The sequence below is a fragment of the Chitinimonas koreensis genome, assembly GCF_014353015.1.
GTDB lineage: Bacteria > Pseudomonadota > Gammaproteobacteria > Burkholderiales > Chitinimonadaceae > Chitinimonas > Chitinimonas koreensis.
In genome coordinates, this window is the sequence record NZ_CP060704.1 from 4,957,215 (window position 1) to 5,014,885 (window position 57,671).

Genomic DNA, 57,671 nt, shown 5'->3' on the forward strand with positions numbered 1-57,671 from the left:
GAATTCGAGGAAATCGAGGCCGACGTGGTAACGGGCCTCCGCCTCGGCGGCGCGGCAATCGGCCACGCGGCAGCGCGCCTGCACCACGTTCTGGCGGCCGGCCACCGGCAGCATGAAATAGACCTGGCACTCCTGGCCGGTCTCGACCGGGCGGTCGTGCTCGACGCCGAGGCCCTCGACCGAGATCTCCTCGATATGGCCGAGCAGGCCGGGACCGCGCAGCGGCACCACCTTGACCCAGGTGCGGTAACGGATGCGGCCGCGGACGGGCGTGACGGGATTCATGGCGGGCACTCCGGTAACGGGCGAAGCGGGTTTCAACGCGGGGGGCGGCCCGGTTGGCGCACGGACGGCTTGCGGGAGGGCGGGGCGAACTCCTGGTTCCATTGCCGCGCCTCGCGCTCGCGCGCCTCCACGATGTACTGGCGGATGCGCCAGGCCGACCAGGCCACGCCGGCGACGATCAGCGCCAGCGCCAGGCGGTATTGGCCGGCCATCAGCAAGACGAGGAACAATGCCGTGCCGGCGACGTAAGCGATCTTGGATAAGGGCATGGTCATCCTTTCTTGGCCTGGGCCAGGCGAGCGGCCGCGCGCGCCATGATGTCGTCGAGCTTGGCCTGGCGCGCGCGGGCGGCGTCGGCCGCCGGCGGCGTCGGCTCGGGCTCGGGTGCCGCAACCGGCGCCGCGGCCAGCCGGGCCTGGCTGCGGGCCAGGGCGGCCTCGATTCTGGCCTGTTTATCGGGCGCTGCGAAGTGCGGGTCGTCGCGCTTGGCCAGCGCCTTGGCGGCCAGCCGCGCGGTGCGCTCGCTGCGTTCGCGCTCGATGCGGAACAGGTGGAAGCGGTGGCGGCCGCGCCAGCGGTCGGCCTGGGCCTCGCGCTCAGGCAACGCGTCCGGCCGCCGGGCCGGCACCAGGTCGATGCAGTCGACCGGGCACGGCGCGATGCACAGCTCGCAGCCGGTGCATTCGTCGGCCAGCACGGTGTGCATCTGCTTGACCGCGCCGAGGATCGCATCGACCGGGCAGGCCTGGATGCACAGCGTGCAGCCGATGCAGTGCGCCTCGTCGATCAGCGCGACCATGAAGGGCTTGGTGCTGCCGCAGGCCGGGTCGAGCGCCAGCGGCGGCCGGCCGGTCAGCTCGGCCAGCCGGACGATGCCCTCGTCGCCGCCGGGCGGGCAACGGTTGATGGCGGCCTCGCCGGACGCCACCGCGTCGGCGTAGCGGCGGCAGTCGGGATAGCCGCACTGGGTGCACTGGGTCTGCGGCAGGACCGCGTCGATGCGGTCGGCAAGGGAAAGCGTCGAATGCAACGGAATTCTCGATGGCTACAAAATGCGACAGCCCGGTGAACCGGGCTGCCGATCCGTTCTGGAGGATTGCTCAGTGGTGCGACGGCGTGGCGTGCGTCGTCGTGCTGCCATTGTCGTTGGAGGTGGCCGCGATCGCGCCGGCCACCGCGACGCCGGCCGCGATCATGCCGCCGCTCAGGCCCGAAGCGCCGGCCGTGCCGGCCACGCTGCCGCCGCCCGAGCTGGCCCCGCCGGCCACGTCGCCGGCCCAGTTGGCGCCGCCGATGGACAGGTTGGGCAGGCTGCCGAACACATTGGCCGGCAGTTGCGAGAACGAGACCAGCTGCGAGGCGTTGACACCGAGCGTGGCCGAGTACTGGCCGGCGTCGACCAGCAGCGTGTTGGCGCCGTTGGTGATCGAGATGCCGTTGCTGGTGACGCCGGTGTAGAGCGAATTGTTCAGCAGCGCCGCCATCCAGTCGCTGCCGCGGATGCCGATGGTGGCGGTCGGCGTGGTCAGGCGGAAGGCCTGCTTGTTGTTGCGGCCGATCAGGCCGGTGATCGCCCGCAGGCTGCCCTTGACCATCGACAGGAACACGTTGCCGCTGGCGGGCTGGGCCGCGTTGTAGCGGAACGATTCGACCTTGAATTCGGTGTCCTTCTCCAGGCCGATGATCTGGCCGTCGTCGAAGCGCATCGCGGCGCGTGCGTTCGGACCGGTCAGCACCGTGGCGCCTTCGAGCACCCGGGCGCCGACCGCGCCGGCGGACAGCGTACCGTCGGCGGCGCGGATGCGGACCTCGCCCGCGCTATCGGTCACGGTGGCGGCCGCCAGCGCAGCCATCGAACACAGGCCCAGCATCAGGGGCATCAGCAAGTGCATCGGCTTCATGGTCCAGCTCCTTCTCGGTCGAAGAATATTCAAAATGCATCACGGCCGAACTATAGCCGATGCAGTCCTCAAGTCAGCGTCCCGAACGACGAAGCCGCCGCACCTGCTACATCCGCGCCACGGCGCGGATCGTCTCGCCGACCAGGCCCGGGCCGCGGTAGATCAGCCCGCTGTACAGCTGCACCAAGGTCGCGCCGGCCTCGATCTTCTCGACCGCGTGGCGCCCCTCGAGGATGCCGCCGACGCCGATGATGGGCACCTGGTCGCCGAGCGCGGCCTTCAGCGCGCGGATCACCGAGGTCGATTTGGCGCGTACCGGCGTGCCGGACAGGCCGCCGGCCTCGCCGCCGTGCTTGAGGTGCTCGACGCCGGTCCGGCCCAGCGTGGTGTTGCTGGCGATCACCGCGTCGAAGCGGTATTCGACCAGCAGCCGGGCGATCTCGGCGATCTGCTCGCCGTCGAGATCGGGCGCGATCTTCAGCGCCAGCGGCACGTAGCGGCCGTGCTGGGCCGCCAGCTTCGCCTGCTCGTCCTTGAGCGCGGCCAGCAGCTTCTCCAGTTCGTCCGATTGCTGCAGCTGGCGCAGGTTCTTGGTGTTGGGCGAAGAAATGTTGACCGTGACGTAGCTGGCATACGGGTACACCCGCATCAGGCAGGCCAGGTAGTCGTCGGCCGCGCGCTCGATCGGCGTGTCGAAGTTCTTGCCGATGTTGATGCCGAGGATGCCGCGGTACTGCGCAGCCTCGACGTTCTTCACCAGCGCGTCGAGCCCGCCGTTGTTGAAGCCCATGCGGTTGATCACGCCCTCGGCCGCCGGCAGTCGGAACAGCCGCGGCTTGGGGTTGCCCGGCTGCGGCCGCGGCGTGACGGTGCCGATCTCGATGAAGCCGAAGCCGAGGTCGGCCAGCGCGTCGATGTGATCGCCGTTCTTGTCGAGGCCGGCGGCCAGGCCGACCCGGTTGGGAAAGGTCAGCCCCATGCACTGCACCGGCGCAGCCTCCTCGCGGCTGCCGAGGATGGTGGCGAAACCGAGCGCGTGCAGCGCCTCGAGGCCGGAGAAGGTGAGCTTGTGGGCGGTTTCCGGCTCGAGCGAGAACAGCAGCGGGCGCAGCAGCGGATAGAGCATGGGCGGTCTCGAATCGGGAAGTGGATCAGGGATTGAGGTTGACGCTGGCGTCGAAGGTGTTCTGCATCAGCATGGCAATGGTCATCGGCCCGACGCCGCCCGGCACCGGGGTGATCCAGCCGGCGCGCTGGCGGGCGGTCTCGAACTCGACGTCGCCGCACAGCTTGCCGTCGGGCAGCCGGTTGATGCCGACGTCGATCACGATGGCGCCCGGCTTGATCCAGTCGCCCTTGACGAAGTTGGGGATGCCGACGCCGGCCACCACCACGTCGGCGGCACGCACCTTGTCGGCCAGCGCCACGGTGCGGCTGTGGCAGATGGTGACGGTGGAGCGCGCCTGCAAGAGTTCGAGCCCGGCCGGCCGGCCGACGATGTTGGAGGCGCCGATCACCACCGCATCCTTGCCGACCAGGTCGACCCCGGTCTTCTCCAGCATCACCATCACGCCGTAGGGCGTGCACGGCCGCAGCAACGGCATGCGCAGCGCGAGGCGGCCGAAGTTGTACGGGTGGAAGCCGTCGACGTCCTTGCGCGGATCGATCGCCTCGATCACGCGCTCCTGGTCGATCTGCTTGGGCAGCGGCAGCTGCACCAGGATGCCGTCGACCTCGGGGTCGTGGTTGAGCCGCTCGACCAGGGCCAGCAGCTCGGCCTCGGTCAGGCTGGACGGCAGCTCGTGGGAGATCGAGCGGAAGCCCGCGCGCTCGCAGGCCTTCTTCTTGTTGCGCACGTACACGGCCGAGGCGGGGTCGTCGCCGACCAGCACCACCGCCAGCGCCGGAGCCCGGTGGCCGTCCGCGACGCGAGCGTCGACGCGCGTACGCACCGCGCTGATGATTTCTTCGGAAATCAGTTTGCCGTCAAGCAACTGTGCGGTCATGGGCGGGTCTCCGGGACGATGCAAAGGGTCGAATTCTCTCATCAATCGTTGCCGGCCCCAAGCTTCGCGCTTGACAGTCCAAAAGCCCGCCCGTATTCTCCTGCCCTCTTCGGGGCGTAGCGCAGCCTGGTAGCGCACCTGGTTTGGGACCAGGTGGTCGTGAGTTCGAATCCCACCGCCCCGACCAGGTTTGCCCGAAGTAGGAAGTAGAACCAGCCAGGCCAGGCGCCCGTAGCTCAACCGGATAGAGCAACGGCCTTCTAAGCCGTAGGTTACAGGTTCGATTCCTGTCGGGCGCGCCAAGTCCGTCGATATATGATGGCGGCAACGGTTTCAACGGTGGTGGATGTAGCTCAGTTGGTAGAGTCCAGGATTGTGATTCCTGTCGTCGTGGGTTCGAGTCCCATCATCCACCCCAAGCAACACGCACTTAGCCCGGCCCCGCGCCGGGCTAAGTGCTTTTCGGCGTCCGCATGCCCGGCTTCACCGGCCAGGACGGACCGCAGCAGCCCCCGCATCCTGCGGCATCGGCCATGCCCGCCCCGCACCGGGGCCGCGACATCCCCGCAATCCTCCTAGTCCCCTCCCCCGGCTTCTCACCGATAGGCAGCCCCTCCCGCCGGCCATACGCTTGCGGTCATTGCCACCGAACCCCGCGCATGCCGTGCCGCCCACGCCTCGAGGCGAAGCGCGATCGCACGCCGCACCGCGGAGAGACCACGCGTCGAGCCGCCCGAGCGCGCTCGCGCCCCAGCCCGCACCGAGGAACGCGCCATGAAAATCGCCATCGTCGACGACACGCCGATCAACCTCGCCCTGATGGCCCGGCTGCTGCGCCGCATCGACGGCGTCGAGACCCATCTGTTCGATTCCTCCCGGGCCGGCCTCGACTGGTGCCTGGCCGGCGATCCCGACCTGATCGTGGTGGACTACATGATGCCGGGGCTGGACGGGCTGGATTTCATCCGGCAGGTCCGCGAACGGACGATGCTGCAGGACATCCCGCTGGTCATGGTCACCGCCAGCATCGAGACCGCGGTGCGGCACGAAGCGCTCGACCTCGGCGCCACCGATTTCCTGACCAAGCCGATCGACCAGCACGAATTCCTGGCGCGGACCCGCAACATGCTGGCGCTGCGGCTCAACCGCCGGCTGCTGGACGACCGGGCGGCCCTGCTGACGGAAGAAATACGGCAGGCCACCGCCGGCATCCTGGCCCGCGAACGCGAGACGCTGCTGCGGCTGAGCCGCGCCGCCGAGTTCCGCGACCCGGAAACCGGCGCCCATCTGCAGCGCATGGCGCGCTATTCGGCGTTGATCGCCCGCGGGCTCGGCTGGTCGGCCGCGGACCGCGAGCTGCTGCAGGAAGCCGCGCCGATGCACGACATCGGCAAGATCGGCATCCCGGATGCCATCCTGCTCAAGCCCGGCCCGCTCGACGCGGCCGAGAGCGCGGTGATGCGCAGCCATGCCGAACTCGGCCATCGCATCCTCGGCGGCAGCGATTCGCCGCTGCTGCGCCTGGGCGCCGAGATCGCGCTCGCGCACCACGAGCGTTTCGACGGCAGCGGCTATCCGCAGAGCCTGCGCGGCACGGCCATCCCCGCCAGCGGACGGATCGTGGCGGTGGCCGACGTATTCGACGCGCTGTTGTCCCGCCGGCCCTACAAGCAACCCTGGACGCTCGACGCCACGACCGGCTTCCTGCGCGACCAGGCCGGCGTCCTGTTCGATCCCGATTGCGTCGCCGCGCTGCTCGACGCCATGCCCGAGGTCGAGGAGATCCGCCGCCGCCATGCCGACGAGGCGACCTCACACGGCTAGACGGGAATCGCGCCGGCGCAGCCGGATCGCCGGGTCGCGGCGCGATCCGGCCGACGGCATTCGCCGGTCAGGCTCGAGGCGCCCGGATGGACGCGATCGGCCGCCGGCCTTGCGCAGGTCATGGCGCCCGAATGGAGCAGGCCCGAATGGCCGGGACGCAGAGGGAAACGAGGAACCGGTTCGGCCGGGACGGCACTCGGGCCGCCCCGGCCGAATGCCTTGCGGCAGGCGGTTTGCGCGGGAAACGGGCGCTCAGGCTTCCGCCAGGAATTCGTCCAGCGCGGCATCCACGGCGGTCAGCGTCGCGCCGATCTCGGCCTGCAGGCGTTTCAGCCGGCCGGCATCGCCGTCCTGCGCCGCCGCTTCGGCGCGGAGCGCCTGTTCGGCCAACTCGCCGGCACCCAGGCCACAGGCCGTCCCCTTGAGCGAATGGGCGGCGAAACGGGCCGCCTCGTAGTCGCCGCGCGCCGTCGCGGCGGCGAGCATCTCCAGGTAGCCGCCGGCGCTGTGGCGGAACGTGCCGGCCAGTTCGCGGAAGAAATCCAGGTCGTCGTCCAGCTCCGCCAGCATCGTCCGCGGATCGTAGCGGCCGGCGGCGGCGACGGCATCGGCTGCCTGCTCGCCCGCGCCGGGCCGGTGCAGTAGCCGCGCCATCTCCGCCGCCAGCGCCTGGGCCTGGATCGGCTTGCTGACGTAGCCGTCCATGCCGGCCTGCAGGCAATCCTCGCGCGTGCCGGCCATCGCGTTGGCGGTCAGCGCGATGATCGGCGTCCGCCGCCCGGCCGGCTCGCCGGCGCGGATCAGCCGCGTCGCCTCCAGGCCGTCCATCCTGGGCATCAGCATGTCCATCAATATCAGGTCGAAGGTTTCCGCCACCGCGCGGGCCACCGCCGCCTCGCCGTCCTCGGCCACCGTCACGCGATGGCCTTGCTGCTCCAGCAGACGCGTGGCCAGGCGACGATTCACCGGATTGTCCTCGGCCAGCAGGATGCGCAGCGGCGCGAGCGTTTCGCCGGCCGGCCGGCCGGTTTCCGCCGCGGGCCGGGCGGCGGCGCCGAGCAGCGCGTCGAGCAGGGCGTGCGGCCGCACCGGCTTGCTCAGCACGGCGGCGGCGGCCAGCCGGCTCGCCGCGGCGCTGCCCTGACGGGTGGACAGCAGCAGCCGGCGGGCCTGGGGCAGCGCGCGGCAGGCTTCGCCGGCCAGGTCGGCCCCGCCGTCGAGATACTCGTCGAGCAGCAGCACGTCATAGTTGCTCCAGCGCCAGGCAGCGCGCGCGGCGGCGGCGTCGACCGCCAGCGTCACCGCCATGCCCCAGCGGCTCAGCCAGTCGGCCACGGCGGCCCGGCCGCTCGACAGGTCGTCGACCACCAGCACCCGCAAGCCTGCCAGCCCGGGCTGCGGCCCGCTGCGCGCGGCCGGAAGATCGGCGGGCTCGGCCCGCGCCAGCGCCAGCTCGACCCTGAAGCGGCTGCCCTGGCCGGGTACGCTGTCCACCGAGATGTCGCCGCCCATCATGCGTGCCAGCCGCTTGCAGATGGTCAGGCCGAGACCAGTGCCGCCGAAGCGGCGCGAGGTCGAGCCGTCGGCCTGGCAGAACGGCTCGAAGATCGTCCCGATCTGCTCGGCCGCGATGCCGATGCCGCTGTCGCGCACCGTCAGCGCCAGCCTCAGCCCGTCGGGTCCGTCGGCCGCCAGCGTCGCCTCGAGGCCGACCTCGCCGCGCTCGGTGAACTTGATCGCGTTGCCGACCAGGTTGGTCACGATCTGGCGCAGCCGCAGCGGATCGCCGAGCAGTTGGTCGGGCACCGTCGGCGCGATCGCGCAGTCGAGCGACAGGCCGCGCTCGGCGGCCCGCAGCCGCAAGGGGTGCAGCGTGTCGTGCAGCAGGCTGCACAGCGAGAACGGGATGGTCTCGAGGCCGAGCCGGCCGGCCTCGATCTTGGACAGGTCGAGGATGTCGTCGATCAGTCCCATCAGCGCCTCGGCCGACGACTTGGCCATCAGCAGGTTGTCGCGCTGCTCGGCGTCGAGCGCGGTCTGCAGCACCAGCTCGGTCATGCCCAGCACGCCGTTCATCGGGGTGCGGATCTCGTGGCTCATATTGGCCAGGAAGGCGCTCTTGGCCCGGCTGGCGGCCTCGGCGGCGTCCTTGGCCTGCCGCAGCGCCTGGTTCAGCTTGGTCAGCTCGGTCACGTCGGTGCGCAGCAGCACGTGGGTGCCGTCGTCGGCCTCGGCGTGTTCCAGCGTCACCCAGCGGTCGAACACCCGGATCGGCTCGATGCGGCCGTTGGACTGCCGGCTCGACAGCCAGCGCTCGACGAAGGCGTCCTCGCCGCCGACCTCGAACTCGTAGGGATGGGCGGCGCGGCAGGCGACGTCGGCGCCGTGGTAATAGCTGCGCAGGATGTCGCGCAGCGGCAGGCCGGCCACCAGCCAGGGCCGCAGTCCGGGGTAGAGGCGGCGGAAGGCCTGGTTGCACACGACCAGCCGCTCGTCGCGGTCGTAGATCAGGAGGCCGACGTCGACCGATTCGATGGTGTTGAGCAGCTGGCTGCGCGCCCGCTCGACCCGCTCGTTGGCCAGGTGGGCGGCGGTGGCGTCGAGGATCAGGCCGTCGATGCGTTCGAGGCTGCCGTCGGGACGGAAATGCGGCCGGCCGCGTTCCTGCACCCAGCAGACGCTGCCGTCGGGCCGCGCCACCGGGTATTCGAGCTCGTAGGCGAGCCGCGCGAGCACGGCGCGGCCGATCCGGTCGCGTCGCTGCGCCGCCGTGGCGGCATCGGGAAAGACCGGCGCGTGCTCGAGTTCGTCGCGGCTCCAGCCGGTCAATGCCACCAGCCCGTCCGAGACGAAGGTGAAAGCGTAGGGCTGGACCGGCGCCAATTGGTAGACGCCGCCCGGCAGATTGCCGATCAGGCTGCGCAAGGTGTATTCGCTGGTCTGCAAGGTGGCCCCGGCCTGCTGCCGTTGCTCGGTCAGCAGTTCGACCGCGTGCGACAGCGATGCCAGGTCGGTGGCGGCCTCGTCCCGCACCGCGGCGCCGCCTTGCCCGGCCAGCCGGGCCAGCAGCGCCCGCAGCCGCGCCGGCTCGTCGCCCAGAATGCGCAGCAGCTGCCGGTAGGCCAGCGCGAAGGACAGCAGGTAGAGCAGCACGAAGCCTGCGGCCGCCGCCAGGCCGGCGTCCCGCAGCGCGCCGAGATCGTCGTCGAGCCGATCGTCGTAGCCGTCGTAACGCGCGCGCAAGCCGAGGTAAAGCAGCTCGGCCCGCTCGATCAGGCCGGCGGCGGCGGCGTCGAAGCCCTGCTGCGGCGCGCGGAGCAGGCGCAGGCCGGCATCGCGGTCGCCGGCTTCGTAGGCGTGGGCGACGCGCGCGCCGAGCCGGTCGAGCCGTGCCAGTCCGGCTTTCAGCGCATCGATTTCGCCACGGTATTCGGGCAGCGCTTCGCCCAGTTGGCGGAGCTTTTCGCTGGCGGCGGCATATTGGCGGTGGGCCGCGGCGCCTCCCAGGCCGTCGCGCGAGCCGACCGCGGCGGTCACCGCCTGCTGCATCTGGGCGACGTGGTAGCGCAGATCGCTGGCCAGCCGCGGGTAGGGACGCAGCCGGTCGGCTTGCTCCTCGGTCGCCAGCACACGCTGGAAACGGACGCCGAGGAAGCCGAACAGGAGCGCGACCAGCACGATCTGCAGCACGCCGCTGCGCAGGAAGTGGTGCTTGACGCTGAAATCGCTGGCTTGCTTCATGGGCCCCGCTCCGGTCGGCGACGTCTTCATCATGGCGAATCCTCCGAGGCTGGCCGTTGACCACGGTCAAGCAGGAGTGGCGTGCCGGCGGCTGCCGGTACGGGGCGGCTCGGTCGCCTCCCGCGGCGGGCGGTTTCGCCGGCCAATCGAGACTCTAGCGCCGGCTTCGCGGCGGGGAAGCTAGGGTGAACACGGGTCGGAGCCCGGGAGATTGCCGAGGCGGGGCCGGGCCGCCGGCCGTCCGGGCGATGCCTGCCTTGGTTTCGCCGCATCGGCGGGGCTGGGATCGCCGACGCGCGATCGGGAGGAGGCGCCGCAGCCTCGCGATTCGAACATTCGAATTTCAAGATATTCAAATCAATGACTTGCGTGTCGGGCCGGACGGCCGGCATCCCGGCTCCCGTCGCCGTCGCCGTCGCCCGACCTATGCCGGCCGCGCCAATGCCGGGCGGAACCCTAGCTAGTAGCGCTCCGAGCTGGCAGGGCGGTCGCGACGGTCCAGCATGGGCACCGTCAACCGACCCCCAACGAGGAGCCCATCATGTTCCAACGCATCTCCCACCGCCTGCTGCTGTTGATCGCCGTCGCCATGGCCGGACTCTGGCTGGCGGCCGGCCTCGGCCTTTACCAGTTGAACCGGGCCAACCAGTACCTCAGCGAGCTGGACCACAACTTCATTCCCAGCATCGACAAGCTCAATGACGCCACGCTCGTCTTTTCCCGCATCCGCGTCAGCCTGCTCTACCACATCCTCGCCGATGCACCACAAGACAAGGCCGAGATCGAAGGCCAGCTCGAGCGGTACCGGACCGAGCTGGCCCAGACCCTGCAGAGCTATGAATCGCTGGTCAGCGATGAGGAAGATCGCCGCATGCTGACGGCGGACCATGCCGCCGTCGATGCCTATATGGCCGACCTGCCCAAGCTCCTGGAGCTGTCCCGCGCCAACGATCGGGACGGCGCGATGCGCGCCACGGCAACGCTGCGGCCGCTGGGGCTCAAGGCGATCGACGCGCTCCAGGCCCATGGCGATTACAACCAGAAGCTGACCGACCGGTATGTCGAAGAGGCGGCCGGCAACTACCGTTCGACGCTGATCGAGATGCTCGTCGTGAGCGTCCTGACCAGCGCGGTCTTGGCCATCGCAGCCTTCGCCACTTATCGCAAGGTGGTCGGCACCGCCAACCGCGCCAACCAGGAGGTGAGCCGCGTCGTCCGCGAACTCGATTTCTCCAGGAGCATCGAGGTGACCGGCCAAGACGAGCTGTCCAACCTGCTGCGCACCTTCAACAGCCTGATCGAGCGGCTGCGCGACGGCTTCGGCACCATCCGCAAGGACGTGACCGAGCTGGCCTCGGCCTCGGAGGAGCTGGCATCCGCCGCCGAGCAGGTGCGGATCAGCTCGATGTCGCAGGCCGACGCCGCGGCCGCCATGGCCGCCAACGTCGAGCAGGTCACCGTCAGCATCAGCCACGTCTCGGAGCGCACAAGCGAGGCCAGCAGCCTGAGCCGCTCGGCCGGCGAGCAGGCCCTGGTCGGCGACAGCTCGGTGCAGCGCACCGTCGGCCGGATCGACGCCATCGCCAGCGAAGTCGACAGCGCCGCGCAGGAACTGATCCAGCTCGAGGAAAGCGGCCGCAAGATCGGCACGGTGGTCGGCGTGATCAAGGAAGTGGCCGACCAGACCAACCTGCTGGCGCTCAATGCCGCGATCGAAGCGGCCCGTGCCGGCGAGCAGGGCCGCGGCTTCGCGGTGGTGGCCGACGAGGTGCGCAAGCTGGCCGAACGCACCGCGCTGTCGACCCAGGAGATCGCCGCCATGGTCCTGGACATCCAGAACCGTTCGAGCAGCGTGTCGGACCGCATGGCGCGCGCCGTCGACTCGGTGCGGGCCGGCGTGAGCGAGGGCGGCTCGACGCGCGACGCGATCCAGCAGATCGCGGTGGTGTCGACCCAGAACAGCACCCTGGTGTGCGAGATCGCCGATGCCCTGCGCGAGCAGAGCACCGCCAGCAACGCGATCGCCGGCCAGGTCGAGCGGGTGGCGCAGATGTCGGAAGAGAACAGCCGCGCCGCCGAGCGCAGCACCGAGCTGTCGACCCGGCTGCAGGAACTGGCCGCCACCATGCAGCGCATGGTGCTCGCCTACCAGCTCTAGCGCGGCAGCCGACCGAAGACAGGCCCTGGCTTCGCGATGCGGCGCCGGGGCCTTTTGCCGCCCGCCTCCGGCGGCGGCTCCGTCCTGCCCGGGCATGGACGGAGTCACCCGGAACATCGCCCGATATTTTTTATATTTCTTGTCATGGATCAGAATCACCATGCCCCGACCCGCGCACAATACCCAGTATCCGAGCCCGGCCGGCGTGCGACCGGCGGCACGGTGGACAACAGACAGAACGGACCAGGAGACCGAGGAACCCCGCAACCGTTACCGGGCGGCCGCGAATGCCGCGCCGCACGGCCGGTTCGGGGCAGTCATGCGAAAGATGTTCATGGAGCGCAAGCAGCAGGAACTGTTGATGCGGGCTTTCACCCGGGCGGCCAACGCCGTCATGATCGCCGATCGCCAAGGGCGCATCGTCTGGGTCAACCAGGCGCTGTGCCGGCTGAGCGGCTACGACGAGGCGGAGCTGCTGGGCCAGACGCCGGCGCTGCTGCACTCGGGCGAGCACGAAGCGGACTTCTACCGCGGGCTGTGGGACACCATCCTGGCCGGCCAGCCGTGGCAGGGCGAGCTGATCGAGCGCGACAAGCAAGGCCGGCGCTATACCGTGAGCCAGCTGATCACCCCGCTGTTCGACGACAGCGGCGCCATCACCCACTTCATCGCGATCCAGCACGACCTGAGCGCGCAGCAGGGCGAGCGCGAGAAGATGGAGCACCTCGCCTATCACGACAGCCTGACCGGGCTGCCCAACCGGCTGCACTTCGTCGACCGGCTGAACCGCGCCATCGCCGCTGCGGCACGGCAGGGCGGCATGCTGGCGGTGATGTTCCTCGACCTCGACCGCTTCAAGGCGGTGAACGACACGCTGGGCCACGCGATCGGCGACCGGCTGCTGGTGTCGGTGGCCGAGCGGCTGACGGGCGCGGTGCGCAAGTCGGACCTAGTGGCACGGCTGGGCGGCGACGAATTCACCGTGCTGGTGACCGACCTGGCGAACGCCGCCGACGTCGACAGCGTGGCCAGGCAGCTGGTGGCGGCCGTCGGCCAGCCCTTCGCCTTCGATCACCACCCGGTGCAGACCCACGCCAGCATCGGCATCAGCCTGTATCCGCGCGACGGCGACTGCGCCGAACTGCTGCTGGAGCGGGCCGACGAGGCGATGTACCGGGTCAAGGCGCAGGGCGGCGGCGGCTACGGGCACTGGCAACCCGCGCTGCCGCGGTGAACGGCGCCGGCCGGCTGCGCGCCGGAGCGGCGCCGCCGGTTCCGTTGATGCCGGTCAAGCGCCGGCGGCGGCGGCCGGATTAAGGTCGGGACCGGATAGGCCGGCTGCGCGCCGCCGTCGCCGGCCGAGCCGCCGCGGCCGGCCGCCGCCGGACGACGGGAGAGAAGACTTGGCTGAACACCCGCAATGGCCCGAGGGCCTGACGAGCGCCGAGGCGGCGGCGCGGCTGGCCGCCGACGGGCCGAACCTGCTGGCGGCGGAACGGCGCCGGTCGTGGGGACGCACCCTGCTGGAGATCGTGCGCGACCCGATGTTCCTGCTCCTGCTGGGCGCCGGCTCGATCTACCTGGTGCTCGGCGATCGGCTGGAGGCGGCCGCGCTGCTCGGCTTCGTCGCGATCATCATCCTCGCCGCCGCGCTGCAGCAGCGCCGCACCGAACACGCGCTGGAGGCGCTGCGCGAGCTGTCCAGTCCGCATGCGCTGGCCATCCGCGACGGCCGGCCGGTCCGCATCCCCGGCCCGCAGGTGGTGGCCGGCGACATGGTGCTGCTCGACGAGGGCAGCCGGATCGTGGCCGACGGCCGGCTGATCCAGGCGCACAACCTGGCCGTCGACGAATCGCTGCTGTCGGGCGAATCGCTGCCGGTCGCCAAGCGCGCCGCGGACGGCGCAAGCGGCGAGCCGGTCGGCCTGGCCTACGCCGGAACGCTGGTCACCGCCGGCCAGGGCTGGCTGCGCGTCACCGCGACCGGGTCGCGCACCGCCTTCGGCCGGATCGGACGGGCGCTGGACACCGTCGAGCGCCCGCCCTCCCCCTGCAGACCGAGCTGGTCCGGCTGACCCGCCGCCTGGCCTGGGGCGCCGGCGCGCTGTCGCTGCTGATCGCGGTGGCCGCGCAGCTGCGCGGCGCCGACGCGCTGACCGCGGTGCTGGCCGGCATCGCGCTGGCCATGGCGATCCTGCCGCACGAGCTGCCCGTCATCATGACCGTGTTCCTGGCGCTGGGCGCCCGCCGCATGGCGCGCGCCGGCGTGCTGACGCGCCATCTGCAGGCCATCGAGACGCTGGGCCGGGTCACCGCGCTGTGCGTCGACAAGACCGGCACGCTCACCGAGAACCGCATGGCCGTCGCGGCGCTGCAAGTCGGCGAGGCCCGGCTGGACCTGGACGGCCCGGCCCCGGTCGGCGAGCTGCCGGAAGACTTCCACCTGCTGGTCGAGTACGCCGTGCTGGCCAGCGCGCGGGTGCCGACCGACCCGATGGAGCGCGCCTTCCACCACCTGGCCGAGCGCTATCTCGCCGGGACGGAACATCTCCACCCGGACTGGGCGCTGATCCGCGAATACGAGCTGACGCCGGCGCTGCGCGCCATGTCCCACGGCTGGTCGGGCGACGAGGCGGCGTCGCGGCACCCGGTCGCGGCCAAGGGCGCGCCCGAGGCCATCGCCGCGCTGTGCCACCTGCCGCCGGCCGAGGCCGGCCAGCTGATGCGGCATGCCGACGCGATGGCGGCGCGCGGCCTGCGCGTGCTGGCGGTCGCGCGCGCCGAGCAGGACGGGCAGGACTGGCCGGACGACCAGCACGATTTCTCCTTCCGCCTGCACGGCCTGATCGGCCTGGCCGACCCGATCCGGCCCGAGGTGCCAGCCGCCGTGGCCCGCTGCCGCGAGGCCGGCATCGCGGTCTACATGATCACCGGCGACCATCCGGTCACCGCCCGCGCCATCGCGGCGCAGGCGGGGATCGACACCGACGGCGTGCTCACCGGCAGCGCGATCGACGGCCTCGATGCCGCGGCGCTGGCGCGGCAACTGGCCGCCACGCGGGTGTTCGCCCGCCTCGATCCGCAGCAGAAGCTGAGGCTGGTCGAGGCGCTCGCGGCCCGCGGCGAGGTGGTGGCGATGACCGGCGACGGCGTGAACGACGCGCCGGCCCTCAAGGCGGCGCACATCGGCATCGCCATGGGCCGGCGCGGCACCGACGTGGCGCGCGAGGCGGCTTCGCTGGTGGCGGTGGAGGACGACTTCGGCGCCATCGCCGGCGCCGTCGCGCACGGGCGCCGCATCTACGACAACCTGGCGCGGGCCGTGGTCTACACGCTGGCCGTCCACCTGCCGACCATCGCGCTCGCCTTCGTGCCGGCGTTGCTGAGCCTGCCGCCGGTCCTGCTGCCGCTGCACATCGCCTTCCTCGAACTGGTGATCGGCCCGGCCTGTTCCATCGCCTTCGAGTCCGAGCCCGGCGATGCGCACACCATGCGGCGGCGGCCGCGCCTCCGTTCGGAACGGCTGCTGTCACCGCGGGCCTGGCGGCTCGCGCTGGGCGCCGGCGCGGGCGCCGCGCTGTGGACGCTCGCCGGCTATGCGGCAATCCTCGCGCTGGGCGCCGGGGCGGAAGCGGCGCGGGCCGCGGGCTTCACCGCGATCGTGTGCGCCAATCTCGGCCTGATCCTCGGCGTCCGCAGCGCCGGCCGCCCCACGCCGGCGCTGGCCGCCGTCGTCGGCGCGACGCTGGCCGCGCTGGCCTTGGTCCACGCCGTGCCGCCGCTGCGCACCGCGTTCGGCTTCGCGCCGCTCTCGGCCGCACAGGCCGCGATCGCCGCGCTGCCGCTGCTGCCGACCTGGTTCGGCGCCGTCTGGCTGGGGCGCAAGGACCGCGGCCGCATCCGCTGAGGCGGCGTGCACTGGGCGAATCGGGGACGGGCCGGGGCGAGCCCGGAAGGCGGGACGGGTACGCCGCCCCCGCGGCGCCGCGGCCGAGGTCTGGCCGGGGCGCAAGGGCGACGGCCCCGGGGGGCCGGGCGGGGGAATTCGATCGGGAGAAGGTCGGGAGAAGGTCGGGAGAAGGTCGGGAGAAGGTCGGGAGAAGGTCGGGAGAAGGTCGGGAGAATGCGATCGGGACCGGCGATCCGCCACAGGCCGGACCTGGCCTGCGGCGGACGTTCGCGTTGCCGGAGAATCGTGCGGGCGGGACGATCCCGCCCGCGCGCTCAGCCGAGCACGTCTTCCACCGGCCGGCGCGGCGTATGGGTCCGCCGCTCGGCCCGGCCGATGCGCAGCAGGATCTGCGGGAACGCCGCGCCGCCGACCGCGGCCTGCAACCGGCCGCGCAGCGATTCGACCTCGATCGGCTGGTTGAGGAAGGACGCGTCGAAGCCGGCGGCGCAGGCCGTGAGCAGGATGCGCTGCAGCGCCTGCCCGGTGGCGAGCCAGGCCTGGACGTCGTCCATTTCCGTCGAGATGCAGGCCAGCGTCGGCGAGTGGCGGACCAAGTTCTCGTGCGAGGCGGCGACGTTCTCGCCCATGTCGAAGGTGCGCACGATCAGCCCGGCGATCGGCGCCGCCGCATCCAGCAGCGCGCCGGAGCCCGCCGCATAGGCCGGCATGCCGTCCTGCGCGCGGCTGCCGTGCAGCCAGCGGGCCAGTTCCTGGCGGAACGCCGGATCGGCGAACTGGATCTCGTCGCCGCGCGCGACCAGCTCGGCCAGGTGGCGGCGCGGCTCGAGCTGGTCGACGAAGCTCAGCGCCACGCCCTCCTCGCCCGCGGCCTGCAGCAACTGGGCGCGCAGCGCGGCCGGCAGCGCTTCGTCGGCATAGCGGCGCCGGTCGGTGGCGCGGCGGGTGATCTCGGGGAACAGCGGCGCCAGCGCCGCCGGCTGGTGCGCGCACGGATTGGGCTGCATCAGCGCGAGGACGTCGGGCTCGACCTTGAACGGGAAGGTGTCGATCTGGACGCCGCAGCCGAAGTGGGCGAACGCCACCCGCAGGTTCATCAGGGCCGCGCCGCAGCTGATGATCAGCTCGCGGTCGTAGGGGTCGCAGACCGGCAGCGACCGCGTGCGGTCCGCAAGCAGCGACAGGCTCTCGTCGTCCAGCTTGAAGCGCCACGGCTGCGTGTTGTGGCTCGACGGCGCGAGCGTCGCGTAGCGCAGCAGGAAGCGCATCTGCTCGCCGAAGCCGCTGGCGTGCGGGAACTCGCGGGCCGCGGTCTCCCAGGCGGACAGGTCTGGTGTGCTCATGATCCGAATCTCCTCGTGGCCGGTGTGCGTCCCGACGATCCGGTCCGGCCGTTCCGCGCCGGACATGCAGCGACTCTACCGGCCGCCTGCGCCAGCCCGTTGATCCGCATCAACTTTCCGTCCGCCGCCGGCGGCCGTCCGGCCGCGGTCGCCGGCCATCCACTGCCGGCCGCAGCGCGCAGCAGGCTTGATCCTGCGCAAGGACCGCGCGGGCGGACGCCGGATACTCGGGCAACGACCCAGGAGGAGGCCCTGCACCATGCGACTGCAATTCCTAGGCGGCACCGGCACGGTGACCGGATCGAAATACCTGCTCGAGGTCGGCGGCCTGCGCGTGCTGGTCGACTGCGGCCTGTTCCAGGGCTGGAAGATGCTGCGCCTGCGCAACCGCGCACCGCTGCCGGTCGAGCCGGCCAGCATCGACGCGGTGGTGCTCACCCACGCCCACCTCGACCACAGCGGCTACCTGCCGCTCCTGGTGCGCGACGGTTTCCGCGGGCCGGTCTACTGCACCGCCGGCACCGCCGAGCTGTGCGGGGTGCTGCTGCCCGACAGCGGCCGGCTGCAGGAGGAAGAGGCGAACTACGCCAACCGCCGCAGCTTCAGCCGCCACGACCCCGCGCTGCCGCTGTATACCGAGGCCGATGCCTACGCCTGCCTGCAGCGGCTGGTGCCGGGCGACTTCGAGCGCGACCTGCCGCTCGGGCCGGGCATCGGCCTGCGCCTGCGCCCGGCCGGCCACATCCTGGGCGCGGCGATGGCGGAAATCTCGTTCGGCGGCCGCCGCATCGTGTTCTCGGGCGACCTGGGCCGTCCGCACGACCCGGTGATGAAGCCGCCGGTCAGCCCGGGCCGGGCCGACTGGCTGCTGGTCGAATCGACCTACGGCAACCGCCGGCACGCGCCGGAGGACGCGCAGGCGCAACTGGGCCGCATCATCCGCCGCACCGTCGCGCAATCGGGCGTGGTGCTGATCCCGACCTTCGCCGTCGGCCGCGCCCAGAGCCTGCTCTACCTGATCCACCGGCTGCGCGCCGAGGGCGAGATCCCGCAGGTGCCGGTCTACCTCAACAGTCCGATGGCGCTCGACGCCACCGAGATCTTCGTGCGCCACCAGGGCGAGCACCGGCTCGACCGCGCGCAGTGCGAGGCGATGTGCCGCTCGGCCATCGCGGTGCAGTCGGCCGAGGAATCGAAGGCGCTGAACCGGCAGCGCGGCCCGATGATCATCCTGGCCGCCAGCGGCATGGCCACCGGCGGCCGGGTGCTGCACCACCTCAAGGCCTTCGCGCCGGACCCGCGCAACACCATCGTGTTTTCCGGCTACCAGGCCGGCGGCACGCGCGGCGCGGCCATCCTGGGCGGCGCGCGGCAGGTGCGCATCCACGGCGAGGACGTGCCGGTGCACGCCGGCGTCGAATGCCTGTCCAGCCTCTCGGCCCACGCCGATGCCGACGAGATCCTCGAATGGCTGCGCGGCTTCGTCGCCCCGCCGCGGCAGACCTTCGTGGTGCACGGCGAGCCGGACGCGGCCGACGTCCTGCGCCGCCGCATCGCCGACGAGCTGGGTTGGCCGGTCTGCGTGCCCGATTACCTGCAGTCCGTCGAGCTGAACGCATGACGGCCGCCACGCTGCGCCTGCGCCCGCTCGGCATCGACGGCGGACACGAGCACGCGGTCTACGTCAACGCCGGCTGCCACGTCTGCCGCGCCGAGGGTTACGAGGCGCAGACCCGGCTGACGGTGGCGGCCAACGGCCGCAGCCTGGTCGCCACGCTGCACATGGTGCACGGCGACCTGCTCGGGCTGGGCGAGGCCGCGCTGAGCCTGGCGGCGCAGCATGCCCTCGAGCTGCGCGCGGGCGAGCCGCTGAGCCTGTCGCACCTGCCGGTGCTGCGCTCCGAGAGCGCCCTGCGCGCCAAGATCTACGGCCAGCGGCTCGACGAGGACCAGTTCGCCGGCCTGGTCGCCGACGCGGTCTCAGGCCGGCTGTCGGACCTGCACCTGGCGGCGCTGGTGTCGGCTTGCGCCGGCGACAAGCTGGACCTGGCCGAATCGCTGGCGCTGACCCGCGCCATGGTCCAGGCCGGCGAGCGGCTGAGCTGGTCGCGCCACCCGGTGATGGACAAGCACTGCGTCGGCGGCCTGCCCGGCAACCGCACCACGCCCATCGTCGTCGCCATCGCCGCCGCCGCCGGCCTCTTGATGCCCAAGACCTCGTCGCGCGCCATCACCTCGCCGGCCGGCACGGCCGACACCATGGAGGTGCTGGCGCCGGTCGAACTCGACTCGGCCGCCATCCGCCGGGTGGTGGAGCGTACCGGCGGCTGCGTCGTATGGGGCGGCGCGATGCGGCTGAGCCCGGCCGACGACGTGCTGATCCGCATCGAGCGGCCGCTGGGCCTGGACAGCGACGGCCTGATGGTGGCCTCCATCCTGTCCAAGAAACTGGCGGCCGGTGCCGAACGCGTGCTGCTCGACCTGCCGGTCGGCCCGACCGCCAAGGTGCGCGACGCCGCGGGCGCCGGCCGGCTGGCCGCCCGCCTGCGCGCGGTCGGCCAGCAGCTCGGGCTCGAGGTCGACATCGCCGTGACCGACGGCCGCCAGCCGGTCGGCCGCGGCATCGGGCCGGCGCTGGAGGCACGCGACGTGCTGCAGGTGCTGCGGGGCGAGCCGACCGCGCCGGCGGACCTGCGCGAACGCGCGCTGCTGCTGGCCGGCCGCATCCTCGAGATGGGGGGCGCGGCGGCGACCGGCCTGGGCCTGGTTCGCGCCACCGAGCTGCTCGACGGCGGCCAGGCCTGGCAGCGCTTCCAGGCGATCTGCGAGGCGCAGGGCGGCATGCGGACGCTGCCGCGCGCGCCGTTGACCGAGACCATGACGGCGCCGGCGCCCGGCCGGGTGAGCGCGATCGACAACCGCGTCCTGGCCCGCATCGCCAAGCTGGCCGGCGCGCCGCAGTCGCCGGCGGCCGGGCTGGACCTGCACGTCAGGCTGGACGACGCGGTCGAGGCCGGCCAGCCGCTCTACACCCTGCACGCCGAGGCGCCGGGCGAGCTGCGCTACGCGCTGGCCTACGCCCGCGAAAACCTGACCGCCATCGCATTGGGAGAACCGACATGCCCAGCACCCTCCTGCTGACCCTGCCCGGCAACGAGGCCGCCGGCGCCGCCCTGGCCCAGGCCGCCGGCTGCCGGACCGCGGCGGTCCAACTGCACCGCTTTCCCGATGGCGAGACGCGGGTCACCCTGCCGGCCGGATTGCTCGGCTGCCGCGTCGTGCTGCTCTGCAGCCTCGACCGCCCCGACGAAAAGCTCGCCCCGCTGCTGTTCGCCGCCGACGCGGCGCGGGAGCTGGGCGCGCTGGAGGTCGGCCTGGCGGCGCCCTACCTGGCCTACCTGCGCCAGGACGCCCGCTTCGCGCCGGGCCAGGCCATCAGCGCGCGCACCTTCTGCCGGGTGCTGGCGCGGCATTTCGACTTCGTGGCGACGGTCGACCCGCACCTGCACCGCTATCCCTCGCTCGACGCGCTGTTCGACATCCCGGCCGTCCGCGTGCCGGCCGCGCCCGCCGTCGCCGACTGGATCGCCGCCCGGGTCGAACGCCCGCTGCTGATCGGGCCGGACAGCGAGAGCGAGCAATGGATCGGCGACGTGGCCCAGCGGCTGGATGCGCCGTTCCGGGCGCTGGAGAAACGGCGCGACGGCGACGCCGACGTCACGGTCTCGCCGCTGGGCGACGGCGACTGGCACGGACGGACGCCGGTGCTGCTCGACGACATCCTCTCCACCGGCAGCACCATGCTGGCCGCCATCGAGCGCCTGCGCGCCGCCGGCCTGCCGCCGCCGCTGTGCGTCGCGATCCACCCGGTCCTGGCCGGCGAGGCGTGGGCCCGGCTGCGCTCGGCCGACACGGCCGGGGTGGTCAGCTGCAATACCATCGCGCATCCGAGCAACGCGATCGACGTGATGCCGCTGCTGGCCAGGGCGCTGCCCCCGGCCTGAGCAGGCCGGGCCGCCGACCCGCCAGGCCGGTGCCGCGGCCGGCCGGCGGCCTAGCGGGGCGGCGCCAGCCGTAGCCGCAATTCGATCAATTCCGGATCGGCGCAAGGCCCGGCCTCGAAGCCCAGCGATTCGGCCAGCCGCCGCATCGCCAGGTTGCCGGCCAGGGTCTGGCCGAACAGCGTGCCGGTGCCGCGGCCCCTGCAGTATTCGACCAGCCGCGTCAGCAGCGCCCGACCCAGGCCGCGCCGCTTCAGGTCCGAGCGCACCACCACGGCGAATTCCGCCACCAGGTTGTCCGGGTCGCTGACCGCGCGGGCCACGCCCAGCGTCCGGGTCCGGCCGTCGGCATCGCGGCGCACCGCCACGAAGGCCATCTCGCGCTCGTAGTCGATCTGGGTGAAGCGGGCCAGCTGGTCGTGCGCCGGCCGTACCGCGGCGAAGAAACGCGCCCGGATGTCGGCCGGGCTCAACGATTCGAAGAATTCGCGGTGCGCCGGCTCGTCCTCGGGCCGGATCGGCCGCAGCAGCACCGGCTCGCCGTGCCAGTCCAGCCAGCGCTCCTCCTCGGCCGGATAGGGCCGGATCGCCAGGCGGGCGTGGCCAGGGCCGGCGGCCTGGGTCACCACGATGCGCGCGTCGAGCGCCACCGCGCCATCGGCACCGGCCAGCAGCGGGTTGATGTCGAGCTCCATCACGCCGGGCAGTTCGCAGACCAGTTGCGAGACCGCCACCAGCACCCGTTCGATCGCCGCCCGGTCGACCGCGGGCCGGCTGCGGAAGCCGTCGAGCAGGCGGTCGACCCGGGTCCGCCCCATCATTTCGCGGGCCAGCGAGCGGTTCAGCGGCGGCAGGCCGACGGCGCGGTCGCCGATCAGCTCCACCGCCACGCCGCCCTGGCCGAACAGCAGGGTCGGGCCGAACACCGCGTCGCAGCTGGCGCCGACGATCAGCTCGACCGCCCCCTCGCGGCGATGCATCGGCTGCACGGTGAAGCCGTCCAGGCGGGCATGGGGATGGCTCGCCGCCAGCCTGGCCCGCATGGCGGCGGCGGCCTCGGCGGCGGCTGCCGGGGTCGGCAGGTCGAGGATCACGCCGCCGACGTCGGACTTGTGGCTGAGATCGGGCGAGCGGATCTTCAGCGCCAGCGGCGGCGCGAAACCGGCCGCGGCCTGCGCCACCTGCTCCGGGGTGGCGGCCTGGCGCGTCGGCACCACCGCGATGCCGTAGGCGGCCAGTACCGCCTTGGCCTCGGCCTCGTCCAGCATGCTGCGGCCGTCGGCCAGCGCCGCGGCGATCACCGCCTGCGCGGCGGCCCGGTCCGGCGCCGTTTCGCCGCCGACCGGCGGCGTCTCCAGCAGCAGGGCCTGGTTGCGCTGGTAGGCGAGCCGCTGCAGGAAGGCCCGCACCGCCTGCTCCGGCGTGTCGTAGGTCGGCACCCCGGCGGCGCGGCAGCGCGCCCGCGCCGCCCGCACCGCGCCGCCCGCACCGCGTCGCCGCCGAGCCAGCAGGCCAGCACCGGCTTGGCGCGGCGGCGAGCGCCGGCACCACGGCCCGGGCGATCTCGTCGCTGTCGACGATGGCGGTCGGGGCGTGGATGAACAGGACGGCGTCGCAGCCCGGGTCCGCCAGCAGGACGTCCAGCGCGGCCAGGTAGCGCGGCACCGGCGCGTCGCCGACCAGGTCGACCGGGTTGCCGTGCGACCAGGCCGCCGGCAGCGCGGCGTCGAGCCGGAGCAGGCTCCGGGCCGCCAGCGCGGCCAGCCTGCCGCCGCCGAGCTCGAGCGCGTCGGCCGCCAGCACGCCGGCGCCGCCGCCGTTGGTCAGCACCGCCAGCCGCTCGCCGGCCAGCGGCTTGCAGCGCGCCAGCGTCTCGGCCGCGTCGAACAGTTCCTCGGTGGTGTGCACGCGCAGCATGCCGGCGCGCCGGATGGCCGCGTCGTAGACCGCGTCGGCGCCCGCCAGCGCGCCGGTATGGGAATGCGCGGCACGGGCGCCCGATTCGCCGCGGCCGGCCTTGACCAGCAGGACCGGCTTGCTGCGGGCGGCGGCGCGCGCCGCCGACATGAACTTGCGGGCATCGCGCACCGCTTCGGCGTAGAGCAGGATGGCGCCGGTGTCCGGATCGGCCGCCAGGTAGTCGAGCAGGTCGCCGAAGTCCACGTCGGCGCAGTCGCCCAGCGAGACGAAATGGGAAAAGCCGATCTGGCGCGAGCGGGCCCAGTCCAGCACCGCGGTGGTCAGCGCGCCCGACTGCGAGACGAAGGCCAGCCGGCCGGCCGGCGCGCCGGCGTGGGCGAAGCTGGCGTTCAGGCCGAGGCCGGGCACCAGCAGCCCGACGCAGTTGGGGCCGAGGATGCGCAGCAGGTGGGGCCGGGCCGCCGCCAGCATGGCCGCGGCCAGGCTGTCGCGCTGCCGCGGCGAGCCGAGCCCGGCGGTCAGCACCACGGCGGCGCGGCAGCCGGCGGCGCCGAGCTCGGCGATCAGGCCCGGCACCGTGGCCGGTGGGGTGCAGATCACCGCCAGGTCGGGCGGCTCGGGCAGGCTGGCGACGTCGCGATGGACCGGCAGGCCGGCCAGTTCGCCGTACTTGGGGTTGACCGGCATGATGCGGCCGGCGAAGCCGCCGGCCTGCAGGTTGGCCAGCACCGTCGCGCCCACGCTGCGCGGCCGCGCCGAGGCGCCGATCACGGCGACCGAGGCGGGACGGAACATCCGGTCGAGATTGCGGATACTCATGGGTGGGGCTCCTGGCGGGATGGCGGACCAGCCCGACCATAGCGCGGCGCCGTGCCGCGTTTCTTGATCTGGCTCAGGCCGAGCGCCACCACAGCGCCGCCGCGCAGCCGGCGACCGTCGCCGCCAGCGGCCCGGCCACGCGCCGGCCGAAGCCGCCGCCGCCGAGAACGAAGGCGATCGCCAGCTTGGCCGCGGTATTGGCCGCCAGCGCCAGCACCACCGCGGCCAGCACCGCGTCGGCGGACTGCCGGCCCAGTGCGTGCATGCGCAGGCCGGACAGCGTGACGGCATCCACGTCGGTGGTGCCCGAGATCAGGGCGGCCAGGTAGAGCCCGCCCTGGCCGGCGCGGTCGGTCAGCCAGGCCACCGCCAGCAGGACCGCGCCGTAGAACGCCGCGAAGCCGAGCGCGGCCGGCAGCTCAACCGGGTTGCCCGCGGCGGGGGGATGGACCGGCTCGACCGGCCCGCGCAAGAGCGGCAGGGCCGACAGGAGTCCGGCCAGCGCGCCGCAGCCGAGCACGGCCGCCAGCGGGCCGGCCAGCGCGGGCGCCGTCACCGCGGCGATCAGCGCCAGCCGGAGCGGCACCACCAGGTTGGCCAGCACGGTCACCCGCGCGGCCGGCCGGAGCGGCGCCTCCTTGCGGCCGGCCAGGCGCGCGTACAGCAGCGTGGTCGCGGTGCTCGACACCAGGCCGCCCAAGAGGCCGGCGACACGGGTGCCGGCCTGCTGGCCGAACAGGCGCAGCGCCAGGTAGCCGACCAGCCCGACGCCGGAGATCAGCACCACCAGCAGCCAGGTCCGATACGGGTTGAACGCGGCGTAGGGGCCGTAGTCGCGGTCGGGCAGCAGCGGCAGGACCACCAGGCTGAGCACCGCGAACTGCAGCATCGAGCGCAGCTCTTCCGGCTCCAGCCGGCGCGCCAGCCCGGCCAGCTCGGCCTTGAAATGCAGCAGCAGGGTCACGGTGATGCCGAGCATGGTGGCCAGCTCGAGCTGGCCCAGCCAGCACAGCACGCCCAGCGCATAGCACAGCACCAGCGCGACCTCGGTGGTGGTGCCGGGATCGCCGTCGGCGGCCGGCCGCGCCAGGTAGGCGGCGACGATGGCCAGCGCCGCGCACAGCATGCCGGCCGCCACGATCCAGCTGCTGCCCAGCGCCTGCGCCAGCAGGCCGCAGACCGTGCCCAGCAGCGCGACCAGGGCGAAGGTGCGCAGCCCGGCCAGCGCGGCGGGACTGCGCTCGCGCTCCAGGCCGATCAGCAGGCCCAGGGCCAGGCTGGTGGCGAAGGCGGCCAGGATGTGCGGTTCGGGCGAGGGAAGCGACATGGGCAGGGGCGGCGAACGCGGCGGTTGCGGCAGCGCCGGCGGGCTAGAGTTCCAGCACCACGCGGCCGTCGATATGGCCGGCCTTCATGCGGGCGAAGATGTCGTTGATATGGTCCAGCCGGTCGGTGCTGTAGTGCGCCTGCACCTTGCCCTCGCCGGCGAAGGCCAGCGCCTCCTCCAGGTCCTTGCGGGTGCCGACGATGGAGCCGCGCACGGTCTTGGCGTTGAGCACCACGTCGAAGATCGGCAGGTCGAAGCTGCCCGGCGGCAGGCCGACCAGCGACATGGTGCCGCGCTTGTGCAGCATGGCCAGCGCCTGGGCGAAGGCCGGCCGCGAGACGGCGGTCACCAGGGCACCGTGCACGCCGCGCAGCTCGCGCTGCAGCACCTCGGCCGGATCGGTGGCGCTGGCATTGATCGCGAGGTCGGCGCCCAGCGCGCGCGCCAGCGCCAGCTTGTCCTCGCTGACGTCGACCGCCGCGACGTGGAAGCCCATGGCGCGGGCGTACTGCACCGCCATGTGGCCCAGGCCGCCGATGCCGGAGATCGCCACCCAGTCGCCCGGCTTGCAGTCGAGCACCTTGAGACCCTTGTAGACGGTCACGCCCGCGCACAGCACCGGTGCGGCCGCGGCGAAGCCCAGGCTGGCCGGCAGGTGGCCGACGTAGCCCGGATCGGCCAGCACGTACTCGGCATAGCCGCCGTTGACCGAATAGCCGGTCATCTGCTGGTGGTCGCACAGCGTCTCCCAGCCGGTGATGCAGTGCTCGCAGTGGCCGCAGGCGGTGTGCAGCCAGGGCACGCCGACGCGGTCGCCTTCCTTGAGCGTGGTGACGCCGGCGCCGACGCGGGCCACGTAGCCGGCGCCTTCGTGGCCGGGAATGAAGGGCAAGGCCGGCTTGACCGGCCAGTCGCCGTCGGCCGCGTGCAGATCGGTGTGGCAGACGCCGGAAGCCATCACCTTCACCAGCACCTGGCCGGCCGGTACCTCGGGGACGTCGACCTCCTCGATCGACAAGGGCTTGCCGAACTCGCGGACGACCGCCGCCTTCATTTTTTCGCTCATGGTCCCTGCTCCTGGGAATGCCCGGTCCCGTACCGGTCGCCGTGACGGCCAATCTAGGCTTCCGGGCAGCGCAGGGCTTGATCGAAGTCAAGGATGGGCGCCGGCGGCCGGCGCGGCCCGACCGCCGGGGAAACCCTCGCGGACGCCGCCGCCCGGCTCGACCCACAGCCCTGCTGCTATATTGCGCGCCTCGCTTCCATCGACAACGGGCCCGTACATGGCAACCGCAACCCCCGCCCCCGGACGTCCCGCCGCACTGGCCGGACTGCTGCCCTATATGCGGCCCTACCGCGCCCGCATCGCGCTGGCGCTGCTGTTCCTGCTGCTGGCCGCCGCGGCGACGCTGGTGCTGCCGGTCGCGCTGCGCGGCCTGCTCGACCAGGGGCTGCTGAGCGGCGACGGCGGCAGCCACGGCGAGCGGCTGGTCGCGCTGCGCGGCCACTTCCTCATGCTGTTCGCGGTCACCGTGGCGATGGGCGTGTTCACGGCGGTGCGCTATTTCCTGGTCACCTGGCTCGGCGAGCGCATCACCGCCGACCTGCGCAACGCGCTCTACGGCCACATCCTCAAGCAGAGCCCGGCCTTCTTCGAGACCACCCAGACCGGCGAGGTGCTGAGCCGGCTCACCACCGATACCACGCTGGTGCAGACCGTGATCGGCACCTCGCTGTCGATGGGTCTGCGCAACCTGATCATGGGCGCCGGCGCGCTGGCGATGCTGGTGTGGACCAACCCGCGCATGATGCTGCTGGTGCTGGCCGGCCTCGCCCTGGTGGTCGTCCCCTCGGTCTGGATCGGCCGGCGCGTGCGGCGGCTGTCGCGCGCCAGCCAGGACCGCATCGCCGATTCGAGCGCGATCGCCGGCGAGGTGCTCAACGCGATCGCGGTGGTGCAGAGCTACACCGCCGAGCCGCGCGAAACGCGCCGCTTCGCCGATTCGACCGAGCACGCCTTCCATACCGCCGTGCGGCGCACCGCCTCGCGCTCGGCGCTGGTCGGCTTCATCACCATCGCCACCTCGGCGCTGCTGCTGTGGATGCTGTACCAGGGCGCCCAGGCGGTGATCGGCGGCGGCATGAGCGCCGGCCAGCTCGGCCAGACCGTGGTCTACGTGATCATGCTGGCCGGCGCCTCGGCGGTGCTCAGCGAGGTCTACGGCGACCTCTTGCGCGCGGCCGGCGCGACCGAGCGGCTGGTCGAGCTGCTGCACACCGAGCCCGCCATCGTCTCGCCCTCGCCGGCGGCCCGCGCGCCCGACAGCCACGGCGGTTGCCGCGTGCGGCTCGACGCGGTCGGCTTCGCCTACCCGTCGCGGCCCGGCACGCCGGCGCTGCAGCAGCTGTCGTTCGAGGTCGAGCCCGGCGAGACCGTCGCCCTGGTCGGCCCGAGCGGCGCCGGCAAGACCACCGTGTTCCAGCTGCTGCAGCGCTTCTACGATCCGCAGCAGGGCGCGCTGCTGCTCGACGGCGTGCCGGTACGCGAGCTGCGGCTCGAGGAGCTGCGCGCGCGCATCGGCGTGGTGCCGCAGGAGGCGGTGCTGTTCTCCGGCAGCGTGTTCGACAACATCCGCTACGGCCGGCCCGAGGCCAGCGCGGCCGAGGTCGAGGACGCCGCGCGCGCCGCCTTCGCCCATGACTTCGTCATGGCACTGCCGGACGGCTACCACACCGAGCTTGGCGAGCGCGGCGTACGGCTGAGCGGCGGCCAGCGCCAGCGCATCGCGATCGCCCGCGCCATGCTGAAGAACCCGCCGCTGCTGCTGCTCGACGAGGCCACCAGCGCGCTCGACGCGCAGAGCGAACGCATGGTGCAGGCCGCGCTCGACGCGCTGATGGCCGGCCGCACCACGCTGGTGATCGCCCACCGGCTGGCCACGGTGCAGCATGCCAAACGCATCCTGGTGCTCGATCGCGGCAGGCTGGTCGAGCAGGGCAGCCATGCCGAGCTGGTCGCCGCCGACGGCCTCTACGCCAAGCTGGCCTCGCTGCAGTTCAGCGAGGCCTGAAACGGCGCCGGACCGGCATCGGCCGCATATCGATCAATGCCATAAGCATCGTTAATTTCATGCACTTTAGTCATTTGACACGCCTCGAGCCGGTCACTTAAATTCGCCGATGACATCAGTATTGCGCAGTGCAGCACAGCCTGCGCAAAGGCGATGTCGGGCCCCGGCGATCCACCGCGCCGCGGCCTCACCGCCCTACCCCACGGCGACGCAGGCCCCACGAATCCGCACCAGAACGGAATGCCTCGCGCAGCCCTGCCGCATCCGGCCACTCGCGGTCGGTTGGTTTTCACGACCCCAACCTCATCGAACGACCATGACCGATACGCTCCGACCGGAATCCGTGATCCAGCGCCAGCTCGACGCCTACAACGCGCACGACCTCGACGGCTGGCTGGCCACCTACGCGCCCGACGCGCAACAGTTCGAATACCCGGCCACGCTGCTGGCCGACGGCATCGACGCCATCCGCGAACGCGCGCGCAGCCGCTTCGCCGAACCCAATCTGCATGCCCATCTGCGCCAGCGCACGGTGATGGGCAACATGGTGATCGACTACGAGGACGTGGTGCGCACCTTCCCTGGCGAAGGCCCGGCCGCATCGAGCTGACCGCGATCTACCAGGTGGTCGACGGCAGGATCAAGACCGCCTCCTTCGTGTTCGGCGCCAAGACGCTCGACGCCGCGCGCTGAGCGGCGCGCCGGCCGATCCAATCACCACGACGGAGTCGACAGCGACCACAGACCGAACCTGAACGATCCGCCGCAACGGGCGCCAAGTCCCGCCGGCGGATCGCCTACATCGCAAATCCGTGCTGAATGAACATCCGCATCGATCGCGCAACGGGCGAACGATGCGGCGGCGCCGGCGGGTCCGAACCCGACCGGCGACCGACAACAAGATGCAGGCAGCATCGAGCACACGGGGAGGAAACCCATGGGCAACCACAATGCCGGTGCCGCGCACGCCCTGCGCGCCGCCGATGCCGCGTCGCATGCCGTCGCGGCGCGAGGGCTTGCGTGATGCAAGACCCGCTCGGCCTCATCGCCGCGGCCTGGAACGGCCTGGTCGCGGCCTATCTCGCCGCCTTGCCGGCCACGCTCGAGGATTTCCTCGGCTCGGCCGCGCTGGCCGCCGCCATCCTGCTGTTCGAATGCGCCTGCCTGGGCTGGCCGCGCTCGTCGCTGCGCGCGCTGCTGCGCGGCGACAGCGGCAGCGTGCGCAACGACCTATGGACTTTCCTGCTGCTCGGCCTGGGCCTCGGCTGGCCGCTGAGCCAGCTCGCGCTGCTGGGCCTGCCCGAGGCGGCCCGGCAAGCGCTGCAGCACTGGGCCGCGCTCCAGCCGGCCGACGCCGGCCCGCCGCTGGCGGTCGCGCTGGCCTGGTTCGTCATCTACGACTTCCTGCTCTACTGGCTGCACCGCTGGTCGCACACCGTGCCGGCGCTGTGGGCGCTGCACGCCTACCACCATAGCGCCGGCGAGATGACGGTGCTGACGCGCTTCCGCTTCCATCCGCTCGAAGCCGCGCTCTACACCGTGGCGTTCGCCGCCACGCTGGCCTGGCTGCCGGTGCCCAAGCTCTACCTGCTGGCGCTGATGGGCGCCTCGATCGCCCACACCTGCCTCAAGCATTCGCGGCTGACCGGCGACTGGGGCTGGCTCGGCCGCTACATCCTCGCCTCGCCGGCCTCGCACCACGTCCACCACTCGCGCGACGAAGCGCATTTCGGCAGCAACTACGCCACCACTTTCCAGTTCTGGGACATCTGCTTCGGCAGCCACCGCCAGCCCGACCCGGCCGCGCTGGCCGGCCTGCGGCTGGGCCTGGCCGACGACGACGGCGGCCGGCCGCAGTGGACCGCCCTGCTCGACCACTACCTGCGCTTCCTGCGCGGCCTGCTGCCGCGCCCGCGGCGGCGCCAGCCGTCCTGACGGCGCCCTCAACCCTTCCAGGATCGATCGCATGACCACGAGTCGGCTCTTCAAATACTCGCGCTGGGACGCGCTGAACTTCGCCGTGATCCCGCTGCACCTCGGCTTCTTCGTCTGGCTGGCCTTCGCCTACCGCGAGCTGCCGGCCTGGGCGCTGCTGGCGCTGTTCCCCGTCCTGTTCGCCATCTCGCTGCAGAACGCCGGCGCCAACCACAACCACTTCCACACCCCGTTCTTCCGCTTCCGCTGGCTCAACACGCTGACGCGCATGGGCTTCTCGATGACCGCCTCGCCCAAGACGCCGTACAACATCGGCCACGGCGTGCACCACGCCACCCACCGCTCGTGGAACGAGGCCTCGATCCTCGACATCCTCGGCCTGAACCGGCCGCTGCACGTGCAGCTGCTGGCCTTCGCCCAGTACGTGGTCGAGTCGCTCGGGCTCAAGTACCTGGTGCTGCTCTACCTGCTCAAGCGCCGCACGCCCGAGCAGATCGCCGCCTTCGCCGCGCCCAAGGAGATCGAGGTGGCGACGCGCATCTTCGAGAAGATCAAGGCGCCGCACAAACTGCGCGAGGCCAAGCTCGACCTGGCGGCCTGGATCGGCTTCCGCCTGCTGCTGTGCGCGATCGACTGGCGCTTCTTCCTGTTCTATTTCGTGCCGACCGCCTACGTGATCGACACCGTGCGGCTGGCCGAGAACTTCCTGCAGCACTGGGGCGCCAGCGATCCGTTCGACCCGAAGCGCGACTCGGTCAGCAGCTACGGCCGGCTCTACAACCTGCTGACCTTCAACCTCGGCTACCACCAGGAACACCACTACCGGCCCGGCGCGCACTGGCTCGAACTGCCGCGGCTGCGCCGCGAGCTGCCGGCCGACCGCCGCACCGTGCCGTTCACGCACTACATCAACCTGCCCATCGTCTACCCGGCGTTCTCGGCCCGGCTGGCCGAGCGCGTGCGCCGCGAGGCCGCCGCCCAGGGCGGCCCGGCCTGACTCCCCCGAACGTGACTTCCCGGTAAGCATCGCCATGTCCCTGCCCCACCCGCCCCTGACCACGCTGCTCGACGTCGTGCGCCACCGCGCCTCGGCCGACTCGGGCTACGCCGACGCGCCGGCCTTCAGCTACCTCGACGACGGCGAGCACGTCAGCGGCGCGCTCGACTACGCCGGCCTCGACGCCGCGGCGCGCACGCTGGCCGCCCGGCTGCAGCGCCACACCCGGCCGGGCGACCGCGTGCTGCTGGTCTACCCGCCCTGCCTCGACTACGTGGTGGCCTTCTATGCCTGTGTCTACGCCGGCGTGATCGCGGTACCGACGGTCTCGCCGAGCAATGCGCGCACGCTGCCGCGGCTGCGGCTGATGGCGGCGGACGCGGCGCCGACGCTGGCGCTGACGCGGGCCGAGCTGCTGGCCCGGCTGCCCGCCATGCGCGGCGGCGAGGGCGGCGACGACCCGTTGCTGCGACTGCGCTGGATCGCCAGCGACGACGGCGACGATTCGGCGACGGCGGAGGACTGGACGCCGCCGCCGACCCAAGCCGCCGACATCGTGTTCCTGCAATACACCTCGGGCTCGACCGGCGCGCCCAAGGGCGTGATGGTCAGCCACGCCAACCTGCTGGCCAACGCCGAGCTGAGCCGGCAGGCCTACCGCATCGCCGAGCGCGACGTGTTCGTGTCCTGGCTGCCGCCGCACCACGATTTCGGCCTGATCGGCGCGATCGTGATCCCGGTCTGGGTCGGCGGCCACTGCGTGCAGTTCCCGCCGGCCACCTTCCTGATGCGGCCCTACCGCTGGCTGCGGCTGATCGACCGCTACCGCGCCCGCATCACCGGCGCGCCCAACTTCGCCTACCAGCTGTGCGTGGAACGCGTGTCCGAGGCCGAGAAGGCGGCGCTCGACCTGTCCAGCCTGGCGGTCACCGTCAACGGCGCCGAGCGCATCCGCGCCGGCACGCTGCAGTGCTTCGCCGCCGCCTTCGCTGGCTGCGGTCTGGCGCCGCACAGCATGACGCCCTCCTACGGCATGGCCGAAAGCGTGCTGATGGCCTCGGCCAACCTGGCCACGCCGGCCGGCGCCACGCCGCGCACGCGCCGGCTCGACGCCGCCGCGCTGGCCGAGGGCCGCGCCGAGCCGGCCGAGGGCGAAACCGGCGCCGAGGTGGTGCTGACCGGCGCGGCCTGCACCGTCGACCACCGCGTCGCCATCGTCGACCCGGCCAGCGGCGCCGAGCTGGCCGCGGGCCGCGTCGGCGAGATCTGGCTGCAGGGCGCCTCGGTGGCGCAGGGCTACTGGGGCCGGCCGGAGGAGAGCGAGCAGACCTTCCGCGCCGTGCTGGCCGGCCGCGACGGCCGCTGGCTGCGCACCGGCGACCTCGGTTTCCTCGACGCCGACGGGCTCTACGTCACCGGCCGCAGCAAGGAAGTGATGATCTTCAACGGCCGCAACGTCTACCCGCAGGACGTCGAGATCGGCATCGAGGCGCTCGATGCGGCCTTCCGCAGCGACGGCTGCGCCGCCTTCGCGGTCGAGGACGGCGAGCACGCCGGCCTGGTGATCGTGCAGGAGCTCGAACGGCGCCGGCAGCCTCGGCTCGACGGCCTGGTCGCCCGCATCCGCGCCGAGTTGGCCGAGCGTCACGAGCTGGCCGACCTGGCCGCCGTGCTGCTGGTGCGCGCCGGCCAGGTGCCGCGCACCTCGAGCGGCAAGATCCAGCGCGGCCGCTGCCGCGAGCTGTTCGCCGCCGGCGCGCTCGAGCCGGTCTGGGCTTGGCGGCGCGCCGACCGGCCGGCCGATGCCGGGCAGGCGCCGCGCAAGCCGGCCACGCCGACCGAACGCACGCTGCTGGCCGCCTGGCAGGCCGCCTTCGGCCGCGACGACCTCTCGGTGCACGACGATTTCTTCCGCCTCGGCGGCCATTCGCTGCTGGCGGTGCAGCTGGTCGGCCGCCTGCGCGAGGCCTTCGGTTTCGAATTGCCGCTGGGCACGCTGTTCGCGGCGCCGACCGTGGCCGGGCTGGCGCAGGCGATCGATGCGGCGCAAGGCGGCGCCATGCCCGCCCTGCCGCCGATCGTCCACGGCGAGCACGGCGCGCGGCTGCCGCTGTGCCATGCCCAGCAGCGCTTCTGGTTCCTCGACCAGTACCAGCCGAACAACCCGTTCTACGCGATCCCGCTGGCGCTGACGCTGGCCGGCGCGGTCGACGCCGCGGCGCTGCAGCGTGCGCTCGACGCGCTGGTGGCGCGCCATGCGCCGCTGCGCACGGTATTCCAGGCCGACGGCGGCCAGCCGCAGCAGGTCGTGCTGCCGAACCTGACCATCCCGCTGCGGGTGGTCGAACTCGGCCAGCTGGCCGACCCCGCCCGCGCCGCCGAGGCCGAGATCGCCGCCGAGGCGCAGCGCGGCTTCGACCTCGCCGCCGGTCCGCTGCTGCGCGCCACGCTGCTGCGGCAGGCCGCCGACCGGCAGGTGCTGCTGCTCACGCTGCACCACATCGTCTACGACGGCGGCTCGACCGGGCCGCTGCTGGACGAGCTGGCCGCGCTCTACGCCGCCGCGCGCGACGGCCGGCCGGCCGGGCTGGCGCCGCTGGCGATCGACTACGCCGACTACGTGCAATGGGAGGCGCAACATCTGCGCGGCGACTGGCTCGACCAGCGGCTGGCCTGGTGGCGCGAGGCGCTGGCCGGCGCGCCGACCCTGCTGGCGCTGCCGACCGACCGGCCGCGCCAGGCCGATCCCGACCAGGCCGGCGCGGCCTGGCCCGACCGGCTGCCGCGCGCGCTGGTCGAGCGGCTGGCGGCGCTGGGCCGCGACCGCGGCGCCACGCTGTTCATGGTGCTGACCGCCGCGATGGCGGCGCTGCTGCACCGGCTCGGCGGCCAGGACGATTTCTGCCTCGGCATCCTGTCGGCCAACCGGCCAGCCGGCACCGAGCGGCTGATCGGCAACTTCGTCAACGTGGTGCCGCTGCGGGCCCGGCTCGGCGGCGCGACCGCCTTCCCCGCGCTGCTGGCCGATACCGCCCGGGGCCTGCTCGAGCACTACGAGCGCCAGTTGCCGTTCGAGCTGATCCTCGAGCATGCCGCGCCACAGCGCGACCGCAGCCATACGCCCTACCTGCAGGTGGTGCTGAACTTCCACAGCGAACTGGCGCAGCCGCCGCAGTGGCAGGACGAACAGGCGCTGCGGGTGGCCGGCCGCCATCCGGCCAGCGTCCGCCATGCCGCCTTCGACCTGAAGCTGGAAATCCACGACGGCGGCGGCGACGGGCGATCCGGCGACGGGCTGGCGCTGAGCTACGAATACGCCACCGCGCTGTTCGATGCCGCGACCATCGAGCGGCTGGCCGGCCACTTCCGTACCCTGCTCGAAGCGATCGCCGCCGATCCGCACGCCACCGTCGGCGCGCTGCCGCTGCTCGACGCCGCCGAACGCTCGCGGATGCTCGACGGCTGGAACGACAACGCGGCCGCGCGGCCGTCGTGCTGCATCCACGAGCTGTTCGAAGCCCAGGCCGCCCGCAGCCCCGAGGCGATCGCCGTGGCCTGCGGCGCGCGGCAGCTGAGCTATGCCGCGCTCAACGCGCGCGCCAACCAGCTCGCCCACCACCTGCGCGGCCTCGGCGTGCGGCCCGACAGCCTGGTCGCGCTGTGCGTCGAGCGCAGCCTCGACCTCGCCGTCGGCATCCTCGGCATCCTCAAGGCCGGCGCCGCCTACGTGCCGCTCGACCCCGACTACCCGGCCCAGCGGCTGGCCTGGATGCTGGCCGATACCGCCGCGCCGGTGCTGCTGACCCAGGCTGCGCTGGCCGAACGCTTGCCGCCGCATCCGCGGACGCTCTGCCTCGATCGCGACTGGGACGAGATCGCCCGGCAATCGACCGATAACCCGGCCTCGCTGACCACGCCGCAGCACCTGGCCTACTGCATCTACACCTCGGGCTCGACCGGCACGCCCAAGGGCGCGATCAATACCCACGCCGGCTTCGTCAACCTGGCGCTCTGGTATGCCGGACATGACGCCGAGCGCGTGCTGCTGGCCAGCTCGCCGAGCTTCGACCTGACCCAGAAGAACCTGCTCGGCACCTGGCTGGCCGGCGGCACCCTGATCGTCCCGCCCGGCGCCACCGCCGATGCCGACGCCTTCCGCCAGGCCCTGGCCGAGCAGCGGCCGACCCGCATCAACTGCGCGCCGTCGGCCTTCCGCGCCTTCGTCGCCGGCCAGCCGCTGCCTGCCTCGCTGCGCAGCGTGATGCTCGGCGGCGAGCCGATCGACGCCGCGCTGGCCGAGCTGCTGGCGTCGAACGACGTCACCCTGGTCAATTCCTACGGCCCGACCGAGTGCGCCGACGTGGCGATCTGCCACGCGCAGCTGCCGTCCGACGGCGCCGTCGCGCCGCCCTTGGGCAAACCGCTGCCCAACGTGCGCATCTACGTGCTCGATGCCGAGCAGAACCCGGTACCGGTCGGCGTGGCCGGCGAGATCCATATCGCCGGCCTGGGCGTCGCCCGCGGCTACCTGAACCGGCCGGGCCTGACCGCCGAACGCTTCGTGCCCGATCCGTTCGGCGCGCCGGGCTCGCGCATGTACCGCACCGGCGACCTCGGCCGCTACCAGGCCGACGGCACGCTGCTGTTCCTCGGCCGCATCGACCACCAGGTCAAGCTGCGCGGCCTGCGCATCGAACTCGGCGAGATCGAGGGCGCGCTGCTGCGCTGCGAACGGGTGCGCGAGGCGGCCGTGCTGCTGCGCGAGGACGGCGGCGAGCCGCAGCTGGTCGGCTATGTCGCCGGCGACGCCACGCCGGCCGAGCTGCGCGCCCACCTGCTGGCCGAGCTGCCGGCCTACATGGTGCCGAGCGCATGGGTGCGGCTCGACGCGCTGCCGCTGAACCCCAACGGCAAGACCGACCGCAAGGCGCTGCCGGCGCCGGACGGCTGCGGCGTCGCGACGGCCGAATACGTCGCAGCCAGCACGCCGACCGAGATCGCGCTCGCGCAGATCTGGGCCGAGGTGCTGCAACGGCCGCGTGTCGGTATCCACGACGACTTCTTCGCGCTCGGCGGTCATTCGCTGCTGGCGATGCAGGTGGTCGCGCGGGTGCGCGCGCAGTTCGCCGGCGTCGCGGCTTCCGCGCCGGTGCGGCTGTTCTTCGAGGCGCCGACCATCGCCCAGCTCGCCGCACGGCTCGACGCCCAGGCAGCGAAACCGGCCGCGCCGGCGATTCCGAAACTGGCACGGCGCAACAGCGTGCCGGTCGCTTGAGAGGCCTACGCATAAGTCGCGATCCAACGCTCCACCGCTTTTAGCCCCCCCCCCACGGGAGAGGGGTTGGCGCAGGTTTTTCATACAGCAGTCCCGCACTCATACCGCAGTCCCCGCATTGGAACCCGCATGGCCCCGCACGACACCGACCAGTTCAGCACCTCGTTCGCCCAGCAAAGGCTGTGGTTCCTCGACCAGTACGAGCCCGGCAGCGCGCTGTACAACATCCCGGCCGCCTGCCGCCTGCGCGGCCCGCTCGATGCCGCGGCGCTCGCATGCGGGCTCGACGCGGTCGTGGCGCGGCACGAGACGCTGCGCACCACCTTCGCCGTCGACGGCGACCAGCCGGTGCAGCGCATCGCCGCGCCCGCGCCGCGCGCCCTGCCGCTGATCGACCTGGCGGGCACAGGCGATGCCGAAGCGCGCATGCGGCAGTACGTGCACGACGAGGCGCAGCGCCCGTTCGACCTGGCCGCCGGCCCGCTGCTGCGCGCCACGCTGCTGCGGCTCGGCGCCGACGACCACGTGCTGCTGCTGACGCTGCACCACATCGTGTCGGACGGCTGGTCGATGGGCGTGCTGCTGGGCGAGCTCGGCGCCGCCTACCGCGCCTTCGCGGCCGGCCGGACGCCGCAGTTCGACGAATTGCCGATCCAGTACGCCGACTTCGCCGAATGGCAGCGCGGCTGGCTGCAAGGCGAAGTGCTGGCCGGGCAGCTCGATCACTGGCGCCGCACGCTGGCCGGCGCGCCACCGCTGCTGGCGCTGCCGACCGACCGGCCGCGGCCGGCCGTGCGCGCGCAGCACGGCGCGGCGGTCCAGTTCGACCTCGGTCCGGCCCTGAGCGAACGCCTGCGCGGGCTCGGCCGCACGCTCGGCGCCACGCCTTTCATGCTGCTGGCCGCCGCCTTCCAGGTGCTGCTGCAGCGCTACAGCGGCCAGCGCGACCTGTGCATCGGCTACCCGGTGGCCGGCCGCGGCCAGGCCGAGCTCGAAGGATTGATCGGCTTCTTCGTCAACACCCTGGTGCTGCGCAGCCAGATCGACCCGGCCCGGCCGTTCGCCGCGCTGCTGGCCCAGGTGCGCACGGCGCTGCTCGAGGCCGACGCCCACCAGGACCTGCCGTTCGAGAAGCTGGTCGAAGAGCTGCGGCCCGAGCGCACGCTGAACCACTCGCCGCTGTTCCAGGTGCTGTTCGCCTTCTACGACGCCGACCAGGCCGCCGCGCTCGACCTGCCCGGCCTCGCCGCCGAAGTGCTGCCCAAGCCCTGTCATGGCGCCAAGTTCGACCTGTCGCTGGAGATGACGGTACGCGGCGGCAGCCTGTGCGGCGCCTTCGAATACGCCACCGCGCTGTTCGATGCCGCGACCGTCGAGCGGCTGGCCGGCCACTTCCGTACCCTGCTCGAAGCGATCGCCGCCGATCCGCACGCCACCGTCGGCGCGCTGCCGCTGCTCGACGCCGCCGAACGCACGCGGATGCTCGACGGCTGGAACGACAACGCCGCCGCGCGGCCGTCGTGCTGCATCCACGAGCTGTTCGAAGCCCAGGCCGCCCGCAGCCCCGAGGCGATCGCCGTGGCCTGCGGCGCGCAGCAGCTGAGCTATGCCGCGCTCAACACACGCGCCAACCAGCTCGCCCACCACCTGCGTGGCCTCGGCGTGCGGCCCGACAGCCTGGTCGCGCTGTGCGTCGAGCGCAGCCTCGACCTGGCCGTCGGCATCCTCGGCATCCTCAAGGCCGGCGCCGCCTACGTGCCGCTCGACCCCGACTACCCGGCCCAGCGGCTGGCCTGGATGCTGGCCGACACCGCCGCGCCGGTGCTGCTGACCCAGGTCGCGCTGGCCGAGCAGTTGCCGGCCCATCCACAGACGCTCTGTCTCGATCGCGATTGGCCGGTCATCGCCCAGCGATCGGCCGACAACCCGGTCTCGCTGACCACGCCGCAGCACCTGGCCTACTGCATCTACACCTCGGGCTCGACCGGCACGCCCAAGGGCGCGATCAATACCCACGCCGGCTTCGTCAACCTGGCGCTCTGGTACGCCGAAAACGATGCCGAGCGCGTGCTGCTGGCCAGCTCGCCGAGCTTCGACCTGACCCAGAAGAACCTGCTCGGCACCTGGCTGGCCGGCGGCACCCTGATCGTCCCGCCGGGCGCCACCGCCGATGCCGACGCCTTCCGCCAGGCGCTGGCCGAGCAGCGGCCGACCCGCATCAACTGCGCGCCGTCGGCCTTCCGCGCCTTCGTCGCCGGCCAGCCGCTGCCGGCCTCGCTGCGCAGCGTGATGCTCGGCGGCGAGCCGATCGACGCCGCGCTGGCCGAGCTGCTGGCGTCGAACGACGTCACCCTGGTCAATTCCTACGGCCCGACCGAGTGCGCCGACGTGGCGATCTGCCACGTGCAGCCGCCGTCCGACGGCGCCGTCGCACCGCCCTTGGGCCGGCCGCTGCCCAACGTGCGCATCTACGTGCTCGATGCCGAGCAGAACCCGGTACCGGTCGGCGTGGCCGGCGAGATCCATATCGCCGGCCTGGGCGTCGCCCGCGGCTACCTGAACCGGCCGGGCCTGACCGCCGAACGCTTCGTGCCCGATCCGTTCGGCGCGCCGGGCTCGCGCATGTACCGCACCGGCGACCTCGGCCGCTACCAGGCCGACGGCACGCTGCTGTTCCTCGGCCGCATCGACCACCAGGTCAAGCTGCGCGGCCTGCGCATCGAACTCGGCGAGATCGAGGGCGCGCTGCTGCGCTGCGAACGGGTGCGCGAGGCGGCCGTGCTGCTGCGCGAGGACGGCGGCGAGCCGCAGCTGGTCGGCTACGTCGCCGGCGACGCCACGCCGGCCGAGCTGCGCGCCCACCTGCTGGCCGAGCTGCCGGCCTACATGGTGCCGACGGCCTGGGTGACGCTCGACGCGCTGCCGCTGAACCCCAACGGCAAGACCGACCGCAAGGCGCTGCCGGCGCCGGACGGCTGCGGCGTCGCGGCGGCCGAATACGTCGCAGCCAGCACACCGACCGAGATCGCGCTCGCGCAGATCTGGGCCGAGGTGCTGCAACGGCCGCGCGTCGGCATTCACGACGACTTCTTCGCGCTCGGCGGCCATTCGCTGCTGGCCACCCAGGTGGTCTCGCGCATCCGCCGCGAGCTGACGGTCGAGCTGCCGCTCCGCCTGCTGTTCGAGGCGCCCACCATCGCCCAACTGGCCGGCCGGCTCGGCCATGCCGCGGCCGACGCCGCGATTCCGGCCGGACCCGCCGGCCCGGGCCGCAAGGCCGCCTCCTTCGCCCAGGAGCGGCTGTGCTTCCTCGACCAGCTCGAGCCGGGCAGCGCCGCCTACAACATCCCGATCGCGCTGCGGCTCGACGGCGCGCTGCACGTCGAGGCGCTGGCCCGCAGCATCGCCGAGGTGATCGAACGCCACGGGGCGCTGCGGACCACCTTCGAGCACGACGCCGACGGCCGCGCGGTCGCCGTCGTGCATGCCGCGCCGCTGAGCCGGCTGGTGGTCGAAGCGGTCGATTCCGAAGCCGCCGCGCTGGCCCTGGCCGAGCGCGAGGCGATGACGCCGTTCGACCTGGCCGCCGGTCCGCTGCTGCGCGCCCGCCTGCTGCGGCTGGCCGACGACCGTCACCTGCTACTGCTCACGCTGCACCACATCGTCGGCGACGCCTGGTCGATCGGCGTGCTGGTGCGCGAGGTGATGGCGCTGTATGGCGCCTTCGCGGCCAATCACCCAAGCCCGCTGGCGCCGCTGCCGATCCAGTACGCCGACTACGCCGCCTGGCAGCGCCGGCACCTGGCCGGCGACACGCTGGCCGCCCAGACCGCCTTCTGGACCGCGCACCTGGCCGGCGCACCGGCCGTGCTCGAACTGCCGACCGACCGGCCGCGTCCGGCGGTGCAGACCTTCCGCGGCATGGCCTTCACGCGCGAACTCGGCGCCGACCTCTCGGCCCGCGTCGACGCGCTGAGCCGCCAGCTCGGCGCCACGCCCTTCATGACCCTGCTGGCCGCCTTCGGCCTCTTGCTCGGCCGCCATGCCAACCAGCGCGACCTGGTGATCGGCAGCCCGATCGCCAACCGCACCCGCGCCGAGACCGAGCCGCTGATCGGCTTCTTCATCAATACGCTGGCGCTGCGCACCGACCTCTCCGGCGCGCCGAGCTTCGCCGAACTGGTCGCCCGCACCAAGGCCACCACGCTGGCCGCCTACGCCCACCAGGACCTGCCGTTCGAGAAGGTGGTCGAGGCGCTGAACCTGCCGCGCGACCTGAGCCGCTCGCCGCTGTTCCAGGCCATGTTCTCGCTGCAGAACACCGATCTGCCGGACTTCGAACTGGCTGGCCTGACCGCCGGCCTGGTGCCGCTCGAAGCCGCGATCGCCAAGTTCGACCTGATGCTGGTGCTGCTGCCGACCGCCGCCGGCTACCGCGCGCGCTGGGAATTCAATACCGACCTCTACGACGCGGCGACCATCGTGCGCATGGCCGGCCAGTTCGAGACGCTGCTGGCGGCCGCCTGCGCGGCGCCCGCGACGGCCGCCGACCGCCTGCCGCTGCTCGACGCGGCTGCGCGGCGCGAGATCGTCGAACACTGGAACGCCACCGCCATGCCCTACCGGCCGCTGCTGGCGCACGAACTGTTCGGCGAGACCGTGCAGCGCATGCCCACGGCGCTGGCCGCGCTCGATGGCGAGGCCGCGCTGAGCTACGCCGAGCTCGACCGCCGCGCGAACCAGTTCGCCCACTACCTGCGCCGCTTCGGCGTGACGCCGCACTCGCTGGTCGGCCTGTGCCTGCAGCGCTCGCTCGACGTGGCGGTGGCGGTGCTCGGCGTGCTCAAGGCCGGCGCCGCCTGCGTGCCGATGGACCCGGCCTACCCGGCCGAGCGGCTGCGCTTCATGGCGCGCGACGCGCGCGCGCCGGTGATCGTCACCCACCGCGCGCTGCGCGAGCGGGTCGGCGACTGCGACGCCCACTTCATCTGCATGGACGACTGCGCCGAGGCCTGGAGCGAAAGCAGCGAGGCGCCCGTGCTGGCCCGGCCGCTCGGGCTCGAAGCGCTGTGCTACGTGATCTACACCTCGGGTTCGACCGGCCAGCCCAAGGGCGTGGCGCTGCCGCACCGCATGCTGAGCAACCTGGTGCAATGGCAGTTGACCGAGTCGGCGCTGCCACTCGGGGCGCGCACGCTGCAGTTCTCGCCGCTGAGCTTCGACGTGAGCTTCGACGAGCTGTTCTCGACCTGGGCCGCCGGCGGCACGCTGGTGATGGTGAGCGAGGAGACAAGGCGGGACCCGGTGCAACTGCTCGACCTGGTGCAGCGCGAGCGCGTCGCCCGGCTGTTCATCCCCTTCGTCGCGCTGCAGGGCATCGCCGACGCCGCCGCCGAGCTGGACGCCCTGCCCTCGCTGCGCGAGATCGTCTGCGGCGGCGAGCAATTGCAGATCACCGACGAGGTGGTGGCGCTGTACCGCAAGCTGCCCGGTGCGCTGCTGCACAACCAGTACGGCCCGACCGAGAGCCATTTCGTCACCGGCTACCGGCTCGACGGCGAGCCCGGCGACTGGCCGCGGCTGCCGCCGATCGGCAAGCCGATGTTCAACACCCGGATGTACGTGCTCGACCGCCACTTCGAGCCGGTGCCGGTCGGCGTGCGCGGCGACCTCTACATCGCCGGCGACAACCTGGCGCGCGTCTACTGGCAGCGCGCCGACCTGACCGCCGACCGCTTCGTGCCCGATCCCTTCTGCGGCAATCAAACCGGCTGTGCGCCGGGCAGCCGCATGTACAAGACCGGCGACGTGGCGCGCTACCTGCCGGGCGGCGACATCGAGTTCCTCGGCCGCGCCGACCACCAGGTGAAGATCCGCGGCTTCCGCATCGAGCTGGCCGAAGTCGAGCAGGCGCTGGTGACCGTCGACGCGGTCGCCGCCGCCTCGGCCACCGTGCGCGAGGACCAGCGCGGACTGAAGAAGCTGTTCGGCTACGTGGTGGCCAAGCCCGGCGCCGCGCTCGATCCGCGCGCGGTGCGCGAATCGCTGGCGCAGCGGCTGCCCGACTACATGGTGCCGAGCGCGGTGGTGGTGCTGCCCACGCTGCCGCAGACGCCGAGCGGCAAGGTCGACCGCAAGGCGCTGCCGCTGCTGGAAGAAGCCGACCTCGGCATCGACTACGTCGCACCGACCGGCGCGACCGAGGCGGCACTGGCACGGATCTGGGCCGAGGTGCTGAACCTGGCGCGCGTCGGCATCCACGACGATTTCTTCGAACTCGGCGGCCACTCGCTGCTGGCCACCCAGGTGGTCTCGCGCATCCGCCGCGAGCTGGCGGTCGAGCTGCCGCTGCGCCTGCTGTTCGAGGCGCCCACCATCGCCCAACTGGCCGGCCGGCTCGGCCATGCTGCGGCCGACGCCGCGATTCCGGCCGGACCCGCCGGCCCGGGCCGCAAGGCCGCCTCCTTCGCCCAGGAGCGGCTGTGCTTCCTCGACCAGCTCGAGCCGGGCAGCGCCGCCTACAACATCCCGATCGCGCTGCGGCTCGACGGCGCGCTGCACGTCGAGGCGCTGGCGCGCAGCATCGCCGAGGTGATCGAACGCCACGAGGCGCTGCGGACCACCTTCGAGCACGACGCCGACGGCCGCGCGGTCGCCGTGGTGCATGCCGCGCCGCTGAGCCGGCTGGTGGTCGAAGCGGTCGATTCCGACGCCGCCGCATTGGCCCTGGCCGAGCGCGAGGCGATGACGCCGTTCGACCTGGCCGCCGGTCCGCTGTTGCGCGCCCGCCTGCTGCGGCTGGCCGACGACCGTCACATATTGCTACTCACGCTGCACCACATCGTCGGCGACGCCTGGTCGATCGGCGTGCTGGTGCGCGAGGTGATGGCGCTGTATGGCGCCTTCGCGGCCAATCACCCGAGCCCGCTGGCGCCGCTGCCGATCCAGTACGCCGACTACGCCGCCTGGCAGCGCCGGCACCTGGCCGGCGACACGCTGGCCGCCCAGACCGCCTTCTGGACCGCGCACCTGGCCGGCGCACCGGCCGTGCTCGAACTGCCGACCGACCGGCCGCGTCCGGCGGTGCAGACCTTCCGCGGCATGGCCTTCACGCGCGAACTCGGCGCCGACCTCTCGGCCCGCGTCGATGCGCTGAGCCGCCAGCTCGGCGCCACGCCCTTCATGACCCTGCTGGCCGCCTTCGGCCTCTTGCTCGGCCGCCATGCCAACCAGCGCGACCTGGTGATCGGCAGCCCGATCGCCAACCGCACCCGCGCCGAAACCGAGCCGCTGATCGGCTTCTTCATCAATACGCTGGCGCTGCGCACCGACCTCTCCGGCGCGCCGAGCTTCGCCGAACTGGTCGCCCGCACCAAGGCCACCACGCTGGCCGCCTACGCCCACCAGGATCTGCCGTTCGAGAAGGTGGTCGAGGCGCTGAACCTGCCGCGCGACCTGAGCCGCTCGCCGCTGTTCCAGGCCATGTTCACGCTGCAGAATGCCGAGCTGCCAGAGTTCGAACTGGCCGGCCTGGCCGCCCGGCCGCTGCACCTGGAAGCCGCCAGCGCCAAGTTCGAACTGTCGCTGGAGATGACGCCGGCGCGCGGCGGCTACGCAGCGCGCTGGGAGTTCAACGCCGACCTGTTCGAGCGCGCCACGGTCGAGCGCATGGCGCAGCAGTTCGAAACGCTGCTCGGCACGGCGACCGAAGCGGCCGACCGCTGCATCGACACGCTGCCGCTGCTCGACGCGGCTGCGCTGCGGCAGCTGCTGGTCGACTGGAACGACAGCGCGCAGCCCTTCGATACGCAGGCCTGCGTGCACACGCTGTTCGAGGCGCAGGCGTGCCGCACGCCCGAGGCGATCGCGCTGGTCTGCGGCGCGGAAACGCTGAGCTACCACGAGCTCGACGCGCGCGCCGACGCCATCGCCGCCCGGCTGCGCGCGCACGGCGCCGGGCCCGAGGTGTGCGTCGGCGTCTGCCTCGAACGCTCGGCCGAGCTGGTCGCGGCGCTGCTCGGCACGCTCAAGGCCGGCGCCGCCTACGTGCCGATGGACCCGGCCTACCCGGCCGAACGGCTGCGCTACATGCTGCGCGACGCGGCCTGCGCGGTAGTGCTGGCGCAGCGAAGCAGCGCAGCGCTGTTCGACGGCGAGGCCGTGCCGCTGCTGCTGCTCGACGCGCCGGACGACCATCCCGTCGCCGCCGCCGCCGCCGCCGCCGCCGCCGCCGCGCGGCCGGCCTGCGCCGACCACACCGCCTACGTGATCTACACCTCCGGCTCGACCGGCCGCCCCAAGGGCGTGCAGGTCGGCCACCGCGCGGTGGTCAACTTCCTCGCCGCGATGGCCGCGCGGCCCGGCCTCTCCGCCGCCGACACGCTGCTGGCGGTCACCTCGGTGTCGTTCGACATCGCCGCGCTCGAGCTCTACCTGCCGCTGGCGGTCGGCGGCCGCATCGTGCTGGCCGACCGCGCCGAGGCGGCCGACGGCCGGCGCCTGCTCGAACTGGCGCAGGCGCACGGCGCCACGGTCATGCAAGCCACGCCGTCGACCTTCTGGCTGATGCTGGCGGCCGGCTGGCCCGCCGCGCTGAAGCTGCGCGCGCTGTGCGGCGGCGAGGCGCTGCCCGCCGCGCTGCTGCAGGCATTGCGGCCGCGGGTCGGCGAACTCTGGAACATGTACGGCCCGACCGAGACCACGATCTGGTCGACCTGCCGCCGCGTCGACGGCGACGAGGCGCCGATCGGCCGGCCGATCGCCAACACCGTGCTGCGCGTGCTCGATCCGCACGGCCAGCCCTGCCCGATCGGCGTGGCCGGCGAGCTGCACATCGGCGGCGCGGGCCTGGCGCGCGGCTACCTGGGCCGGCCCGGCCTGAGCGCCGAGCGCTTCGTGCCCGATCCGTGGGGCGAGCCCGGCAGCCGGCTCTACCGCACCGGCGACGCGGTGCGCTGGCTGGCCGGCGGCGAACTGGCCTATCTCGGCCGGCTCGACCAGCAGGTCAAGCTGCGCGGCTTCCGCATCGAGCTCGGCGAGATCGAGAGCCGACTGACCGAGCATCCGCGCGTGCGCCAGGCGGTCGTCGCCCTACGCGACGACCGCCTGGCCGCCTACCTGGTCTGCGACGGCGAGGCGCCGGCGGCGGCCGAGCTGCGCGAACTGCTGGGCCGCACGCTGCCCGAGCACATGATCCCGACCGCATTCAGCGCGCTCGACCACCTGCCGCTGACACCGAACGGCAAGGTCGACCGCAAGGCGCTGCCGGCGCCGGACACCGCCGCCGTGGCCGCGCCGGCCTGGCGCGCGCCCGAGGGCGAAACCGAACGGGCCATCGCCGCGCTGTGGCAGCAGTTGCTCGGCCTGCCGCGCGTCGGCCGCGACGACGACTTCTTCGCGCTCGGCGGCCATTCGCTGCTGGCCGCACAGATGGTCGAGCGGCTGCGGCGCGAAAACGGACTGAGGCTGGCGCTGCGCGACCTGTTCGAGGCGCGCTCGCTGGCCGCGCTGGCCGCCCGCGCCACGGCGGCCGGCGGCGCGTCGCGCCATGCCGTCACGCTGCGCCACGGCGCGGCGCCGCCGCTGTTCCTGCTGCATCCGGTCGGCGGCGGCGTCGGCCCCTACCTGGCGCTGGCGCAGGCGCTGCCCGAGTCGCTCGGCGTGGTCGCCTTCCAGGCGGCCGGGCTCGACGGCGAGGCCGCGCCGCACGAGGCCGTCGCCGCGATGGCGGCCGCCTACCTCGGCGAGCTGCTGCAACTGCAGCCGGACGGCCCGGTGCGGCTGGCCGGCTGGTCGATGGGCGGCGTGGTCGCCTTCGAGCTGGCGCGGCAGCTCGAAGCACGCGGCCGTTCCGTCGAATGGGTGGCGCTGCTCGATGCGCCCTCGCCGGCCGAGCTGGCGGCCGAGCCGGCGCCGCAGTGGCCGCTCGGCGAATACCTGGCCGACCTGGCGCTGACCGGCGGCCAGCCGCTGCCGCTCGACGCCGGCCGGATCGAACGCCTGCTGGCCGAGCCGCAGCGCGATGCGCACGCCATCGCCGCCGCCCGCGCCGCCGGCCTGATCCCCGAAACGATGAGCGATGCGCTGCTGCGGCAGCGGCTGGCGGTGTTCGCCGCCCATCGGCAGGCGATGCGCGACTACCGGCCCGCCGCCGCGATCGACGCGCCGCTGGCCTTGCTGCGCGCGGCCGACGCACCGGCCGGTGCCCGCGCGGCCTGCGACTGGGCCGGCTGGAGCCGCGGCGGCCTGACCGTGACCGAGGTGCCCGGCGACCACTACGGCATGTTGCTGGCCGCCGGCGCCGCGCTGCACCGCCTGCTCGACGGCGCGGCCGAACACCGGAACAAGACCTTGGAACAAGCCTGAACACGTACTGGAGGAACCCCATGAACCTGAAAGCCACGGCCGATTTCGACCATTTCGCCAATCTCGACCTGCGCGTCGGCCGCATCCTCGCGGTCGAGGACGCGGCCACCAAGAAGCCGACCTACCGCCTGCGCATCGACTTCGGCGCCGAAATCGGCATCAAGGTCTCCTGCGGCGCCTTCCGCAACTACCCGCCCGAGGCCCTGGTCGGCCAGCAGGTGATCGGCGTGGTCAATTTCGCCGCCCGCAAGATGGGGCCGGAAACCTCCGAGGTGCTGGTGCTCGGCGTTCCCGACGAAGCCGGCCAGACCATCTTCCTGACGCCGAAGAGCGCGGTGCAGCCCGGCGTCGCGGTGTTCTGACGCCGTCTGCATTTCCGTAGGAGCGGCTTCAGCCGCGAATGCAGCGGTCAAGCCACGATTCGCGGCTAAAGCCGCTCCTGCATAGAACCTTCGATTCGCCGCCCGGCCACGGCCGGGCAACCCTGAAAAAGCCAAGAGGTCACGCCATGAGCACGATCCAAGACATCTTCCCGCCGTCCGCAGCCGCATCGCTGCGCCCGGCCGTATCCGCGACGCCCGGCCGCCTGGAGGACTGGCCGGAGTCCGCCCACGCCGAGGTCTGGCGGCGCAACCTGGGCGCCGCCATCATCGGCGTGGCCGCCACGCCCGATGCCACCCTGGTGGCGGCCGCCAGCATCGACCGCCGGGTCGCGCTGTTCTCGGCCGCCGGCGAGCTGCTGTGGCAGCGCACACTCGGCAACGAAGCCTGGGCGGTGGCGATCTCCGACGACGCCTCGCGCATCGCGGTCGGCACCGCCGCCAAGCAGCCGGCTGCCGGCGCCATCGCGGTGTTCGACCGCGCCGGCGAACTGCTGTGGCAGCTCGAGGTCGACGCGCCGGTCTGGAGCGTGGCGCTGTCCGGCGACGGCCGCCGGCTGGCGGCCGGCTGCTGGAACAACCAGGCCTACGTGTTCGAGGCCGCCGACGGCCGCTTCGAGGAACGCGCCCGCAAGCGGCTGGGCGAGGCCGGCGTCTACGGCGTGGCGATGTCGGCCTACGGCGACCGCATCCTGGCGGCCGCCTACGACCAGTCGGTGGTGCTGCTCGACGGCGGCATGACCGCGCTGTCCGAGTACGCCAGCGGCAGCGGCGCCTACCACACCGCGCTGTCGCGCGACGGCAGCCGCGGCGTGGCCGGCCTGCGCGACGGCCGCGCCATGCTGCTGCGGCCGCATGCCGAGGAGCCGGTGCTGTACACCGAGGTGATCTCGCAGCGGCCGATCTGCGGCGCCGCCGTATCGGCCCAGGGCCTGGCCGCGCTCGGCTCGTTCGACGGCCGCGCCTACCTGGTCAACGGCGAGGGCCGGCTGCTGTGGTCGCTCGACGCCGGCGGCGAGGTGTGGGCCACCGCGGTGTCGACCGACGGCGCGCTGGTGGTGGTCGGCTCGGGCGACGGCACGCTGCGGCTGGTGCGCAACCGCGTCGACGACGCCGCCAACGCCTCGCTGCTGTGGCTGGAACACACCGTCGAGCGCGCCGGCGAGGGCGCGCCGGCGCTGGCCGCCGCCCAGCGCGCGGTGGCGGCCTTCCGCCGGCTCGGCCTGATCGACTACGCGGTGCGCCGGCTGCAGGACTGGGGCCCGCGCATCGGCCGCGAGGCGGCCAGCGAGCTGGCGCGCCGGCTGCTGCTGGACGACACCGCCGCGTTTCCGCGCCACCACCAGAGCCATTTCCTCTTGGCCACCATGTTCGAGGCGCAGGGCGAGTACCGCCAGGCCGCCTGGCACTACATCTGGGCCGGCCAGGACGACCGCCTGCGGCTCGACGGCCTGACCCGCGCCGGCGAGGCGTTCTCGCGCGCCGGGCTCGGCTTCGCCGCCAAGTCGGCCTTCCGCCGCGCCCACGAGCAGCGCGTCGGCGAGGAAGCCAAGCGCACGCTGTACAGCATGGGCCGCGCCTTCGAGGACAACGGCCAGCTGGCCGAGGCGCGCAAGTACTACGAGGTGGTGTTCACCTTCAGCCCGGACTACCGCGACGTGTTCGCCCGGCTCGAGCAGCTCGGTACGCCGGAGGCCGCCGCGGCGGCCGAGGCGGAGTTGAACGATGCGAACGAAGCGGCCGAGTCGACGGCTCCCGCCAAGTCGGCGGTTCCCGCCGACTGGTACGACAGCCTGCTGCTGGGCTTGCTCGGGCCCGACGTGCCGCGGCTGGCCGAGGTCGACCAGTCGCTGCACCCGATCCTGCGCGCGCGCTCCAAGGAGCTGGCGGTCAGCGCCGAGGACCGCAAGCGCATGCTGAGCGTGATCGCCGAGCATGCGCTGGAGCGCGATGCGCCGGGCCGCCAGGCCGGCCTCGACTACGACGAGGCGGTCTACATGCGCTACGACGCCTCGGTGCCCGAGGACGAGACCAAGAAGTCGCTCGAGCTGATCCACGTGCTCGACTGCATCAAGCGCTATGGCCCGTTCCAGCGCAGCCTCGACATCGGCGCCGCCACCGGCCGCTACCCGACCCTGTTCAGCGGCATGGGCATCGAGGCCTTCGGCGTCGACATCGAGCCCGAGGCGGTCGCCTTCGCGCTGAAGAAGCGCGGCGACGCGCCCTACCCCGACTTCCGGGTCGGCGACGCCCGCGCGCTGCCGTTCGAGGACGCCAGCTTCAACCTGGTCACCTGCATGATGGGCACCGCCGCGCACATCCCGGCCGGCGACATGGCCACCGTGCTGGCCGAGATCCACCGCTGCCTGCGGCCCGGCGGCGCCTTCATCCTGTCGACCTGGGACGTCGAGTGCCCGCACCTGACCTTCCTGTCGATCTATTCGCACGCGCAGAAGGAAGAGATGCGGCGCAACTCGCCGACCCGCGGCGAGGTGCGGGCGATGGCGCTGGCGCAGGGCTTCACGGTGGACGAACTGCGCCCGGTCGGCCTGATGCCGGAATCGATCACCTACGAGCTCGACCTGCAGCAGTTCGGCCCGAACCGCATCGGCCACCTGGTCGACCTCGACCTGGCGTTCCGCGCGCTGTTCCCGGCGCTGCACGGCCAGATGTACGTGATGCTGGTGCGCAAGCCGGCCTGAGCGACGACGTTTCAACATTCGAACCAAGGAATCGACGCGATGAGCGACAAGTACGAAGACGGCGACGATCGCCGCTACCTGGTGGTCGTCAACCACGAGGACCAGTATTCGATCTGGCCGGCCGAACGGCCGCTGCCGGCGGGCTGGACGGCGGAAGGCTTCGCCGGCGACAAGGCGGCCTGCCTCGCCCATATCGAGACGGTGTGGACCGACATGCGGCCGAAGAGCCTGCGGCAGGCGATGGGCGAGGCGTGAGCCGCGAGGGCGGCACGGCGGGCGTTTCGTTGCAAGGTCGGAAATGTCAGCTTCCGGCCGGCCTGCGTGCTGCTCTACTGCGCCCCCGGCGCGTTCGAGTGCGGAGGCCGGGCAATCGGAATGGGGCTTATCGCTTTGACTCGCTGACCACGGAATGGCCTCCAATCCTTCCCCCGCGCGCGGGAGAAGGGGGTCCGAAGGACCGGACGAGGGCGGTGGTTTGATGCCCCCCCTCACCCTGCGCCGGGCGCCCCCAACCCCTCTCCCGTGCACGGGAGAGGGGTTGGGGGCGACGCATCTGGGGGTCAGTACTGCCCTGCGTCGCCAACCAAGCAAGGAATGAACATGACAAGACAGCAAGCGCCCCTGTTGCGGCGCCTGTGGCAGAAAACCGGCCTGGCCGACAACCGCGCCGAAGCGACGCTGCTGCTGGTCGCCTTCGTCGACGCGGTCGGGCGCGGGCTGTTCCTGGCCGGCGCCACCTTCTTCTATACCCAGGTGGTCAAGCTCAGCAACGTCCAGGTCGGCATCGGCCTGTCGCTGGCCGGCCTGGTGGGCCTCGCCTGCGCGGTGCCGATCGGCCGGCTGGCCGACCGCGTCGGCGCCGGCCGCACGCTGATCGGCCTGCAGGTCTGGCGCGCGGCCTGCTTCTGCGTCTACCCCTTCGTCACCGACTTCCACCTGTTCCTGCTGGTCGCCTGCCTGATCGGCGCGGTCGAGCAGGCGGTCTGGCCGATCATCCAGGCGCTGGCCGGCTCGATCGCCCAGGGCGCCTCCTACGTCAAGACCATCTCCAAGGTCTCGGTGGTGCGCAACGTGGCCTACACGCTGTCGGCCGGCATCGTCGCGCTGATCATCGGCGCGGCCGGCGGCAAGACCGCCATGCAGGCGCTGCTGATCGCCAACGCCGCGGCCTTCCTCGCCTCGGCGCTGATGCTGCTGTTCGCCCGCCTGCCGGCGCCGGCCGCGCGCGCCGAAAAGAGCAGCGAGGCGGAACCCAGGCGCCCGTTCTGGGCGCAGGGCCAGCCATTCCGCGACAAGAACTTCCTGCTGCTGTCGCTGCTCAACGGCTTCCTCTCGCTGCACGCGGCGGCGATGAACATCGCGCTGCCGCTGTGGATCCTGACCAAGACCGATGCACCCAAGGCCTCGGTCGGCGTGCTGCTGGCAGTCAACACCGTGCTGACGGTAGCGCTGCAGCTGCGCTTCAGCCGCGGCGGCGACCAGCTCGCCATCGCCGCGCGCAAGCAGCTCTATGCCGGCATCTCGCTGGCCGGCTTCTGCGTGCTGGCCGCGCTGACCGACACGCCGAACCTGTGGCTGGCCTGCGCGCTGCTGCTGCTGTGCACGGTGGTGCTGACCTTCGGCGAGCTGTGGCAGTCGGCCGGCGCCTGGGGCCTGTCGTTCGGCCTGGCGCCGGAGCGCGAGCGCGCCTACTACCTGAGCGTGTACTCGCTCGGCACCACGGTGATGGCGATCATCGGGCCGGGCCTGCTGCCGATCGCGGTGGTGGAGAAGGGCATGGCCGGCTGGCTGACCTTCGCCGCGCTGTTCGCGGTGGCCGGGCTGGCGGTGCCGATCCTGGCGCAGCGGGCCAGCCGGCAGCCGGCCTTCGTGGCGGCGCCGGCCGAAGCCAAGGCCTGAGCGCAGCGCAGAACGACCAGCAAAAAGCCCCGGAACCGGTCCGGGGCTTTTCGTTGGGGACGCGAGCAGCGGCGTGCTTATTCGCCGATCGCCACCCGCAGCGACAGCGCGATGCCGCGCGCCGCCTCGGTGATGTCGCCCAGCGTCGGGAAGCTCGGCGCGATGCGGATGTGGCGGTCGGATGGGTCCTTGCCGTAGGGGAAGGCGGCGCCGGCCGGGGTCAGCGTGATGCCGGCCTCGCGCGCCAGCTCGACCGTGCGGCGCGCCTTGCCCGGCGGGGTCAGCAGGTCGATGAAGTAGCCGCCCTGCGGATGGGTCCAGCTCACGTCGGCCACGCCGCCCAGCAGCGCCTCGAACTGCGCCAGCACGGCGTCGAACTTGGGCTTGAGGATCAGGCGATGGCGCTCCATCAGCGCCTCGACGCCGGCGCGGTCCTTGAGGAAGGCCACATGGCGCAGCTGGTTGACCTTGTCCGAGCCGATGGTGCGCACCGACACGTGGCGCGTCCACCAGGCCACGTTGGCCGGCGAGGAAGCCAGCGCGGCGAGGCCGGCGCCGGCCAGCGTCACCTTGCTGGTCGAGGCGAACACGATGGCGCGGTCCGGGTTGCCGGCGGCGGCGCAGGCCTCGACCACGTTGGCGATGGCGATGCGCTCCTCGCCCAGGTGGTGGAAGCGGTAGGCGTCGTCCCACATCAGGCGGAAATCGGGCGCCGCGGTCTTCATCGCGGCCAGCCGGCGCACCGTCTCGTCCGAGTAGACCACGCCGCCCGGGTTGCTGTACTTGGGCACGCACCACATGCCCTTGATGCCGGCATCCTCGGCGACCAGGCGCTCGACCAGGTCCATGTCGGGGCCGCCGTCGCCCATCGGCACGTTGATCATGCGGATGCCGAGCGCTTCGCAGATGGCGAAGTGGCGGTCGTAGCCGGGTACCGGGCAGAGGAAGGAGATCGGCGCCTGGCGCACCCACGGCTCCTGGCCCGACACGCCGTGCAGCATGGCGAAGGCCAGGGTGTCGTGCATCAGCGCGAGGCTGGAGTTGCCGTCGACCACCACCTGGGCGGCCGGCAGGTCGAGCAGCTCGGCGAACAGCGCGCGCGCTTCAGGCAGGCCGACCGCGCCGCCGTAGTTGCGGGTGTCGCTGCCGTCGGCAGCCTTGAAGCCGGGCAGCGCGTCGAGCAGCGGCAGCGAGAGGTCGAGCTGCTCGGGTGCCGGCTTGCCGCGCGACATGTCGAGCTTGAGGCCGAGTTCCTTGAAGGATTGATACTGGGCGAGGGATTCTGCGTGGTTCATGGGGAGGGTTTCCTGCGGCGGGCAAAAAGTCGGCGCTATGTTGGCACGTCCGACGGCCGCGCGCATCCGGCCGATTGGCGTTCGCCCGGCGCGGCGGCGATAATCGCGCGTCTCCCCTGCCTGACTGCGCCCATGACCGACTCCCTCAACGTGCTCGGCCTGCCGCTCGAGACCTGCAGCCTCGAGCCGCTCACCGGCTTCCTGCGCGACGGCTGCTGCCAGGCCGATGCGGCCGATCCGGGCCGCCATACCGTCTGCGCCGAGATGACGCGGGCGTTCCTCGACTTCTCGGCCGCGCACGGCAACGACCTGTCCACCCGCGGCCCGAGTTCGGCTTCGCCGGTCTCGAGCCGGGCGACCGCTGGTGCGTCTGCGCGGCGCGCTGGGTCGAGGCGCTGGTGGAGGGCGCGGCGCCGCCGATCGTACTGGCCGCCACCCATGAGGACATCCTCGAACTGGTCTCGCTGGAGACGCTGGTCGCCTATGGCCTGGACCGGCCCGGCGCCTGAGCGCAGCGACGACCGACGAACAGCACAACCCGAAACGAGAAAGAAATCGCCATGACCCAAGCGCTCGACCATCTCTTTGCCAACAACCGCCAATGGGCCGAACAGGTCAAGGCGGAGCGGCCCGAGTTCTTCGCCCAACTGGCCAAGCAGCAGACGCCCGAATACATGTGGATCGGCTGCGCCGACAGCCGGGTGCCGGCCAACGAGCTGATCGGCCTGTTGCCCGGCGAGGTGTTCGTGCACCGCAACGTCGCCAACCTGATCGTGCATTCGGATCTCAACTGCCTGTCGACGCTGCAGTTCGCGGTCGACCTGCTGCGGGTCAAGCACGTGATCGTCTGCGGCCACTACGGCTGCGCCGGCGTGCGGGCGGCGCTCGACGACGTGCGGGTGGGCCTCGCCGACAACTGGCTGCGCCACATCCACGACCTGCGCCGGGTGCACAGCCGCTGGATCGAGAAATTCCCGCCCGAGATGCGCGCCGACAAGCTGTGCGAGCTCAACGTGATCGAACAGGTGGTCAACGCCTCCCAGACCACGGTGGTGCAGGACGCCTGGGCGCGCGGCCAGGACGTCGCGGTGCACGGCTGGGTCTACCGCATCTCGGACGGCCTGCTGCACGACATGGGGATGAGCGTCGGCCAGCCGGAGGAGCTGGTCGATCTGTATCGGGATTTCTTCAAGCGCGAGGGATGAGAGCGTGAGGGGTTAGGTGTGAGGTGTGAGGTGTAACCCCATCCCCACCCCAACCCTCCCCTTGAAGGGGAGGGAGTCTGTGCAGCGAGACAATGACGGTCACAGACCTTGGAACCATCGCAATCCTGCCCCTCCCCTTCGAGGGGGAGGCCGGGAGGGGATGGGGCTACACCTCCCCTCACGCCTAACTCCTCACACTTAAGCTCCTGATCCGACAAGAAAACTGGACAAGCCCCCGCGCTTCAGTAGCATCCGCGCCCTTTTTCCTGACGGAGGGCCACGATGTACACCCAATCCGCCCGCGCCTGCGGCATCGACTTCGGCACCTCCAACTCCACCGCCGGCTGGCTGCGCCCCGGCACCTCGCCCTTGCTGGCGCTCGAGGACGGCAAGGCCACGCTGCCCTCGGTGGTGTTCTTCAACGCCGAGGAAGACAGCACCTGCTTCGGCCGCCACGCCTTGGCCGAATACCTCGACGGCTACGAAGGCCGGCTGATGCGCTCGCTCAAGAGCCTGCTCGGCTCGAGCCTGATCGACGGCCAGACCGAGGTGCTCGGCCGCGCGCTGCCGTTCCGCGAACTGCTGGCCCGCTTCATCGGCGAACTCAAGCTGCGCGCCGAGCAAAGCGCCGACCGCGACTTCGATACCGCGGTGTTCGGCCGGCCGGTGCATTTCGTCGACGACAACCCGGCCGCCGACCGCCAGGCCGAGGAGACGCTGGCCGCCACCGCGCGCGCAGTGGGCTTTCGCGAGGTCAGCTTCCAGTTCGAGCCGATCGCGGCGGCCTTCCATTACGAGCAGGATATCGACCGCGAGGAGCTGGTGCTGATCGCCGACATCGGCGGCGGCACCTCGGACTTCTCGCTGGTGCGGCTGTCGCCCGAGCGCGCGCGCCGCGCCGAGCGGCAGGACGACTTGCTGGCCAACGCCGGCGTGCATGTCGGCGGCACCGACTTCGACAAGTACCTGAGCCTGCGCGGCGTGATGCCGCTCTTGGGCCTGGGCAGCCGGCTGCGCAACAACTCCGAGGTGCCGTCGAGCTACTTCTTCAACCTGGCGACCTGGCACACCATCAACTTCAACTACACGCGCAAGATCTGGATGGAATTGCAGGAGGTCTACCGCGACGCGCGCGAGCAGGACAAGCTCGACCGGCTGTTGCGCGTGATCGAGCACCGCGAGGGCCACTGGCTGGCGCTGCAGGTCGAGCAGGCCAAGATCGCGCTGTCCGACGCCGAATCCACCACCATGGCGCTCGACCGCATCCGCGAAGGCCTGAGCCACGTGGTCGACCGCGCGGTGTTCGAGGACGCCACCGCGCTGCTGGTCGACCAGGTCGAGCACACCGTGGCCGGCCTCCTGGCCGATGCCGGCCTCGCCGCCGGCAAGATCGACACCGTATTCTTCACCGGCGGCTCCAGCGGCGTGCCGCAGCTGCGCCGCCGCATCGCCGCGCTACTGCCGGCCGCGCGCGCGGTCGAGGGCGACCTGTTCGGCAGCATCGGCGCCGGCCTGGCGGTCGAGGCGATGCGGCGCTACGGACCCGATTGATCGCCACGTCCACGGCGACAAGCCCCCCTTCTCAATAATATAATCCGCACCCCGCCCGCAGCCGCGGCGCGGGATTGAATCCATTCACATTCATGAACGTTCGTACATAAAGGGAGAAGAACCATGAAGAAAACCATGCAATCGATGCTGATCGCTGCAATGGGCACCACCGCACTGCTGGCCGCCACGCCCGCGCTGGCCGGCGAAGCCGACAATCCGCGCAACGTGAGCTTCGTCGTCCACGGCGGCCTGACCTACGGCGGCGAGAAGATGGCCTCGGTCGAATACACCAACGGCAGCTCCTACGATCTGCGCGGCGGTTCGCTGTTCCAGGTCGGCGCCGGCGTGCTGCTGCAACCGAGCGAGCAGCCGTTCGCCCTGCAGCTGACCTACAACTATCACTTCGACCGCGCCGGCGCCAAGAACGGCGACGCCTACTTCACCCGCATGCCGCTGGAGGCGATCGCCTACTACACCGGCGTGGAACGCTGGCGCTTCGGCGTCGGCCCGCGCTTCGTGCAGAACGCCAAGGTCAAGGTCGAGTTCGAAGGCCGCAAGGAAACGGTGGACTTCAAGAACACCACCGGCCTGGTGCTCGAAGCCGGCTACCAGCTCAACGACAAGCTGTGGCTCAACGGCCGCCTGGTCAAGGAAACCTACAAGGCCGAGCGCTACAGCCTGAACGGCCAGTCGGTCACGGTGGCGGAAGAGACCGACGGCTCGCACCTCGGCTTCTTCGTGACCGGCGTGTTCTGATCGCGGCGGCCGAAGCGCTCCAATCGTCCATCGCTCCGGCGAAGCGGGTTGGGTAGGTCGGGCTTCATGCCCGACTGGCGCACTCGGTTGGCGGCGCTATCGGGCATCAAGCCCGACCTGCGAAAGTCGGCCACCGTTTCGCCCGGTCGTAACCGCAAAAAAGCCCCGCCTGATCAAGGCGGGGCTTTTTGCTGGGCGATCGTCCGGCCGCTTCGGTCTTCAATTGATCCCCAGCCGCTCCATCCGGTAGCGCAGCGAGCGGAAGGTGACGCCGAGGATCTTGGCCGCCTGGGTGCGGTTGAAGCGGGTCTTGTCGAGCGCCTCGAGGATCGCTTCCTTCTCCATCCGGTCGAGGTAGTCCTGCAGCGGGTACTTGTCGCCGATGGCGGCCGAGGGCAGCGGGCCGTCGTCGTCGGTACGGCGCAGCTGCAGGTCGTCGGCGCTGATGCGCTGGCCGTCGCACAGCGCCAGCGCGCGTTCGAGGATGTTCTCCAGTTCGCGCACATTGCCGGGGAAGTCGTAGGCGGTCAGCGCCTCGATCGCGTCGCGCGCCAGCGGCGGCTCGTCCATGCCGTTCTGCTGCGCCAGCCGCGCCAGCACGCCATGGGCGATCTGGGCGATGTCCTCGCGCATCTCGCGCAGGGCCGGCATCTTCAGCTCGATCACGTTGAGCCGGTAGTAGAGATCCTGGCGGAAGCGGCCGTCCTCGACGCACTTGGCCAGGTCCTGGTGGGTGGCGCAGACGATGCGCACGTCGACCGGCACCTCGCGCGTGTCGCCGAGCTTGCGCACGCGCTTTTCCTGGATCACCCGCAAGAGCTTCACCTGCATGCCCAGCGGCAGGTCGGCCACCTCGTCGAGGAACAGCGTGCCGCCCTCGGCCGCCTGGAAGAAGCCGTCGCGCTCGCCGTCGGCACCGGTGAAGGCGCCCTTCTTGTGGCCGAAGAACTCGCTCTCCATCAGGTTCTCGGGGATCGCGCCGCAGTTGACCGGCACGAAGGCCTG

The 57,671-nt window shown here is 72.2% G+C and carries 34 protein-coding genes, 3 tRNA genes and 2 pseudogenes (2 of these 39 cut by a window edge); 25 read left to right on the top strand and 14 right to left on the bottom strand.

Annotated elements, in window-relative coordinates:
* From H9L41_RS20965 to folD, 6 genes are all read right to left on the bottom strand, one after another.
* Positions 1–285: the 5' portion of a PilZ domain-containing protein gene (locus H9L41_RS20965; RefSeq protein WP_028447628.1), read on the bottom strand. It extends 69 nt beyond the left edge of the window; the window shows 285 of its 354 coding nt (coding positions 1–285); it begins with the start codon at positions 283–285; its stop codon lies off the left edge, out of view.
* Positions 286–317: 32 nt separating this feature from the next.
* Entirely contained in the window at positions 318–554 is a 237-nt protein-coding gene (locus H9L41_RS20970) for a hypothetical protein (protein WP_034607917.1), read from the bottom strand.
* 2 nt (positions 555–556) lie between these two features.
* A complete protein-coding gene (locus tag H9L41_RS20975; RefSeq protein ID WP_051319331.1) occupies positions 557–1,315 on the bottom strand; it encodes an electron transport complex subunit RsxB in 759 nt (252 codons plus the stop codon).
* A gap of 70 nt (positions 1,316–1,385) precedes the next feature.
* Positions 1,386–2,186, bottom strand: a complete 801-nt coding sequence (locus H9L41_RS20980) for a FecR family protein (protein WP_051319332.1) — start codon at positions 2,184–2,186, stop codon at positions 1,386–1,388.
* A gap of 106 nt (positions 2,187–2,292) precedes the next feature.
* A complete protein-coding gene (locus tag H9L41_RS20985) occupies positions 2,293–3,312 on the bottom strand; it encodes a quinone-dependent dihydroorotate dehydrogenase (RefSeq protein ID WP_028447630.1) in 1,020 nt (339 codons plus the stop codon).
* 25 nt (positions 3,313–3,337) lie between these two features.
* Positions 3,338–4,192, bottom strand: coding sequence for a bifunctional methylenetetrahydrofolate dehydrogenase/methenyltetrahydrofolate cyclohydrolase FolD (gene folD / locus H9L41_RS20990; protein WP_028447631.1), 855 nt, complete (start codon positions 4,190–4,192; stop codon positions 3,338–3,340).
* Between the two features lie 110 nt (positions 4,193–4,302).
* Here folD and H9L41_RS20995 point away from each other — a divergent pair.
* From H9L41_RS20995 to H9L41_RS21010, 4 genes are all read left to right on the top strand, one after another.
* Positions 4,303–4,379 (top strand) — tRNA-Pro (locus H9L41_RS20995).
* A 38-nt stretch (positions 4,380–4,417) separates the two neighbouring features.
* Positions 4,418–4,494 (top strand) — tRNA-Arg (locus H9L41_RS21000).
* Positions 4,495–4,534: 40 nt separating this feature from the next.
* Positions 4,535–4,610, top strand: a tRNA-His gene (locus tag H9L41_RS21005).
* Between the two features lie 356 nt (positions 4,611–4,966).
* Positions 4,967–6,016: an HD-GYP domain-containing protein gene (locus tag H9L41_RS21010; protein WP_028447632.1), complete on the top strand. Its 1,050-nt coding sequence runs from the start codon at positions 4,967–4,969 to the stop codon at positions 6,014–6,016.
* 252 nt (positions 6,017–6,268) lie between these two features.
* Here the strand turns inward: H9L41_RS21010 and H9L41_RS21015 are convergent, their stop codons facing one another.
* Positions 6,269–9,757, bottom strand: coding sequence for a hybrid sensor histidine kinase/response regulator (locus H9L41_RS21015; protein ID WP_051319333.1), 3,489 nt, complete (start codon positions 9,755–9,757; stop codon positions 6,269–6,271).
* Positions 9,758–10,298: 541 nt separating this feature from the next.
* Here H9L41_RS21015 and H9L41_RS21020 point away from each other — a divergent pair.
* The 4 genes from H9L41_RS21020 to H9L41_RS21035 all read left to right on the top strand — a co-directional run bounded on the left by H9L41_RS21020 (position 10,299) and on the right by H9L41_RS21035 (position 15,822).
* Complete coding sequence (locus H9L41_RS21020) at positions 10,299–11,915, top strand: methyl-accepting chemotaxis protein (protein ID WP_034607918.1); 1,617 nt, start codon at positions 10,299–10,301, stop codon at positions 11,913–11,915.
* A gap of 319 nt (positions 11,916–12,234) precedes the next feature.
* Positions 12,235–13,149: a sensor domain-containing diguanylate cyclase gene (locus H9L41_RS25880; RefSeq protein WP_211236924.1), complete on the top strand. Its 915-nt coding sequence runs from the start codon at positions 12,235–12,237 to the stop codon at positions 13,147–13,149.
* Between the two features lie 169 nt (positions 13,150–13,318).
* Positions 13,319–13,990 carry a P-type ATPase actuator domain-containing protein gene (locus H9L41_RS26500; protein WP_187523572.1) on the top strand — a complete coding sequence of 224 codons (672 nt, stop codon included), beginning with the start codon at positions 13,319–13,321 and terminating at the stop codon, positions 13,988–13,990.
* A 29-nt stretch (positions 13,991–14,019) separates the two neighbouring features.
* Positions 14,020–15,822, top strand: a complete 1,803-nt coding sequence (locus H9L41_RS21035; RefSeq protein ID WP_506256286.1) for a cation-translocating P-type ATPase — start codon at positions 14,020–14,022, stop codon at positions 15,820–15,822.
* A 317-nt stretch (positions 15,823–16,139) separates the two neighbouring features.
* Here the strand turns inward: H9L41_RS21035 and H9L41_RS21040 are convergent, their stop codons facing one another.
* Positions 16,140–17,168 carry an Acg family FMN-binding oxidoreductase gene (locus H9L41_RS21040; protein ID WP_034607919.1) on the bottom strand — a complete coding sequence of 343 codons (1,029 nt, stop codon included), beginning with the start codon at positions 17,166–17,168 and terminating at the stop codon, positions 16,140–16,142.
* A gap of 259 nt (positions 17,169–17,427) precedes the next feature.
* Between H9L41_RS21040 and H9L41_RS21045 the strand changes: the two genes are divergently transcribed.
* Genes H9L41_RS21045 through H9L41_RS21055 form a run of 3 tightly spaced genes read left to right on the top strand, consistent with a single transcriptional unit; the run spans position 17,428 to position 21,172 of the window.
* Positions 17,428–18,789, top strand: a complete 1,362-nt coding sequence (locus tag H9L41_RS21045; RefSeq protein ID WP_028447637.1) for an MBL fold metallo-hydrolase RNA specificity domain-containing protein — start codon at positions 17,428–17,430, stop codon at positions 18,787–18,789.
* Positions 18,786–20,309 (top strand): thymidine phosphorylase family protein, encoded by a 1,524-nt coding sequence (locus H9L41_RS21050; protein WP_051319334.1) that lies wholly within the window; start codon positions 18,786–18,788, stop codon positions 20,307–20,309. The genes H9L41_RS21045 and H9L41_RS21050 overlap by 4 nt, the downstream gene beginning before the upstream one ends.
* On the top strand, positions 20,288–21,172 hold the full coding sequence (locus H9L41_RS21055; RefSeq protein ID WP_034607921.1) for a ribose-phosphate diphosphokinase: 885 nt from the start codon (positions 20,288–20,290) through the stop codon (positions 21,170–21,172). Before H9L41_RS21050 ends, H9L41_RS21055 begins: the two co-directional genes overlap by 22 nt.
* Positions 21,173–21,222: 50 nt before the next feature.
* Here H9L41_RS21055 and H9L41_RS25225 read toward each other — a convergent pair whose 3' ends face one another.
* From H9L41_RS25225 to adhP, 4 genes and pseudogenes are all read right to left on the bottom strand, one after another.
* The gene (locus H9L41_RS25225; RefSeq protein ID WP_265583862.1) at positions 21,223–22,608 is read right to left on the bottom strand and encodes a bifunctional acetate--CoA ligase family protein/GNAT family N-acetyltransferase; all 1,386 of its coding nucleotides are present in this window, start codon (positions 22,606–22,608) and stop codon (positions 21,223–21,225) included.
* Between the two features lie 487 nt (positions 22,609–23,095).
* A pseudogene (locus H9L41_RS25230) lies at positions 23,096–23,908 on the bottom strand (CoA-binding protein); the annotation flags it as partial.
* Positions 23,909–23,981: 73 nt separating this feature from the next.
* Positions 23,982–25,235, bottom strand: a complete 1,254-nt coding sequence (locus tag H9L41_RS21065) for an MgtC/SapB family protein (protein WP_034607922.1) — start codon at positions 25,233–25,235, stop codon at positions 23,982–23,984.
* Between the two features lie 43 nt (positions 25,236–25,278).
* The gene (adhP, locus tag H9L41_RS21070) at positions 25,279–26,301 is read right to left on the bottom strand and encodes an alcohol dehydrogenase AdhP (protein WP_028447638.1); all 1,023 of its coding nucleotides are present in this window, start codon (positions 26,299–26,301) and stop codon (positions 25,279–25,281) included.
* Positions 26,302–26,518: 217 nt separating this feature from the next.
* Between adhP and H9L41_RS21075 the strand changes: the two genes are divergently transcribed.
* The 10 genes from H9L41_RS21075 (at position 26,519) to H9L41_RS21120 (ending at position 51,859) form a co-directional block, all read left to right on the top strand.
* The gene (locus H9L41_RS21075; RefSeq protein ID WP_028447639.1) at positions 26,519–28,306 is read left to right on the top strand and encodes an ABC transporter transmembrane domain-containing protein; all 1,788 of its coding nucleotides are present in this window, start codon (positions 26,519–26,521) and stop codon (positions 28,304–28,306) included.
* A 316-nt stretch (positions 28,307–28,622) separates the two neighbouring features.
* A complete protein-coding gene (locus H9L41_RS21080; RefSeq protein WP_265583863.1) occupies positions 28,623–28,916 on the top strand; it encodes a nuclear transport factor 2 family protein in 294 nt (97 codons plus the stop codon).
* A gap of 413 nt (positions 28,917–29,329) precedes the next feature.
* Positions 29,330–30,241 (top strand): sterol desaturase family protein, encoded by a 912-nt coding sequence (locus H9L41_RS21085; protein ID WP_028447641.1) that lies wholly within the window; start codon positions 29,330–29,332, stop codon positions 30,239–30,241.
* Between the two features lie 31 nt (positions 30,242–30,272).
* Entirely contained in the window at positions 30,273–31,238 is a 966-nt protein-coding gene (locus tag H9L41_RS21090; protein WP_028447642.1) for a fatty acid desaturase family protein, read from the top strand.
* A 34-nt stretch (positions 31,239–31,272) separates the two neighbouring features.
* Positions 31,273–36,513, top strand: coding sequence for a non-ribosomal peptide synthetase (locus H9L41_RS21095; RefSeq protein ID WP_187523574.1), 5,241 nt, complete (start codon positions 31,273–31,275; stop codon positions 36,511–36,513).
* 129 nt (positions 36,514–36,642) lie between these two features.
* Complete coding sequence (locus H9L41_RS21100; RefSeq protein ID WP_187523575.1) at positions 36,643–46,878, top strand: non-ribosomal peptide synthetase; 10,236 nt, start codon at positions 36,643–36,645, stop codon at positions 46,876–46,878.
* Positions 46,879–46,898: 20 nt separating this feature from the next.
* Complete coding sequence (locus tag H9L41_RS21105) at positions 46,899–47,240, top strand: hypothetical protein (RefSeq protein WP_034607924.1); 342 nt, start codon at positions 46,899–46,901, stop codon at positions 47,238–47,240.
* Between the two features lie 146 nt (positions 47,241–47,386).
* The gene (locus H9L41_RS21110) at positions 47,387–49,960 is read left to right on the top strand and encodes a methyltransferase domain-containing protein (protein ID WP_051319336.1); all 2,574 of its coding nucleotides are present in this window, start codon (positions 47,387–47,389) and stop codon (positions 49,958–49,960) included.
* 39 nt (positions 49,961–49,999) lie between these two features.
* Positions 50,000–50,215, top strand: coding sequence for an MbtH family protein (locus H9L41_RS21115; RefSeq protein ID WP_028447645.1), 216 nt, complete (start codon positions 50,000–50,002; stop codon positions 50,213–50,215).
* Between the two features lie 345 nt (positions 50,216–50,560).
* Positions 50,561–51,859 carry an MFS transporter gene (locus H9L41_RS21120; RefSeq protein ID WP_051319366.1) on the top strand — a complete coding sequence of 433 codons (1,299 nt, stop codon included), beginning with the start codon at positions 50,561–50,563 and terminating at the stop codon, positions 51,857–51,859.
* Between the two features lie 77 nt (positions 51,860–51,936).
* Here the strand turns inward: H9L41_RS21120 and H9L41_RS21125 are convergent, their stop codons facing one another.
* Positions 51,937–53,154 carry an aspartate aminotransferase type Ic gene (locus tag H9L41_RS21125; protein WP_028447646.1) on the bottom strand — a complete coding sequence of 406 codons (1,218 nt, stop codon included), beginning with the start codon at positions 53,152–53,154 and terminating at the stop codon, positions 51,937–51,939.
* A 132-nt stretch (positions 53,155–53,286) separates the two neighbouring features.
* Between H9L41_RS21125 and H9L41_RS21130 the strand changes: the two are divergent.
* The 4 genes and pseudogenes from H9L41_RS21130 to H9L41_RS21145 all read left to right on the top strand — a co-directional run bounded on the left by H9L41_RS21130 (position 53,287) and on the right by H9L41_RS21145 (position 56,666).
* Positions 53,287–53,663, top strand: a pseudogene (locus H9L41_RS21130) (DUF2237 family protein).
* 51 nt (positions 53,664–53,714) lie between these two features.
* Positions 53,715–54,359, top strand: a complete 645-nt coding sequence (gene can, locus H9L41_RS21135) for a carbonate dehydratase (RefSeq protein ID WP_028447648.1) — start codon at positions 53,715–53,717, stop codon at positions 54,357–54,359.
* Positions 54,360–54,641: 282 nt separating this feature from the next.
* Positions 54,642–55,910 (top strand): Hsp70 family protein, encoded by a 1,269-nt coding sequence (locus H9L41_RS21140; RefSeq protein WP_028447649.1) that lies wholly within the window; start codon positions 54,642–54,644, stop codon positions 55,908–55,910.
* 123 nt (positions 55,911–56,033) lie between these two features.
* Entirely contained in the window at positions 56,034–56,666 is a 633-nt protein-coding gene (locus H9L41_RS21145; protein ID WP_028447650.1) for a porin family protein, read from the top strand.
* 219 nt (positions 56,667–56,885) lie between these two features.
* Here H9L41_RS21145 and H9L41_RS21150 read toward each other — a convergent pair whose 3' ends face one another.
* Positions 56,886–57,671, bottom strand: the 3' portion of a protein-coding gene (locus tag H9L41_RS21150) for a sigma-54-dependent transcriptional regulator (RefSeq protein ID WP_028447651.1). 570 nt of this gene lie beyond the right edge of the window; 786 of the gene's 1,356 nt are visible here — the last part of the coding sequence; the start codon falls outside the window, past its right edge; it ends in the stop codon at positions 56,886–56,888.

Bases quoted from the DNA above. Each gene is read 5' to 3' on its own strand.
- H9L41_RS21120 (WP_051319366.1), top strand. From the start codon at position 50,561: ATGACAAGACAGCAAGCGCCCCTGTTGCGGCGCCTGTGGCAGAAAACC.
- H9L41_RS21075 (WP_028447639.1), top strand. From the start codon at position 26,519: ATGGCAACCGCAACCCCCGCCCCCGGACGTCCCGCCGCACTGGCCGGA.
- H9L41_RS21080 (WP_265583863.1), top strand. From the start codon at position 28,623: ATGACCGATACGCTCCGACCGGAATCCGTGATCCAGCGCCAGCTCGAC.
- H9L41_RS21110 (WP_051319336.1), top strand. From the start codon at position 47,387: ATGAGCACGATCCAAGACATCTTCCCGCCGTCCGCAGCCGCATCGCTG.
- H9L41_RS20985 (WP_028447630.1), bottom strand. From the start codon at position 3,312: ATGCTCTATCCGCTGCTGCGCCCGCTGCTGTTCTCGCTCGAGCCGGAA.
- H9L41_RS21010 (WP_028447632.1), top strand. From the start codon at position 4,967: ATGAAAATCGCCATCGTCGACGACACGCCGATCAACCTCGCCCTGATG.
- H9L41_RS21020 (WP_034607918.1), top strand. From the start codon at position 10,299: ATGTTCCAACGCATCTCCCACCGCCTGCTGCTGTTGATCGCCGTCGCC.
- H9L41_RS21115 (WP_028447645.1), top strand. From the start codon at position 50,000: ATGAGCGACAAGTACGAAGACGGCGACGATCGCCGCTACCTGGTGGTC.
- H9L41_RS21065 (WP_034607922.1), bottom strand. From the start codon at position 25,235: ATGTCGCTTCCCTCGCCCGAACCGCACATCCTGGCCGCCTTCGCCACC.
- H9L41_RS21100 (WP_187523575.1), top strand. From the start codon at position 36,643: ATGGCCCCGCACGACACCGACCAGTTCAGCACCTCGTTCGCCCAGCAA.
- H9L41_RS21050 (WP_051319334.1), top strand. From the start codon at position 18,786: ATGACGGCCGCCACGCTGCGCCTGCGCCCGCTCGGCATCGACGGCGGA.
- H9L41_RS20980 (WP_051319332.1), bottom strand. From the start codon at position 2,186: ATGAAGCCGATGCACTTGCTGATGCCCCTGATGCTGGGCCTGTGTTCG.
- H9L41_RS21125 (WP_028447646.1), bottom strand. From the start codon at position 53,154: ATGAACCACGCAGAATCCCTCGCCCAGTATCAATCCTTCAAGGAACTC.
- H9L41_RS21140 (WP_028447649.1), top strand. From the start codon at position 54,642: ATGTACACCCAATCCGCCCGCGCCTGCGGCATCGACTTCGGCACCTCC.
- H9L41_RS21015 (WP_051319333.1), bottom strand. From the start codon at position 9,757: ATGAAGCAAGCCAGCGATTTCAGCGTCAAGCACCACTTCCTGCGCAGC.
- H9L41_RS21090 (WP_028447642.1), top strand. From the start codon at position 30,273: ATGACCACGAGTCGGCTCTTCAAATACTCGCGCTGGGACGCGCTGAAC.
- H9L41_RS21085 (WP_028447641.1), top strand. From the start codon at position 29,330: ATGCAAGACCCGCTCGGCCTCATCGCCGCGGCCTGGAACGGCCTGGTC.
- adhP (WP_028447638.1), bottom strand. From the start codon at position 26,301: ATGAGCGAAAAAATGAAGGCGGCGGTCGTCCGCGAGTTCGGCAAGCCC.
- H9L41_RS25880 (WP_211236924.1), top strand. From the start codon at position 12,235: ATGCGAAAGATGTTCATGGAGCGCAAGCAGCAGGAACTGTTGATGCGG.
- H9L41_RS21095 (WP_187523574.1), top strand. From the start codon at position 31,273: ATGTCCCTGCCCCACCCGCCCCTGACCACGCTGCTCGACGTCGTGCGC.
- H9L41_RS21105 (WP_034607924.1), top strand. From the start codon at position 46,899: ATGAACCTGAAAGCCACGGCCGATTTCGACCATTTCGCCAATCTCGAC.
- H9L41_RS21040 (WP_034607919.1), bottom strand. From the start codon at position 17,168: ATGAGCACACCAGACCTGTCCGCCTGGGAGACCGCGGCCCGCGAGTTC.
- H9L41_RS21145 (WP_028447650.1), top strand. From the start codon at position 56,034: ATGAAGAAAACCATGCAATCGATGCTGATCGCTGCAATGGGCACCACC.
- folD (WP_028447631.1), bottom strand. From the start codon at position 4,192: ATGACCGCACAGTTGCTTGACGGCAAACTGATTTCCGAAGAAATCATC.
- H9L41_RS21045 (WP_028447637.1), top strand. From the start codon at position 17,428: ATGCGACTGCAATTCCTAGGCGGCACCGGCACGGTGACCGGATCGAAA.
- H9L41_RS21055 (WP_034607921.1), top strand. From the start codon at position 20,288: ATGCCCAGCACCCTCCTGCTGACCCTGCCCGGCAACGAGGCCGCCGGC.
- H9L41_RS20970 (WP_034607917.1), bottom strand. From the start codon at position 554: ATGCCCTTATCCAAGATCGCTTACGTCGCCGGCACGGCATTGTTCCTC.
- can (WP_028447648.1), top strand. From the start codon at position 53,715: ATGACCCAAGCGCTCGACCATCTCTTTGCCAACAACCGCCAATGGGCC.